The organism is Sinorhizobium sp. BJ1 (assembly GCF_002531555.1).
In the GTDB taxonomy this organism is placed as follows: domain Bacteria; phylum Pseudomonadota; class Alphaproteobacteria; order Rhizobiales; family Rhizobiaceae; genus Sinorhizobium; species Sinorhizobium fredii_B.
Genome location: NZ_NWTH01000006.1, coordinates 115,344 through 173,014, shown reverse-complemented (window position 1 = coordinate 173,014; position 57,671 = coordinate 115,344). Strand labels below are relative to the sequence as shown.

General features: G+C 62.5%; 47 protein-coding genes and 2 pseudogenes (2 of these 49 cut by a window edge). 34 read left to right on the top strand and 15 right to left on the bottom strand.

What is annotated here, in order from left to right; genetic code table 11:
• Positions 1-1,182 carry the 3' portion of a glycosyltransferase family 4 protein gene (locus CO676_RS11405; RefSeq protein WP_097521077.1) on the top strand. The gene continues 66 nt to the left of window position 1, outside the view, so only the last 1,182 of its 1,248 coding nucleotides appear in the window; the start codon falls outside the window, past its left edge; the stop codon is at positions 1,180-1,182.
• Positions 1,164-2,345 carry a glycosyltransferase gene (locus CO676_RS11400; RefSeq protein ID WP_097521075.1) on the top strand — a complete coding sequence of 394 codons (1,182 nt, stop codon included), beginning with the start codon at positions 1,164-1,166 and terminating at the stop codon, positions 2,343-2,345. The genes CO676_RS11405 and CO676_RS11400 overlap by 19 nt, the downstream gene beginning before the upstream one ends.
• Here the strand turns inward: CO676_RS11400 and CO676_RS11395 are convergent.
• On the bottom strand, positions 2,323-2,997 hold the full coding sequence (locus CO676_RS11395; RefSeq protein ID WP_097521073.1) for an SAM-dependent methyltransferase: 675 nt from the start codon (positions 2,995-2,997) through the stop codon (positions 2,323-2,325). The two genes, CO676_RS11400 and CO676_RS11395, sit on opposite strands and share 23 nt — an antisense overlap.
• Before the next feature lie 320 nt (positions 2,998-3,317).
• On the opposite strand from CO676_RS11395, the gene CO676_RS11390 reads away from it, so the two are divergent.
• From CO676_RS11390 to CO676_RS11380, 3 genes are all read left to right on the top strand, one after another.
• Positions 3,318-6,029 (top strand): ABC transporter ATP-binding protein, encoded by a 2,712-nt coding sequence (locus CO676_RS11390; protein WP_097521071.1) that lies wholly within the window; start codon positions 3,318-3,320, stop codon positions 6,027-6,029.
• 93 nt (positions 6,030-6,122) lie between these two features.
• Complete coding sequence (locus tag CO676_RS11385) at positions 6,123-6,587, top strand: Crp/Fnr family transcriptional regulator (protein ID WP_014763979.1); 465 nt, start codon at positions 6,123-6,125, stop codon at positions 6,585-6,587.
• A 100-nt stretch (positions 6,588-6,687) separates the two neighbouring features.
• A complete protein-coding gene (locus tag CO676_RS11380) occupies positions 6,688-7,437 on the top strand; it encodes an FkbM family methyltransferase (protein ID WP_097521069.1) in 750 nt (249 codons plus the stop codon).
• Between the two features lie 20 nt (positions 7,438-7,457).
• Here the strand turns inward: CO676_RS11380 and CO676_RS11375 are convergent, their stop codons facing one another.
• From CO676_RS11375 to CO676_RS11365, 3 genes are all read right to left on the bottom strand, one after another.
• A complete protein-coding gene (locus CO676_RS11375) occupies positions 7,458-7,931 on the bottom strand; it encodes a DUF411 domain-containing protein (RefSeq protein ID WP_097521067.1) in 474 nt (157 codons plus the stop codon).
• Between the two features lie 181 nt (positions 7,932-8,112).
• On the bottom strand, positions 8,113-8,598 hold the full coding sequence (gene cueR / locus CO676_RS11370) for a Cu(I)-responsive transcriptional regulator (RefSeq protein ID WP_097521065.1): 486 nt from the start codon (positions 8,596-8,598) through the stop codon (positions 8,113-8,115).
• Between the two features lie 78 nt (positions 8,599-8,676).
• A complete protein-coding gene (locus tag CO676_RS11365) occupies positions 8,677-11,175 on the bottom strand; it encodes a heavy metal translocating P-type ATPase (protein ID WP_097521063.1) in 2,499 nt (832 codons plus the stop codon).
• Positions 11,176-11,642: 467 nt separating this feature from the next.
• On the opposite strand from CO676_RS11365, the gene ppk2 reads away from it, so the two are divergent.
• The 11 genes from ppk2 to CO676_RS11315 all read left to right on the top strand — a co-directional run bounded on the left by ppk2 (position 11,643) and on the right by CO676_RS11315 (position 22,755).
• Positions 11,643-12,563 carry a polyphosphate kinase 2 gene (gene ppk2 / locus CO676_RS11360; RefSeq protein ID WP_097521061.1) on the top strand — a complete coding sequence of 307 codons (921 nt, stop codon included), beginning with the start codon at positions 11,643-11,645 and terminating at the stop codon, positions 12,561-12,563.
• Positions 12,564-12,690: 127 nt separating this feature from the next.
• Complete coding sequence (locus tag CO676_RS11355) at positions 12,691-12,897, top strand: hypothetical protein (RefSeq protein ID WP_014761728.1); 207 nt, start codon at positions 12,691-12,693, stop codon at positions 12,895-12,897.
• A gap of 269 nt (positions 12,898-13,166) precedes the next feature.
• Positions 13,167-13,634: an SRPBCC family protein gene (locus CO676_RS11350; RefSeq protein ID WP_097521059.1), complete on the top strand. Its 468-nt coding sequence runs from the start codon at positions 13,167-13,169 to the stop codon at positions 13,632-13,634.
• Between the two features lie 435 nt (positions 13,635-14,069).
• Positions 14,070-14,159, top strand: coding sequence for a K(+)-transporting ATPase subunit F (locus tag CO676_RS11345; RefSeq protein WP_037430321.1), 90 nt, complete (start codon positions 14,070-14,072; stop codon positions 14,157-14,159).
• A 33-nt stretch (positions 14,160-14,192) separates the two neighbouring features.
• Complete coding sequence (kdpA, locus tag CO676_RS11340; RefSeq protein WP_097521057.1) at positions 14,193-15,896, top strand: potassium-transporting ATPase subunit KdpA; 1,704 nt, start codon at positions 14,193-14,195, stop codon at positions 15,894-15,896.
• 10 nt (positions 15,897-15,906) lie between these two features.
• Complete coding sequence (locus CO676_RS35205) at positions 15,907-16,080, top strand: hypothetical protein (RefSeq protein ID WP_179875454.1); 174 nt, start codon at positions 15,907-15,909, stop codon at positions 16,078-16,080.
• Between the two features lie 40 nt (positions 16,081-16,120).
• Positions 16,121-18,208: a potassium-transporting ATPase subunit KdpB gene (gene kdpB, locus CO676_RS11335; protein WP_097521055.1), complete on the top strand. Its 2,088-nt coding sequence runs from the start codon at positions 16,121-16,123 to the stop codon at positions 18,206-18,208.
• A gap of 11 nt (positions 18,209-18,219) precedes the next feature.
• Entirely contained in the window at positions 18,220-18,789 is a 570-nt protein-coding gene (gene kdpC, locus CO676_RS11330) for a potassium-transporting ATPase subunit KdpC (RefSeq protein ID WP_097521053.1), read from the top strand.
• A 58-nt stretch (positions 18,790-18,847) separates the two neighbouring features.
• Positions 18,848-21,553, top strand: coding sequence for a sensor histidine kinase KdpD (locus tag CO676_RS11325; RefSeq protein WP_097521051.1), 2,706 nt, complete (start codon positions 18,848-18,850; stop codon positions 21,551-21,553).
• Positions 21,550-22,248 (top strand): response regulator transcription factor, encoded by a 699-nt coding sequence (locus CO676_RS11320; RefSeq protein WP_097521049.1) that lies wholly within the window; start codon positions 21,550-21,552, stop codon positions 22,246-22,248. Before CO676_RS11325 ends, CO676_RS11320 begins: the two co-directional genes overlap by 4 nt.
• Positions 22,249-22,287: 39 nt before the next feature.
• Entirely contained in the window at positions 22,288-22,755 is a 468-nt protein-coding gene (locus CO676_RS11315) for a PTS sugar transporter subunit IIA (RefSeq protein ID WP_097521048.1), read from the top strand.
• Here CO676_RS11315 and CO676_RS11310 read toward each other — a convergent pair.
• Positions 22,745-23,189 (bottom strand): annotated as a pseudogene (locus CO676_RS11310) (DCC1-like thiol-disulfide oxidoreductase family protein). The gene CO676_RS11315 and the pseudogene CO676_RS11310 overlap by 11 nt on opposite strands.
• Before the next feature lie 143 nt (positions 23,190-23,332).
• Here CO676_RS11310 and panD point away from each other — a divergent pair.
• Positions 23,333-23,786: pseudogene (gene panD / locus CO676_RS11305) on the top strand (aspartate 1-decarboxylase).
• Positions 23,787-23,813: 27 nt separating this feature from the next.
• Here the strand turns inward: panD and CO676_RS11300 are convergent.
• Both CO676_RS11300 and CO676_RS11295 read right to left on the bottom strand, forming a co-directional pair.
• Positions 23,814-24,698 (bottom strand): LysR family transcriptional regulator, encoded by an 885-nt coding sequence (locus CO676_RS11300; RefSeq protein WP_097521046.1) that lies wholly within the window; start codon positions 24,696-24,698, stop codon positions 23,814-23,816.
• Positions 24,699-25,005: 307 nt separating this feature from the next.
• On the bottom strand, positions 25,006-25,686 hold the full coding sequence (locus CO676_RS11295; RefSeq protein ID WP_097521044.1) for a redoxin family protein: 681 nt from the start codon (positions 25,684-25,686) through the stop codon (positions 25,006-25,008).
• 322 nt (positions 25,687-26,008) lie between these two features.
• On the opposite strand from CO676_RS11295, the gene CO676_RS11290 reads away from it, so the two are divergent.
• Positions 26,009-27,484, top strand: a complete 1,476-nt coding sequence (locus tag CO676_RS11290) for an FAD-dependent oxidoreductase (protein WP_097521042.1) — start codon at positions 26,009-26,011, stop codon at positions 27,482-27,484.
• Between the two features lie 61 nt (positions 27,485-27,545).
• Here the strand turns inward: CO676_RS11290 and CO676_RS11285 are convergent, their stop codons facing one another.
• Positions 27,546-27,821: a hypothetical protein gene (locus CO676_RS11285; protein ID WP_014761743.1), complete on the bottom strand. Its 276-nt coding sequence runs from the start codon at positions 27,819-27,821 to the stop codon at positions 27,546-27,548.
• A 472-nt stretch (positions 27,822-28,293) separates the two neighbouring features.
• Here CO676_RS11285 and katG point away from each other — a divergent pair, with 472 nt between their 5' ends.
• Positions 28,294-30,492, top strand: coding sequence for a catalase/peroxidase HPI (gene katG / locus CO676_RS11280; protein ID WP_179875453.1), 2,199 nt, complete (start codon positions 28,294-28,296; stop codon positions 30,490-30,492).
• A gap of 88 nt (positions 30,493-30,580) precedes the next feature.
• Here katG and CO676_RS11275 read toward each other — a convergent pair whose 3' ends face one another.
• Positions 30,581-31,468 (bottom strand): helix-turn-helix domain-containing protein, encoded by an 888-nt coding sequence (locus tag CO676_RS11275; protein ID WP_097521038.1) that lies wholly within the window; start codon positions 31,466-31,468, stop codon positions 30,581-30,583.
• Between the two features lie 162 nt (positions 31,469-31,630).
• On the opposite strand from CO676_RS11275, the gene pobA reads away from it, so the two are divergent.
• The 7 genes from pobA to CO676_RS11240 all read left to right on the top strand — a co-directional run bounded on the left by pobA (position 31,631) and on the right by CO676_RS11240 (position 39,311).
• Positions 31,631-32,803, top strand: coding sequence for a 4-hydroxybenzoate 3-monooxygenase (pobA, locus tag CO676_RS11270; protein ID WP_097521036.1), 1,173 nt, complete (start codon positions 31,631-31,633; stop codon positions 32,801-32,803).
• A gap of 225 nt (positions 32,804-33,028) precedes the next feature.
• Positions 33,029-34,201, top strand: coding sequence for an ABC transporter substrate-binding protein (locus CO676_RS11265; protein WP_097521034.1), 1,173 nt, complete (start codon positions 33,029-33,031; stop codon positions 34,199-34,201).
• A 60-nt stretch (positions 34,202-34,261) separates the two neighbouring features.
• A complete protein-coding gene (locus CO676_RS11260; protein WP_097521033.1) occupies positions 34,262-35,128 on the top strand; it encodes a branched-chain amino acid ABC transporter permease in 867 nt (288 codons plus the stop codon).
• On the top strand, positions 35,125-36,132 hold the full coding sequence (locus tag CO676_RS11255) for a branched-chain amino acid ABC transporter permease (RefSeq protein WP_097521031.1): 1,008 nt from the start codon (positions 35,125-35,127) through the stop codon (positions 36,130-36,132). Before CO676_RS11260 ends, CO676_RS11255 begins: the two co-directional genes overlap by 4 nt.
• Positions 36,129-36,893, top strand: a complete 765-nt coding sequence (locus CO676_RS11250) for an ABC transporter ATP-binding protein (protein ID WP_097521029.1) — start codon at positions 36,129-36,131, stop codon at positions 36,891-36,893. The genes CO676_RS11255 and CO676_RS11250 overlap by 4 nt, the downstream gene beginning before the upstream one ends.
• Complete coding sequence (locus CO676_RS11245) at positions 36,874-37,590, top strand: ABC transporter ATP-binding protein (protein WP_097521027.1); 717 nt, start codon at positions 36,874-36,876, stop codon at positions 37,588-37,590. The genes CO676_RS11250 and CO676_RS11245 overlap by 20 nt, the downstream gene beginning before the upstream one ends.
• Positions 37,591-38,018: 428 nt before the next feature.
• Positions 38,019-39,311, top strand: a complete 1,293-nt coding sequence (locus CO676_RS11240) for an NCS2 family permease (protein WP_097521025.1) — start codon at positions 38,019-38,021, stop codon at positions 39,309-39,311.
• 92 nt (positions 39,312-39,403) lie between these two features.
• Here the strand turns inward: CO676_RS11240 and puuE are convergent, their stop codons facing one another.
• Complete coding sequence (gene puuE / locus CO676_RS11235) at positions 39,404-40,819, bottom strand: allantoinase PuuE (RefSeq protein WP_097521023.1); 1,416 nt, start codon at positions 40,817-40,819, stop codon at positions 39,404-39,406.
• Between the two features lie 167 nt (positions 40,820-40,986).
• Between puuE and uraH the strand changes: the two genes are divergently transcribed.
• The 5 genes from uraH (at position 40,987) to CO676_RS11210 (ending at position 47,464) form a co-directional block, all read left to right on the top strand.
• On the top strand, positions 40,987-41,349 hold the full coding sequence (uraH, locus tag CO676_RS11230; protein WP_097521021.1) for a hydroxyisourate hydrolase: 363 nt from the start codon (positions 40,987-40,989) through the stop codon (positions 41,347-41,349).
• Positions 41,350-41,355: 6 nt separating this feature from the next.
• Positions 41,356-42,837: a xanthine dehydrogenase small subunit gene (gene xdhA / locus CO676_RS11225; protein ID WP_097521019.1), complete on the top strand. Its 1,482-nt coding sequence runs from the start codon at positions 41,356-41,358 to the stop codon at positions 42,835-42,837.
• Between the two features lie 12 nt (positions 42,838-42,849).
• On the top strand, positions 42,850-45,198 hold the full coding sequence (gene xdhB, locus CO676_RS11220; RefSeq protein WP_097521017.1) for a xanthine dehydrogenase molybdopterin binding subunit: 2,349 nt from the start codon (positions 42,850-42,852) through the stop codon (positions 45,196-45,198).
• A 5-nt stretch (positions 45,199-45,203) separates the two neighbouring features.
• The gene (xdhC, locus tag CO676_RS11215; RefSeq protein WP_245424299.1) at positions 45,204-46,121 is read left to right on the top strand and encodes a xanthine dehydrogenase accessory protein XdhC; all 918 of its coding nucleotides are present in this window, start codon (positions 45,204-45,206) and stop codon (positions 46,119-46,121) included.
• 263 nt (positions 46,122-46,384) lie between these two features.
• Positions 46,385-47,464, top strand: coding sequence for a mechanosensitive ion channel family protein (locus tag CO676_RS11210; protein WP_097521241.1), 1,080 nt, complete (start codon positions 46,385-46,387; stop codon positions 47,462-47,464).
• A 56-nt stretch (positions 47,465-47,520) separates the two neighbouring features.
• Here the strand turns inward: CO676_RS11210 and CO676_RS11205 are convergent, their stop codons facing one another.
• A complete protein-coding gene (locus CO676_RS11205; protein WP_014761760.1) occupies positions 47,521-48,471 on the bottom strand; it encodes a LysR family transcriptional regulator in 951 nt (316 codons plus the stop codon).
• 149 nt (positions 48,472-48,620) lie between these two features.
• On the opposite strand from CO676_RS11205, the gene CO676_RS11200 reads away from it, so the two are divergent.
• Entirely contained in the window at positions 48,621-49,859 is a 1,239-nt protein-coding gene (locus CO676_RS11200; protein ID WP_097521013.1) for a urate hydroxylase PuuD, read from the top strand.
• On the top strand, positions 49,856-51,202 hold the full coding sequence (gene guaD, locus CO676_RS11195) for a guanine deaminase (RefSeq protein WP_097521011.1): 1,347 nt from the start codon (positions 49,856-49,858) through the stop codon (positions 51,200-51,202). Before CO676_RS11200 ends, guaD begins: the two co-directional genes overlap by 4 nt.
• A 130-nt stretch (positions 51,203-51,332) precedes the next feature.
• Here guaD and CO676_RS11190 read toward each other — a convergent pair whose 3' ends face one another.
• Together CO676_RS11190 and CO676_RS11185 are read right to left on the bottom strand one after the other, a co-directional pair.
• Positions 51,333-51,842 carry an Hsp20/alpha crystallin family protein gene (locus tag CO676_RS11190; protein ID WP_097521009.1) on the bottom strand — a complete coding sequence of 170 codons (510 nt, stop codon included), beginning with the start codon at positions 51,840-51,842 and terminating at the stop codon, positions 51,333-51,335.
• A gap of 123 nt (positions 51,843-51,965) precedes the next feature.
• Positions 51,966-52,445, bottom strand: a complete 480-nt coding sequence (locus tag CO676_RS11185; protein WP_097521007.1) for an Hsp20 family protein — start codon at positions 52,443-52,445, stop codon at positions 51,966-51,968.
• 279 nt (positions 52,446-52,724) lie between these two features.
• On the opposite strand from CO676_RS11185, the gene CO676_RS11180 reads away from it, so the two are divergent.
• Complete coding sequence (locus CO676_RS11180) at positions 52,725-53,030, top strand: DUF982 domain-containing protein (protein WP_097521005.1); 306 nt, start codon at positions 52,725-52,727, stop codon at positions 53,028-53,030.
• A gap of 58 nt (positions 53,031-53,088) precedes the next feature.
• Here the strand turns inward: CO676_RS11180 and pbpC are convergent, their stop codons facing one another.
• Together pbpC and CO676_RS11170 are read right to left on the bottom strand one after the other, a co-directional pair.
• Positions 53,089-55,341: a penicillin-binding protein 1C gene (gene pbpC, locus CO676_RS11175; protein WP_097521003.1), complete on the bottom strand. Its 2,253-nt coding sequence runs from the start codon at positions 55,339-55,341 to the stop codon at positions 53,089-53,091.
• A gap of 8 nt (positions 55,342-55,349) precedes the next feature.
• Positions 55,350-57,671, bottom strand: the end of a protein-coding gene (locus tag CO676_RS11170; protein ID WP_097521001.1) for an alpha-2-macroglobulin family protein. 3,129 nt of this gene lie beyond the right edge of the window; only the last 2,322 of its 5,451 coding nucleotides appear in the window; its start codon lies off the right edge, out of view — the gene reads right to left on this strand; it ends in the stop codon at positions 55,350-55,352.

The window sequence follows — 57,671 nt, the reverse complement described above, 5'->3', positions numbered from 1 at the left end:
GCCCAGGAACTGTTGGGCCTCGAAAGGGCAGGGCACGACCTCGTGCTTGTCGCCCTGCGGCGCCCGACGGACACGAAGCGTCATCCCGTCCATGACGAGATCCGGGCTAAAGTGTTCTATCTGCCGGAATACCTGCATGACGAGCCCTGGCGGGTGTTTCGTTCCCTGTTGAAATCGCTGCCCAAGGCCGGGCTCTGGCGGGCTCTGGTTCCTTTCCTAGGAGATCTTCGGCGTGACTGGACGCGCAACCGCTTCCGCCGTTTCGGCCAGGCGCTGGTGCTCTTCGCCGAGTGGCCGGAGGGCGCCCGCTGGCTGCATGCGCATTTCATCCACACGCCGGCCTCGGTGACGGCCTATGCGAGCATCATGACCGGCGTTCCCTGGACCTGCTCGGCGCACGCCAAGGACATCTGGACCTCTTCGGATTGGGAGCTGGCGGAAAAACTCGAACGGGCGCGCTGGACGGTGACTTGCACGCGCAGTGGCTTCGAGCATCTCAAAAGCCTGACGGCCGAGAAGTCCCGTGTGCATCTGAGTTATCACGGCCTCGACCTGCATCGCTTCCCGAGCTTCGAAGGCGAACATTCCCGCCGTGATGGCTCGGATCCTGGCGACCCGGTGCGCATCTTGAGCGTCGGGCGCGCTGTCGCCAAGAAGGGCTACGATATCCTCCTCAAGGCGCTGTCAATGCTGCCCGCCGATCTCAACTGGCGCTTCGAGCACATCGGCGCAGGCGATCTGACAAAGGACCTTCGGGGGCTTTCCGACCATCTCGGCCTTGCCCAGCACGTCACCTGGCAAGGCGCACTCGACCAGAAGGACGTTCTCGCACGCTATCGCGCGAGCGACATTTTCGCACTTGCCTGCCGGGTTGCGATCGATGGCGATCGCGACGGACTGCCAAATGTGCTGGTTGAGGCGTCGAGCCAGCAGCTTGCCTGCGTTTCGACACGGGTCTCCGGCATTCCGGAACTGCTTGACGACGAGGAGAACGGCCTCCTGGTGCCGCCGGAGGATCCCCGCGCCCTCGCTGTCGCGCTCGAGCGGCTCATCCGCGATCCGGCTCTGCGCATGCGGCTTGGCGCTGCGGCGGAAAGGCGCGTGCGGGCCGAGTTCGATCATCACTCGAGCGTCAGCCAGTTGAGCGGCCTCTTCGAAAGCGAATGGAGAAAGTCGCCTTGAGCCAGCGTCGCGTTTTTTTCTATGTGCAGCACCTGCTCGGTATCGGGCATCTGGCAAGGGCCAGCCGCATTGCAAAGGCGCTGCTGGCGCGCGGCTTCGACGTGACGATGGTGACAGGCGGTTTGCCTGTCCCTGGCTTCCCGGGAGAGGGCCTGCGGACGGTCGTCCTGCCGCCGGTGACGGCGGGCGACAAGGGCTTCTCCGGCCTGGCCGATGCCGAGGGCAATCCGATCACGCCCGCGTTCCAGGAGCATCGCAAGGATCTGCTCCTGGAGGCGCTTCGTCTCTCGGAGCCGGACGTCGTCATTGTCGAGGCTTTTCCGTTCGGCCGCCGGCAGATGCGCTTCGAACTCCTGCCCTTGCTCGACGCGATCGAAGCGATGGATCGCCGTCCGCTGGTGGCGGCTTCGCTGCGCGACATCCTGCAGGAGCGGACAAAACCCGGGCGAGCCGAGGAGACGGTCGAACTGGTGAAGAAACACTTCGACCTCGTTCTCGTCCATGGCGACCCGGGTTTCGCGCGGCTAGAGGAGACCTTTCCGCTTGCAGGCGAGATCGCCGACCGAGTGGTCTATACCGGGCTTGTCGCTCCGCCTCCGCCGGCTGAATCTGCCGAGACATTCGACATCGTGGTTTCCGCGGGTGGCGGCGCGGTCGGCAAGGAGTTGATCGGCGCAGCACTCGGGGCGGCGAGGATATTGCCGCAAGACCTCCGCTGGTGTCTGGTGACCGGCCCCAATCTGCCGCAGCCGGATTTCGACGACCTCGCCGCTGCGGCGCCCCACGGCGTCAGCCTGTTTCGCTTCCGGCAGGATTTTGCAAGCCTCCTTGCCGGCGCGCGTCTCTCGGTTTCACAGGCCGGCTACAACACCGTCTGCGACATACTCCGCGCTGGCTGCAGCTCGCTGCTCATTCCCTTTACCGCTGGCGGCGAAACGGAGCAGAGCACGCGCGCAACGAGGTTGGAGAGCCTCGGCCTCGCCGCCGTTCTGCCCGAAGACGGAATCACGCCGCAGGAACTCGCGCAGCAGGTGGAAAAGATGCTCGCGCGATCGAAACCGGATATCCCGCCGCTCGACCTCGACGGAGCCGACAGGACGGCGGCGATCCTCGAGGAGCATTTGAAGCGGATGGTAGGCCTCAGATCGTGCCGATCAGCATGAAGCGCGTATATTTCTTCATCGGCAGCGCGCCCGCGAAATCGACGCGGGACAGTCCAGCCTTGGCTTGGAATTCCTCGAGCGAGGCAACGCAGTTTATGTGGCTCGGCTCGCTGAAATAGTCGTTTGACTGCAGCATCACGCGGGTGCCGGAGGGGACGAGGCCGAGCCATGTGCCGAGGTCGGCGATGTGCTCGCAACTGGTGTTGACCACGAGATCAGCCTTCAAGCTGCGATAGTCGATCGCATACATGTCCGCCGTGACAGCGCGAAACCGATCGCCGAACCCGGAATTCAGCGTGCGGGCTACCTGTTCGACAGCCGGATCGATGTCGAAACTGTCGATCGCGTCGATCGTGAAACGCCGATCGTCGAGGAGCATGGCCGGCAGGACACCGTACCAGCCGCCGAGAACGACGACCCTGCCATAGGCGGGACCGGCAGTGTTGAAGAGCTCGTCGCGCGCCCAGAGCTTGCACAGAACCTGCTTGTGGTTGAAGGCATTGGCGATGCTCGCATCGGGATGCTTCGCGATGACCCTGGCTATGCCGTCAACGAGTACGCTTCCCGTGTAGGCGGCCAATCCTCGCGCAAGGTCGTAACCGTTTTCGTGCCATTCGCTGGAACTGTGGGGGTAGTGGCTGGCATGCGTCATGCGGCTGTTGTAAGCTCAGGGTCCGGCGAGCGCAAGGCGCGCAAGGAAAGCCGCGACTGAGGTTGCCGAAGGAGCCGAGTGAACACGCTGGCCGCGCCGGTCCGACAGGAACCGGCTCGATTTTCGGCGGAAGGGAGTTTGCTTGGTCAGCCAAGCGCTTGACATGGAGTAGGCCTCTGCTCTCATGGCAGGCAGTTACGAGTTCGTGGAAGAGGCCCACGCCATTGAAGATCTGGTGGAGAGCAACCATTTGCGGCCAGCGTCCGCTTCCGGAGCGGCGCTGCGATCCCGAAATTTAGATTAGGTCTCATTACCCGCCCATGGAACCACGTCTTTCCCGCTACATCTGGACCCATACCCGAAAGTCACAGCTCTGGATCCTCCTGATCGTAGCGCTGTCGATGATCCCTTATTTCATGTCCTTCGACCTGCCTAAGCAGATCGTCAACGGGCCGATCCAGGGGCAGGGATTCGAAACGCCCGGGGCAACCCAGACGTTCCTGCCGATTTCCTTCAGTCTGCCATTCGTTGGCGAGGTCAATCTCTTTTCGGGAATCGAGCTTGGGCGGCAGGGCACGCTGCTGGCACTCAGTCTCGTCTTTCTCCTGCTGGTGATCATCAACGGGCTCTTCAAGTTCTACATCAACACCTATAAGGGCCGGCTCGGCGAACGGCTCCTGAGGCGCATCCGTTTCGAGCTTGTCGATCGCGTCCTGCGCTTCCCGCCGCACCACCTGAAGCGTGTGAAGCCGGCGGAAATCTCGACGATGATCAAGGATGAAGTCGAGCCCATGGGCGGCTTCACCGGCGATGCCTTCGTGCAGCCTGCGCTTCTCGGCGGTCAGGCGCTGACGGCGTTGATCTTCATCCTGCTTCAGAGCTTCTGGCTCGGCATCATCGCCGCGGTCATCGTCGCGGTCCAGGCGGTGATCATTCCGCGCATGCGCCGGCGGCTGCTGGTGCTCGGGCGCGAACGGCAACTGACGGCGCGTGAGCTCTCGGGGCGGGTCAGCGAAATCGTCGACGGCATCGGCACGATCCGCGGCCATGACACGTCCAATTTCGAGCGCGCAGACATTGCTGCGCGCCTCGGACGGATCTTCAAGATCCGTTACGACCTTTACCAGTGGAAGTTCCTGGTGAAGTTCCTGAACAACTTCCTCGCCCAGGTCACGCCCTTCCTGTTCTATTCGATCGGCGGCTATTTCGCCCTGCAGGGGCGCCTCGACATCGGCCAGCTCGTCGCGGTCATCGGCGCCTACAAGGATCTGCCCGGACCGCTGAAGGAGCTGATCGATTGGGATCAAGCGCGTCAGGACGTGCAGGTCAAATACTCCCAGGTCGTGGAACAGTTCAGCGTCGAGCCGTTGATCGACCCGAAGGTGCAAGAGGTTTCGGTTGCTCCGCCTCAGGCGCTCTCAGGCACGCTTGCGGCCGTCAATCTCACGATTGCCGACGATGGCGGCGCCAAGCTGATTGAACATGTCTCCTTCCAGGCACGCCCGGGCGAGACGGTCGCCATCACCGGCGGTACGGGCGGCGGCGGAGAGGCCCTGGCCGAGGCGCTCGGCCGCCTGGCCTGGCCGGCAAGCGGCAGGATCGTCATCGGCGACGAGGATATTCACGAACTGCCGGAAGCGGTCATCGGGCGGCGGATGTCCTACGCCTCCTCGGAGGTCTACGCTTTCCAGGGCAGACTCGGCGACAATCTGCTCTATGGTCTCAAGCACGCGCCGCTGACCGAGGTGGCTTACGAGGGCGACAAGGCGGCTCATCGTCGGTGGGAACTGCTTGAAGCGAAGCTCGCTGGCAATCCCTCGTTCGACCTCAATAGCGATTGGATCGACTACGGAGCTGCAGGGGCCAAGGGGCCGGAAGATCTGTTCGGGAAGATCAGGGCCGTGCTCGATGTCGTGCTCCTGACGAACGACATTTCGGCTCTCGCTGTCCGCTCGACGATCAATCCCGTCGAACACGAGGCTTTCGCCAGCGAAATCGTCGAGATGCGTGCCGCGCTGCGCCGGCGGCTCGAGGCAGAGAGGCTCAGCGATCTTGTCGTGTTCTTCGAGCCGGGCTCCTACAATGTCGAAGCAACGGTTGGCGAAAACCTGCTGTTCGGCACAGTCACAGACCAGGCGCGGTGGGAAAGGGCACTGGAGAGCCACCCCTTCTTCAAGACCGTGCTGAAACGGGCCGGCCTTCACGAGACCTTCTACGAAATGGGGCTCGAAATTGCCGAGAACGTCGTCGAACTGTTCCGCGACCTGCCGCCGGATCATCCCTTCTTCCAGCAGCTTACCTTTATGACCAGCGAGGAAATTCCGACCTATGAGGCGCTTCTTCAGAAGCTCAGGGGCCGGCCGCTCGACGAGGTCTCGGAGGAGGACGCAATCCGGATCATCCGGCTGTGCTTCGGCTATATCGAGCCGCGGCATCGCTTCGGCCTCCTGACCGAGGATCTGATGCAGAAGATCGTCGAGGCGCGGCGCGAGTTCAGCGACGGCCTGCCCGCCGATCTCGTCGGCATCATCGAGCATTATCAGCCAAACCGCTACATTGCCTCGGCCAGCATTCTCGACAACGTGCTCTTCGGTCGGATCGGCCATAAGCACACGGACGGGTCGGACAAGATTCGGGCGATCGTTCGCGATCTCTTCGAATCGCTCGGCCTCTACAACAAGGTGTTGGCCTTCGGGCTCGATTTCGATGTCGGGGCCGGTGGCAAGCGCTTGACGGCCGGCCAGCGGCAGAAGCTCAACCTGGCGCGCGCCCTGATCCGGCTTTCCGATTTCTATATCTTCAATGAGCCGCTACGGGCTCTCGACCAACGCACACAGGACCAGATCACCCGCAACACCTTCGCCTTCCTGCATGACGAGAAGCGCGATCCGGCGATCGTATGGGTCCTTTCCAATCCCGCCCTTTCGGAACTCTTCGACCGGGTGGTGCATTTCGAGAACGGCCGGTTGGTATACGAAGAAGCGGTGGAAACGCCGTCGAAAGGCAGCGACTATAAGGAACTGGCATCTTGATGTAGTATTAGCATTGGGAGGCAGGCGTAATTTCCCGGTCGGTCGGGAAGGGACGTGATAGCGCCCACGACACACTCGGAGAAGCGGACTGATATGCTCCTAAAAGACGAAGTGGAAATGTTGCGCCGGATCACGCTTTTTTCCGGCCTGCCGCCTGCGAAACTCAAACTTCTCGCTTTCACCTCCGACCGGGTGATGTACAGCGCTGGCGAAGACCTGTTCCATCAAGGAGATATCGGCGACGCCGCCTATGTCATCCTGTCCGGCAAGGCCGACGTGCTGGTTTCGACGCCAACCGGGCAGTTGAAGGTTGCCGAGGTCGAGCAGAATTCGATCGTCGGCGAGATCGCCATCCTCTGCAACACGCCGCGTACCGCAACCATTCAGACGACCACTCCGCTCGAGGCCTTGCGCATTCGCAAGGACGACTTCCTGAAGCTGCTCGCCGATTTTCCGGAAATGGCGGTGGAGATCATGCGTGTGCTCGCCGACCGCCTCAGCCAAACGACCTCCGAGCTCACCGAAGCCCGCAGCCGCGCGCAACGAGTTGAAGCATAGGGTTCTCAGACGCTCCCGACGGGTCTGTCCGCCGCACCTTGAGCGGCTGCATGAATTTATTCCGGTTCCGAATTCCGGAATCATGCAGTAGAGAGGCGCGATGCGCGCCATAACCTATTTCGACAAGACCGTTTACTTCCCCGACAAACCGGAAAAGAAGCGCTTCTTCGCTCGCCTGCAAGCGGGCCAGTGGGAGCCCGGCACGTTTCGGAACATCGCCCGCCTCGTAGATACGAAGACGACCTTCATCGACATAGGCGGCTGGATCGGCGTGACGTCCTACTGGGCGGCTCAGATCGCAAACAATGTCATCGTCGTCGAGCCCGATCCGGTGTGCTTCGACATCCTGACGCAGATGAAGGTTGGCAACGCCGGCGAGGTGGCACTTGTCAACGCCGCGCTGTCGCAGGACGAGCGCCTGGTGCTCAACTCCGTCGGGGGCGGCTTCGGCAGTTCGGAAACCTCGGCGCTGATCGCCGACGACACCGGCATGGCGATTTCCGCCGAGACCGTCACGATCCCGAAGCTGCAGGCGATGGCGAAGACCAGGCGGCTCTGCTTCAAAGTCGACATCGAAGGCTATGAATACAAGGCGCTCGACCAGTTCCGGGCAATCGACCGGAAGCGGACGGCGGGCGTTCTGCTGGCGGTGCATCCGCAGATCCTGGCTGCCTCGCTTTCCGGCCCCGCGGTCCTGCGGTCGATCCGGACCATGGCGGCAACGGTGCGGCTGATCCGAAGCTTTCGCGGATTTCGCCTGGAGAATCGGTCGGCGATCTTTATGGCGATCCGCAAGTCGATCGCCCGACGCGAACTCAGAGGCTTCGACCTGCTCTTCCTTGCCAAGTAAGTGGCGCGAAGGATGGCGTGTTACGTTGCCGGGCGAACGCGATGGAAAACGGTCGGCGCCGCGCCGGGTATCTTGCTGAACGAATATACTTCATAGGCGGCTTGGGGATCGTCTCCCATGCCGAGCGACCCCGCCGGCATGCCAGGTACGGCGAGACCGGCAATGTCCGGACGCTCAGCCATCAGTTTCTTGATCGCCGCGAGCGGCACGTGTCCTTCAATCAGATAGCCGTCGAGCGTGGCGGTGTGACAGGCCTCCATATCCGCCGGGATGGCGAAGCGGCGCTTGACTGCTGTCATGTCGGTCTCGTTGTGGACTTCTATCGCGAACCCCGCGCCCATCATGGCTGCCGCCCAGCTTTCGCAGCAGCCACAGAGCGGATCCTTGTAGATCACCATGCGCCCGGCACTGGCCAGCGCGATGCGGGGACCGAGCAAGACGAGGAATGCGCCTGCCAGGGTGCCGGCCAGGAAATCTCGGCGATGGATGGTCATGAGGTCACTCCTTTCCTGGCTATTCCTTGCAGCTTGATCCGCTGCTGATCGCACGAAATTAATGCATGTCGCCCAAAAGTGTGCAGCGGTTTTGTGATGACGACATGCATAAAAATAAGAGCCAAAAGCGCTTCGCATGAATACGTTTGAATGCGACGCACTTTAGTAGACGCCGGGTCGCTCAGCGTGTCGATGCACCAAATCGCCGCACACCGCGCACCGGTTCGACACCGCCGCGGCCGAACCTGGCAGGCTCAAGCGGCTTCTCCGGCAGTTTTTCCGCATCGGCAAGATCGTCGATGATCGGGCAATCCGGCCGCGCATCGCCGTGGCAATGGGCGGCAAGATGTTTCAGCGTCCGGCTCATCGCCTTCAGCTCCTCCGCCTTGCGTTCGAGTATCGCCACTTGATCCAGCGCGATCTTCTTGACCTCGCTGCTGGCGCGCGAACGATCGCGCCAAAGCGCCAGAAGGTCCGCCATCTGCTCGACGGTGAAGCCGAGATCACGGGCGCGCCGGATGAAGCGCAGCGTATGGACGTCGTTGTCGCCGTAATTGCGGTAGCCGGACTGGCTCCTGTCGGCCGGCGGGATGAGACCGATCTTCTCGTAGTAACGGATCATCTTCGCCGAAACGCCTGAAGCGCGCGCGAGATCGCCGATATTCATGTCATCACCCTTTCGACAGGCGGCGGTTATCTTGGAGATATAAGGTTGCCCACGACCGGAAGCGAATAGAACCGCTTGTCAGTGCCTATCATCCACGCGCAGAGGACGGAATCTCTTGAGGCGCAGGGCATTGCCGACCACGAAGACGCTGGAAAGCGCCATCGCACCGGCGGCAAAGACGGGCGAGAGCAGCACGCCATAGCCGGGATAGAGCGCACCGGCGGCCACCGGTATCAGCACCACGTTATAGGCAAAGGCCCAGAACAGGTTTTCCTTGATGTTGCGGATCGTCGCCCGGGAAAGTGCTATCGCATTAGGCACGCCGAGCAGATCGCCGGACATCAGCACCACGTCGGCGCTCTCGATCGCGACGTCGGTTCCGGTGCCGATGGAAATTCCGACATCGGCAGTGGCAAGCGCCGGCGCGTCGTTGATACCATCGCCGACGAAGGCGACATTGCGGCCATCCGCCTGCAGGCGGCTCACCGCCGCGACCTTGCCGTCCGGCAGCACCTCGGCGAGAACATCGTCGATGCCGAGCTTGCGGGCGATGGTCTCTGCAGTCCGGCGGTTGTCGCCGGTGACGATCGCGATCTTCAGACCGAGATCATGCAGCGCCCGAATGGCTTGTGGCGTCGTCTCCTTCACCGGATCGGCAACGGCGATTATCGCGGCGAGCCTGTCATCGATCGCGGCATAGAGCGGGCTCTTGCCTTCGTCGCCGAGCCGGGCGGCCTCCGAGGCAAAGACCGAGACGTCGAGGCCGAGGCGCGCCATCAGCCTGTCGGCGCCCACATGGACGGTCTTTCCGGCGATCTCCGCCCGGGTGCCGAAGCCAGGGATCGCCTCGAATTTGTCGGGGTCGCTGACAGCGAAGCCCTCGGCCTTGGCAGCCGAAACAATGGCTTCGGCGATCGGGTGTTCGGAGCGTGCTTCGGCGGCGGCGACCAAAGCCAGGACGGAACTGCGATCGAAACCCGGCGCCGTGTTGAGGTCGGTCAGTTCCGGCCGCCCCTTGGTCAGCGTGCCGGTCTTGTCGACGGCGATAATTTTGGCATTGCGCAAGGTCTGCAAGGCTTCGCCCTTGCGGAAAAGCACGCCCATCTCGGCGGCGCGGCCGGTGCCGACCATGATCGAGGTCGGCGTAGCGAGACCCATTGCGCAGGGGCAGGCGATGATCAGCACCGCAACGCCGTTGACGAGTGCGAAGGCCAGGGCCGGGTGCGGTCCGAAGATGAGCCAGACGACAAAAGTCAGCAGGGCGACGGCCATGACGACCGGCACGAACCAGGCCGTGATGCGATCGACGAGCGCCTGGATCGGCAGTTTCGTGCCTTGCGCCTGCTCAACCATCCGGATGATCTGAGCAAGGACCGTATCGGCCCCGACCTTGGTGGCGCGGAATGTGAAGGCGCCGGTCTTGTTGATGGTGCCGCCGACGACGTCCGATGCCTTCGTCTTTTCGACCGGCACCGGCTCGCCGGTGATCATCGATTCATCGACATAGGAATCTCCCTCGACAATCGTGCCGTCGACGGCAATCTTCTCCCCGGGACGCACCAGCACAAAGTCGCCGGCGCGCAACTCGGCAATCGGGATCTCCAGCGCCTCGCCGTCGCGGCGGACCCGTGCAGTCTTCGGCTGAAGCCCCATCAGATGCTTGATCGCCTCCGATGTGCGCCCCTTGGCGCGCGCTTCGAGCAGCCGACCGAGCAGGATCAGCGTGACGATCATGGCTGCCGCTTCGTAATAGACATTGGATGTCCCGGTCGGCAGAAGCCCCGACGCAAAGGTCGCGACGACGGAATAGCCCCAGGCGGCCGCCGTCCCGATCGCCACCAGCGAATTCATGTCTGGCGCGACACGCAGCAGGGCAGGCACACCCTTCGCGAAAAAGCGCAAGCCGGGGCCGAAGAGAACGATCGTCGCGAGCGCAAACTGCAGGTACCAGCTCTGCTCCATGCCGATCCGGGTCATCACGAAGTCATGGATCGCCGGCACGAAGTGCGACCCCATTTCGAGGACGACGATAGGCAGCGTCAGTAAAGCGGCGATCAGGAAGTCCCGCTGTAGGCGGTTGAGCTCCTCGTCGCGCTTCTCCGCTTCGCGGTCGATGTCGCGGTCATTGCCGCGTTGATGCGCCTCGTAGCCGGCGCCGCGAACCGCGTCCAACAGCATCTGCGTAGACGCGAGCCCCCTGACCAACCGGATCGAGGCGCTCTCGCTGGCCAGATTGGCATTCGCCTCGACAATGCCTGGAACGGCCCTCAGCGCTTTCTCCACGCGCCCGACGCAGGAGGCGCAATTCATCCCCTCGATGCCGAGCTCGAGCGTGTCTTCAACCGCTCCGTAACCGACATTCTCGATCGCTTTGACGATCTCGGCTGGTTTCGCCGTCGTATCGAGCCGGACGTCTGCGCGCTTCGTTGCCAGATTGACGGACGCGGATACTACGCCGGGCACGGCGCTGATCGCCTTCTCGACGCGCGTCACGCAAGAGGCGCAGTTCATGCCCTCCACAGAAAGGCTCAGCCTGCGCAAATCTTCTGCATTTCTGACGGCACTCGGGGATGCCATGGTCCTATTCCTTGTGATGTATCTGCCTTGAGGATGGGTTTTCGAATGGAGCGCGGCCGAGCAGTCGCTTCATCCGCCTATAGGGGCAGGCTTTCGTAGCCGGCGGCGTTGAGCGCCCGCGCGATCGCTGCTCTATCGGCCGCCGTCTCACCTCGCGGCGAGATCCACCTCAATTCCGGCCGTCGGATCGACGCCACGAATCGCCTTCTCCACTGCGCGACCGCCGGAGTTCATATCTTCGATCTTTTAGCGCTGCATATCTGTCTCCGTAAATGCGTATGACCGGAAGATAGGCCTTCCCACCGTTGGAAGGTCAAGGGATGCTTTGTGAAGGAAACTCGGCGCAGTGAGAGGCGCAGGTCATTGATGCTTGCGAGGACGTCGGCGGCCATCCGCGTCAATTTTCCTTCACGGCGCTGGAATAAGGTTCAATATGCGGCCTTTACCCAAGACGTCGGAGCGGTGAAATGACCAAATCAACACGCGAGGAAGAACACTTCGACTGGCTCGAAGCGGAGCTGGCGGACACCTTGGACGAGGATTACGAGCTCGAGCTTTCAGAACCGGCGCTGTCTGAGGAAATCCGCAAGATCTACCGCAAGACGCATCCTCCGACGATGCCGCGGATGGAGTATTTCCGCGCCCTCCTGGCGCTGCAGGCGGAACTGATCAAGCTCCAGGACTGGGTCGTCTATCACAAAGAGAAGGTCGTCGTGGTTTTCGAGGGCCGGGATGCCGCCGGCAAAGGGGGCGTCATCAAGCGCATTACGCAGCGGCTCAATCCGCGCGTCGCGAGGACCGTTGCGCTACCGGCGCCCTCCGATCGCGAGAAGACCCAATGGTATTTCCAACGTTATGTGCCGCATCTGCCCGCCGGCGGCGAGATCGTGCTTTTCGACCGCTCCTGGTACAATCGCTCCGGCGTCGAGCGCGTCATGGGCTTCGCGACAGAAGATGAGGTCGAGCAATTCTTCAACGACGTTCCCGCATTCGAGCGCATGTTGGTGCGCTCCGGCATTCGGCTTGTCAAATACTGGTTCTCGATCACCGACGAGGAGCAGCAACTGCGCTTCCTGATGCGCATCCACGATCCGTTGAAACAGTGGAAGCTCTCGCCGATGGACCTGCAATCGCGTGTGCGCTGGGAAGCCTATACCAAGGCCAAGGAAGAGACCTTCGCCCGCACCAACATCCCGGAAGCGCCGTGGCACATCGTCGAGGCCAACGACAAGAAGCGGGCGCGGCTCAACTGCATCGACCACCTCTTGAAGCAGTTCCCTTATGAGGAGGTGCCGCACGAGGATATCAGCCTGCCGGAGCGGATATTCAATCCCAACTACGAGCGAATGGTGCTGCCGCCGGAGCTCTACGTACCGTCGAAATACTGATCGACCGGTGTGCGCCAGCGCGATGTCACGCCTGCGCCGACACGGGCTTGTCATCGATCTGTGAGAGACTTGGTGTCCCTGCCAGACACGGCTTTGCTATTGTGTTGCTTTTCAAAGAGATGGCGAGATGGACGTGGATCACCGCACAGATTTGCTCTCACTCTACCCGGACGAAATGCGCATGCTTCGCGAGATGTTCGATTGCGCCCTGGTCGAGCGCCAGTGGAGCAGCAATTGCGAGGCGGCGGAAGCGCTCGCCGCGCGGATCGCCGATCTCCATCAAACCGGTGTCCAGGATGCCGACGATCTCCTCGCGATGATCCGCCGGTTCTGAACCTTGTTCAGACCGCGCCTTGGTCAACGACAGCGGCCGTTACGAGCCCGGCAAACGGGGGCCCACGCCCTCCGTCGGCTAGCGACTTGCACCCCGCAGCCGGAGCCGCGCTCTGTCGAGCCACCTGCGTTGCGGCAGAGTCCAGTCATCTTCAGTGCCGCTTCGGGCAGGCGTTCACTCTTGAGTTCGATCTTGGACGCCAAGGCATGGATGGCCTATGATTGCAACGCTCTGCGGTCAGTCCTCTGCACCGGTGAAGGCGGATTGCGATGCGGTCGACCGAGTTTCATCTTGTCACGAACTGGACCATCGACGCCTCTGTCGAGGATGTCTGGCGGGTGTTGAGCGCCCCCGAGACCTGGCCGGGATGGTGGCCCTCGGTAAAGCAGGTCACGCTTGTGCGCCTAGGCGACGAGGCCGGCATCGGTGCCGTGCACCGGATGAAATGGTCCACGGCGTTGCCCTATGACTTGGCCTTCGACATGGAAACGACCAGGATCGAACCTATGTCGCTCATCGAGGGGAAAGCTTCGGGTGAACTCGAGGGTACCGGTCGATGGACGCTTCGGCGCGACGGCGCGAAATGCAATGTCCGCTACGACTGGATCGTCAAGGTCACGAAACCCTGGATGGTCAGACTTGCATTCATCCTGAAGCCTGTTTTCAGCTGGAACCATGCGATCGTCATGGAACGCGGTCGGCGAGGTCTGGTGCGTCGCCTGGCCGGTGATCGTTGAGACTCCCGGGCGGCTATTCCCGGGTTTTACCGGCATTTCCTACAGCGCCGTGCGTCCTTTCAGACGCACAAAGGACGCTGTAGCACCTTGAATTGCTGCGGCGGCGCTTCGCTCGGTGCTACCAGCAAAAAATCCTACGCGAATCCTATTTCTTTCCTCTTGAGGCTCTCTCGAACCTTTATGCGGTTCGGAGCCATATTCTCGCCAGGTTTCAACCACCCGCCGCATCGCCTCGATCTTGCGGCGGAGATGCGCACGCCATCGCGATCACCTGCCGGGTGCCCGGTGCTGCCTCGGGGTGACGCACAGTCAGTAAAACAACACACAGGGATCATCGTCATGGACATTGTCGTTCTCGCAATAGCCATCGTGTTTTTCGCTTTATCGTTTGCCTATGTCAGGGCTTGCAGCAACCTCTAGTCGCGGAGCGGAAAGATGCTCGTTGAATACACCCTCGGTGGCGCAGTGACCGTATTCCTCCTCGTCTACCTGACCTACGCCCTCATTCGTCCGGAGCGGTTCTGATCGCCAAGGCATAATGTTCGGAAAGCCATACCCATGACTATCAACGGATGGATTCAGATCCTTGTTTTCTGCGGGATCGTCACCTTGCTGGTGAAGCCGCTCGGCGGCTACATGACGCGCGTCTTCAGCGGCGAGCACACGCTTCTTTCATGGATCTTCGGTCCGCTCGAGCGCGGTCTCTACGCCGTCGCCGGTACGAGCGAGCGGGAGGAACAGCATTGGACGACCTATGCGGCCGCCTTACTGTTCTTCAATCTGGCAGGGTTCCTGCTGCTCTATTTTCTCCAGCGCTTTCAAGGCGCACTGCCGTTCAATCCGGCCGGCATGGCCGCCGTCCCGCCGGAACTTGCCTTCAACACCGCTGCCAGCTTCATGACCAATACGAACTGGCAGAACTACGGCGGCGAGAGCAGGATGTCCTATCTCGTGCAGATGGCCGGCCTCACCGTCCAGAACTTCGTCTCGGCGGCGACCGGTATCGCCATTGCCGTGGCTCTGATCCGCGGGTTTTCCCGGGCATCGGTCAAGTCGATCGGCAACTTCTGGGTCGACCTGACGAGAGCCACGCTCTACATCCTGCTGCCGCTCTGCGTGGTGCTGACCCTCGTCTATGTCTACCTCGGCATGCCCCAGACGCTCGGCGCCTACCTCGAAGCGACGACGCTCGAAGGGGCGCGACAGACGATCGCCGTCGGCCCGGTCGCGTCACAGATCGCCATCAAGATGCTCGGCACCAATGGCGGCGGCTTCTTCAATGCCAACGCCGCCCATCCGTTCGAGAATCCGGACGCGATCTCCAATCTCATCCAGATGGTGTCGATCTTCGCGATCGGAGCGGCGCTCACCAACGTCTTCGGCCGCATGGTCGGCAACCAGCGTCAGGGCTGGGCGATCTTCGCGATCATGGGCGCCCTGTTTCTCGTCGGCGTCGTCGTCTGCTACTGGGCCGAGGCAGCCGGTAACCCGCTCGTCCACGCGCTTGGTCTTGAAGGCGGCAACATGGAAGGCAAGGAAGTCCGTTTTGGTATTTCCCTGTCTGCCCTCTTCGCCGTCATCACCACGGCGGCCTCCTGCGGCGCCGTCAACGCGATGCATGACAGCTTCACGGCGCTCGGCGGGCTCATCCCGCTGATCAACATGGAGCTCGGCGAGATCATCGTCGGCGGCGTTGGCGCGGGCTTCTACGGCATCCTGCTCTTCGTTGTGCTGGCGATCTTCGTGGCCGGCCTGATGGTGGGTCGCACTCCGGAATATCTCGGCAAGAAGATCGAGGCGAAGGAGGTCAAGATGGCGGTTCTTGCCATCCTGTGCCTTCCGCTCGCGATGCTGGTCTTCACGGCGATCTCGGTCGTGCTGCCGGACGCCGCGGCGTCGATCGCCAATCCCGGTCCGCACGGCTTTTCGGAGATCCTCTACGCCTACACGTCGGCGGCCGCGAACAACGGCTCTGCCTTCGGCGGCCTGACCGGCAATACGGTCTGGTACAACCTCACGCTCGGCATCGCGATGCTGATGGGTCGCTTCCTGGTCATCATCCCAGCCCTGGCAATCGCCGGCTCGCTGGTGGCCAAAAAGACCGTACCCGCTTCCACAGGGACGTTCCCGACCGACGGAGCGCTCTTCGTCGGCTTGCTCAGCGGCGTCATCCTGATCGTCGGCGGCCTGACGTTCTTCCCGGCTCTCGCGGTCGGCCCGATCGTCGAGCATCTCGCCATGCTCCTCGGGCAGACCTTCTGACGGTGGCGCCATGGCTCACGTAGTCCGCCATTCACGCAAATCGTTCCATCCCCTCGCCGAGCACCTGGCGCGGGGAGAAGCGCCGCCGCCACGGGTCTCGACCATCCTCTGCCTGATCCTCGGCGGGATGACGCTGCTCGTGCTGATCGGCAAGGCGTTGACATATTTGTTCGCAGCGACCTGACCGATCGCGGTGCGTTCGAAACATCCAACTGGAGTCTCCAATGAGCCAGTCGAAATCCACGAGCATCATGGACGCTCGCATCCTCATACCCGCCATCGGCGATGCCTTCCGGAAGCTCAATCCGGAGGCGCTCGCCCGGAACCCGGTGATGTTCGTCGTCGGCGTCGTCTCCGCTTTGACCACCGTCCTGCTTCTCCGTGACCTGATCACGGGCGGCGGGAACATCGGCTTCTCGTTCCAGATCGTCGTCTGGCTTTGGTTCACCGTGCTTTTCGCCAATTTTGCCGAAGCGGTGGCCGAGGGACGCGGCAAGGCGCAAGCGGAATCGCTGCGGCGGACGCGCACGGAAACCCAGGCGAAGCTGCTGAAGGGCGATGATATCAGGAACTTCAAGGTCGTCCCCGGCACGAGCCTGAAAGTCGGCGATGTCGTGCTTGTCGAGGCCGGGGACATTATCCCGTCGGACGGCGAAGTCGTCGAAGGCGTCGCCTCGGTCAACGAGGCGGCCATAACCGGCGAATCCGCGCCGGTGATCCGCGAATCGGGCGGTGACCGGTCCGCCGTCACCGGCGGCACGCAGGTGCTTTCCGACTGGATCCGAGTCCGGATCACCGCGGCGTCCGGCTCGACCTTTATCGACCGCATGATCGCGCTCGTCGAAGGCGCCGAGCGGCAAAAGACGCCCAACGAGATCGCGCTCAACATCCTGCTTGCCGGCATGACGCTGATCTTCGTTCTGGCGACGGCGACGATCCCGAGTTTCGCCACCTATGCCGGCGGCTACATTCCCGTGCTCATTCTCGTGGCGCTCTTCGTCACGCTGATACCGACGACGATAGGCGCGCTTCTGTCGGCGATCGGCATCGCCGGCATGGACCGGCTGGTGCGCTTCAACGTACTTGCCATGTCCGGCCGTGCCGTCGAGGCGGCAGGCGACGTCGATACGCTGCTGCTCGACAAGACCGGCACCATTACGTTCGGCAATCGCCAGGCCACGGAGGTCAAGCCGGTTCGTGGCGTCACCGAGCAGGATTTGGCGGATGCCGCACAGCTTGCGTCGCTCGCCGACGAGACTCCGGAGGGCCGCTCCATCGTCGTGCTCGCCAAGGAGAAATACGGCATCCGCGCCCGCGACATGGGCAGCCTGCATGCCCACTTCGTGCCGTTCACGGCGCAAAGCCGAATGAGTGGCGTCGATTTCGACGGCTCCAGCATCCGCAAGGGGGCGGTCGACGCAGTTCTTCATTATGTCGATCGCACCACTGTCGCGAGCACCGATGGTACTGCGCGGGTGGCCGTGCGTGAACCGCAGGCAGCCCGCGAGCTCCAGGCGATCGCCGACGAGATCGCCAAGGCGGGCGGTACGCCCCTTGCCGTGGTCAAGGACGGCCGACTACTCGGTATCGTCCATCTCAAGGACATCGTCAAAGGCGGCATCAAGGAGCGCTTCGCCGAATTGCGCCGCATGGGCATTCGCACCGTGATGATCACTGGCGACAATCCGATGACGGCTGCGGCGATCGCGGCGGAAGCGGGCGTCGACGATTTCCTGGCTCAGGCCACACCCGAGAACAAGCTCAGCCTCATCCGCGAGGAACAGGCGAAAGGCAAGCTCGTGGCGATGTGCGGCGACGGCACGAACGACGCGCCCGCGCTCGCCCAGGCGGATGTCGGCGTCGCGATGAACACCGGCACGGTGGCGGCGCGCGAAGCCGGCAACATGGTCGACCTCGATTCCGACCCGACGAAGCTCATCGAGATCGTCGAGATCGGCAAGCAATTGCTGATGACGCGCGGCGCCTTGACGACCTTTTCGATTGCCAACGACGTCGCCAAGTACTTCGCCATCATCCCGGCGATGTTCCTGGCTTTCTATCCGCAGCTCGGCGCCCTCAACGTCATGGGCCTGAAGACGCCCGAGAGCGCAATTCTCTCGGCGATCATCTTCAACGCGCTCATCATCGTCGCGTTGATACCGCTTTCGCTGAAGGGCGTGAAATACCGGCCGATCGGCGCAGGCGCGCTGCTCTCGCGCAACCTGCTGATCTACGGCCTCGGCGGCATCATCGTTCCCTTCATCGGCATCAAAGTGATTGACGTCGTCATCACGACGCTCGGCCTCGCATAAGGATCGATCCCATGTGGAAGCAAGTAAAACCCGCGATCGTCATGATCATTGCACTCACCATACTGACTGGACTGGTCTATCCGCTCGGAATGACCGGCATCGCCCAGGCCCTGTTCCCGCATCAGGCGAACGGAAGCCTGATCGAGAAGGACGGGAAAGTCGTCGGCTCCGAACTGATCGGTCAGGCCTTCACCAGCGACCGGTATTTCCAAGGTCGGCCCTCCGCCGCCGGCGACGGCTACAACGCGGCCGGTTCCAGCGGCTCCAACCTCGGTCCGACCAACGCGAAGTTGATCGACCGCATCAAGGCCGACGCCGAGGCGCTGAAGGCGACGAACCCCGCTGAGCGGGTACCGATGGACCTGGTGACGACGTCGGGCAGCGGCCTCGATCCGCATATCTCGCCCGAGGCGGCCTATTTCCAGGTGCCCCGCGTCGCCAAGGCGCGCGGTCTCGACGAAACCGCGGTCAAGGCGCTGGTCGACGGCCATGTCGAAGACCGGGAACTTGGCTTCATGGGCGAGCCAACGGTCAATGTTCTGGCATTGAACCTTGCGCTTGACAGCACTGCTGCTCAATAACGGAATGGGCTGAGGCCGATACGGTCCCAGCTTCTGGCCGCGAGGGGAATGCCAATCCATGCCCGACGAAAGACGCGACGTCGATAAAAGGCCATCGCCCGACGCTCTCCTCGAGAATGCCGAACGCGAGGCCCGCGGACGCCTGAAGATCTTTCTGGGTGCTGCTCCGGGCGTGGGAAAGACCTACGAGATGCTGGTCTCAGGCCGGACGCGGAAGTCCGACGGCATCGACGTCGTCATCGGCATCGTCGAGACCCATGGCCGCCAGGAGACCCAGTCACTTGTAGGCGGCTTCGAGTTCATTCCCCGCCGCCAGGTCGAGTACGAGGGCCGCATCCTCGATGAAATGGACCTCGATGCCATCCTCGCGCGACGTCCGCAACTGGTCCTCGTCGATGAGCTGGCGCACACCAATGCAGACGGGAGCCGCCACTCGAAGCGCTACCTGGACGTGGAGGAAATCCTCGCCCAGGGCATCGATGTCTATTCGACGCTGAATGTCCAGCATATCGAAAGCCTCAACGACATCGTCGCGCAGATTACCCGGATCCGGGTGCGTGAGACGGTGCCCGACTCGATCATCGATCGTGCCGACGACGTCGAGATCGTCGATCTAACCCCCGATGATCTCATCAAGCGCTTGCATGAGGGAAAGGTCTATCTGCCGACGACGGCAAAGCGGGCGATAGCCAATTACTTTTCTCCCGGCAATCTGACGGCCCTGCGCGAACTGGCGCTGCGACGCACCGCCGAGCGCGTCGACGACCAGCTTCTGAGCCACATGCAGGCGCATGCGATTCCCGGTCCCTGGGCGGCGGGAGACCGCGTGCTTGTCTGCATCGACCATGACCCGCGCGGCGCCGCCCTAGTCCGCTACGCAAAGCGGCAGGCGGACCGGTTGCGGGCACCCTGGGCCGCAATTCACGTCGAAACCTCCCGATCCATCAACATGCCCGACGCCGATAAGGACCGGCTGGCTTCGCATCTGCGGCTTGCCGAGCAATTGGGTGGCGAAGCCATGACCATTCCGGGACAGAGCGTGGCGCGCGACATTCTCCGGCATGCTGCGGCCCACAATTTCACGCATGTGGTAACGGGAAAACCGAACAAGCCGCGCTGGCGGGAGCTGATCGAAGGATCGGTATCGCATGACCTGATCCGGCACGCCGGCGAGATCAGCATGCACGTGGTCTCCGGCGTGGAGCGCGCCCCGCCGGCCTCAAGGGGCGTGAAGACCGCGCCGCCGCCGCAACAGGTCAAGCTTCAGCCCTATCTGTTCAGCACGCTCTACATCTCGATCGCGCTTGCGTTCGGCGCGCTGCTCGACCAGGTTCTGGACGTCCGCAATCTGGCACTCGTGTTCCTGATTGCCGTTCTCACCTCGGCCGTGACGGCGGGCCTCGGCCCCGCGCTCTATGCCTGCGTCGTCAGCGCGCTGGCCTTTAACTTCTTCTTTCTGGAGCCGCGATACACGCTGACGATCCGCGACCCGGAGAGCGTGTTGGCGCTGGTCTTCTTCCTGGTCGTCGCGGTTACGGCGAGCAACCTGACGGCGCGTGTTCAACGGCAGGCGGCTGCGGCCCGGCAGCGTGCCAGGACGACCGAGGACCTTTATCTCTTCTCGAAAAAGCTCGCCAGCACCGGAACACTCGACGATGTGTTGTGGGCGACAGCGCATCAGATGGCGTCGATGCTCAAGGTTCGTGTGGTGATCCTTCTGCCCGAGGACGACTCGATTGCGGTCAAGGCAGGCTATCCGCCCGACGATACGCTCGTCGACGCAGACATCGCCGCGGCGCGTTGGGCGTGGGAAAATGATCGGCCGGCGGGTCGCGGCGCCGACACGCTGCCGGGAGCCAAGCGCCTTTACCTGCCGCTGAGGACCGGTCGCACGGCCATCGGCGTCGTTGGTCTCGACAATGACAGGCAGGGACCACTTCTGACTCCGGAACAGCAGCGGCTGTTCGATGCCCTGGCAGACCAGGCCGCACTTGCGATCGAGCGGGTGCAGTTGGTCGCCGACGTGGACCGGGCGCGTCTAGGCGCCGAAGCGGACAGGCTTCGTTCCGCTCTTCTCACGTCGATCTCCCACGACCTCAAGACGCCGCTGGCAGCCATCATGGGAGCGGCCGGTACGTTGCGCGACTACTTCGGCGCGATGCCGGAGGACGATCGTACGGACCTGCTTTCGACGGTCGTCGACGAGTCCGAGCGGCTCAACCGCTTCATCGCCAATCTGCTCGACATGACGAGGATCGAGTCCGGCGCGACCGAGCCGAACGCCTCCTTCCAGTATGTCGGAGATGTCGTCGGCACGGCGCTTCGCCGGGCCGGCAAGATGCTGGCGCGACACAAGACGGCGATCGACATCCCCGCCGACCTGCCGATGCTGAGGCTCGACCCCGTCCTCTTCGAGCAGGTGCTGTTCAACCTCCTGGACAATGCGGCCAAGTATGCCCCGCCAGGCTCGATCATCAGGATTCGCGCGTGGGTCGATGGAAGCGCCGTTACCCTTCAGGTCATGGACGAAGGTCCCGGTATTCCAAGCGGTGATTTCGAGCGTGTGTTCGACAGTTTCTATCGCGTCCGCAAGGGCGATCATGTGCGCGCCGGCACCGGTCTCGGGCTTTCGATCTGCAGGGGCTTCGTCGAGGCTATGGGCGGAGCGATTTCGGCGGGCAAGAGAACGGATCGCTCGGGAGCGGTCTTTACCATCACGATGCCGATCCCGACCGACACGCCAAAGGTGGAAGATCTGACATGACGGTCTTAAACGTGAAAATACTCGTCGTGGACGACGAGCCCGCGATCCGAAAGCTGCTTAGGGTTGGGTTGACGAGCGAGGGCTATGCGGCGATCGAAGCGGTCAATGCCAAGGATGCGATAAGTCTGGTCGCTAAAGAGCAGCCGGATCTGATCCTTCTCGACCTCGGCCTGCCGGACATGGCCGGCCACGATCTCCTGGCGAAATGGCGGAACGACGCAGTGGAATTGCCGATCGTCGTGCTTTCCAGCCGGACCGATGAAACCGGCATCGTCAAGGCGCTGGAAATTGGTGCCGACGACTATGTCACCAAGCCTTTCGGAATGAAGGAGCTTGCAGCGCGCATCCGCGTCGCCCTCCGGCACCGGCTGCAGCAGCAGGGCGAAAGGCCCATTTTCAAGACCGGCGACCTTTCCGTCGACCTGGTGAAGCGGATCGTCAAGGTGGCGGACAAGGAAGTCAAGCTGTCGCCCAAGGAATACGACATCCTGCGCATCCTCGTGCAGTATGCGGGCAAGGTCATCACGCACCAGCACCTCTTGAACCAGATCTGGGGCGGATCGACCGACGTTCAGTATCTGAGAGTTTATGTGCGCCAGCTTCGCCAGAAGATCGAGCGCATCCCGGACCAACCCCAATACATCACCACGGAAACCGGCGTCGGCTATCGTCTTCGCGAAGCGGAACAGAATTGAGTTGCCGCTTGTCACCATCGTTCGGGACGCGAGTGCATCATGAACATATCTGAAATTCTCACGCCGGAGCGCATCGTCATCGATCTCGCCGCCGCGTCGAAAGTACAGCTCCTGCATCGCTTTTCGGAAAGCGCGAGCGGGGCGCTCGGTATCGACGAGAGCGAGATATTCCGCGCGCTGAGCAACCGGGAAAATCTTGGTTCGACGGGAATCGGCGAAGGAATTGCGATCCCGCATGCACCCATGCGCGGGATCGCGGCTCCGTTCATCCTCTTCGTGCGCCTCAAGAAACCGATCGATTTCGAATCCATCGATGACGTCCCGGTCGACATCGTCTCCTTCCTGTTGACACCCACCGAAGGCAACGCCTCGCACTTGAATGTTCTGGCCGCGATCGCGAGAAAGCTGCGTTCGCCCGAGACGCTGAGATCTATACGGGCGGCATCGGAGCCGGAGGAAGTCTATCTCGCGCTCCTGGACGAGGGGCACGCTGCCGCTACAGAATGAAGCTGTGTCTATTTTCGGAGTTTGGAACGAAACAGGTCGTGGTTCTGCCGGCCAGCCGGCATCGGTTGCGGGCGACGAAACTATAGAGCGCATCCGCCCACCTTCGCGGGATGAGAAGGAATGGCCGGCAGAGCGACCAAGGAAAGCCCAGGCCGGCGACGACCCGAATTGTGGCTGCCGAGCGAAGATAAGCGCGTCCGCCCTCGAGAAACAGGTTCGTCTCGTAGTCACCGTCGTCGAGTCCGTAGTGTCAATAGAGCGCTCTACCTACCTCGGGCTGCGCAGCCGCGAATTGGTATCTCGCATCTTTCTCGTGCTTCAGCGCAAACTTGACCCAGCCGGAACAGAAGACGCACTCGGCGTCGAAACAAAGATGGGTCGCTCATCCGGAAGGGCGGGACCGCCGGGTTGTTCTTGTAGCTGTAGCGGTCCATAGCCCGCCATTCTGCGGTTATCGATCTTCCAGCCTGTATCATAGCTGGGGCTGCTTGCCACGCCTTGACCTTCGAGTGTCGACGTGGCTTTCACTTCGGCAACTGTTGCTCTATGACGACCGGACGGAAGCGCGGGGAGGAACATGAGAAAACTTGTCGCTGGCAAGCTTCACGGAATTTTACGTGACCGAGGCCAACCTCAACTATCATGGCTCGATCACCCTGGACCCGGATCACTGCGAGGCGGCGGGAATCCTGCCGATGGAGTTTGTCGAGATCTGGAACAAGAATTCCGGCGCGCGCCTTTCGACCTACGTCATTCTAGGCGAGCGCGGCTCGCGCTGCTGCATTTTGAACGGCGCGGCGGCGCGGACCTGCCAGCCCGGCGATCAGGTCATCATCTGCAACTCGGTCTATCTCGACGAGAGCCGCATTACGGATTTGAAGCCGAAAGTGCTGACCTTCGACGAGAAGAACTGCATTCGCGATCGCTTGATCTACTCGGTCGAGTTCGATCAGCAGGGCCAATACACGTTCAGCATTCTCGATGAAGAGGATCGGAGGCAGCCGATCCCGCTTCCTGTCGCCGGCGCATAGCCGCTGCGTGGCATGTGCAGGCCCGCCTCAGGAGACCTCCGCGGCAAGCCAGTTGCGGAATGCTTCCAGCGGCGGATAGTTGGCCCGCGACCGGGGCCACACCAGCCAATAGGTGCCGGAACCCGGAACCGACCGCTTCAGGAGCGGCACAAGGCGCTTCTCCTCTATCTCGATGTCAGCGAGATAGTCGGGAAGCAGGGCTATTCCGAGCCCTGAAATAGCGGCCTGCGTCATCGTCGCGAACTGATCGAGCAGCATTCCCGTTACGCTCGGCGCCTCGGCGCCTTGCGCGGCGAACCAGATTTCCCAGGCATTCGATCGTGTCTCCAGCTGCAAAAGCGGCAGGCCCGCCACTTCATGAACGGAGCGAACCGGGTGTTCGGCCAGGAGTGCCGGAGAAATGCAGGCGGTCAATCTTTCCTCAAACAATTTCATGTGCCCTGCATCGCGCCAATCGTCCGTGCCGAAATGAATGGCTGCGTCGAAACCCTCGGCGGAAAAATTGAATCGCTTGAGCCGTGTCGCGAGGTTGATCGTGACACCGGGATGCTTGGTGAGAAATTTGCCGAGCCGCGGCGCTAGCCACCGCGTGCCGAAGGCTGGCAGGATGGCGAGCGACAGGGCGCCGCCGCCCGGATTGGCTGAAAACTCCATGCTGCCGCGCTGAATGAGGTCGAGCGCCCGGGTGACGTCCCGTCCATAGGCCTGGGCGGCTTCGGTCGGGATGAGCCGCTGCCTGTGGCGCTCGAACAGCGGCCTTCCCAACTGCTCCTCCAGGCTCTGGATGAGGCGGCTGATGGTGCTTTGCGTCAGACTGACCTCGCGTGCCGCCGCCGAAATCGAGCCGGTTCGCAACACAGCCTCGAAGGCCGACAGGAGGCTGATGGAGGGAAGAAAGCGGCGCGGGCGCATCTAGTTTATGTATTCGATGAATGCTTCTTCGGCAAGATACGGTTCTTTCTTCAGCAGGACAATCGTTATCTACATGGAAAGCCAATTCGATGTCGTTCTTCATCGAAACGGTGAACACCAACGAGGACACGCACGGCATCCATGCGCTGATCCTCGGCCGAGCCCAGACCGGCATTCAGGCATTCTTCTGCTAGAGCGGAGCGCGGAAATTGTGCGCGGTTTTCCGCCCGCATCCGCCGTAGCTTCTCAGAAGCGATCATGAGCGCGGGCGACTTCCGAGGCGGGCAAGCAGCAGCGAAAGCCGGGGTCAATGTGTGACGTGCGAAGCGGCCGACATCAATTCATCGGGGTTCAGCGCTCGGCATACGTTCCGGCCGTCGTCTTCAACTTCCGTGTAGCTCCAGCGCACTACCCCCTCTCGATCGAGCAGGAAGTGGCCTACTAGCTGCATATGGCCGGCGATGCTTACCTGCTGATCGGCTTCGGTGATTTCATAGCCATCCTTCTTGTTGAGAAGGTCGCCGGCTGCTACCGGGTTCATCGGTTCGGGCAGTTCTCCCGGCCCCTCGACCCTCATTGCCATGACCGCGTCCATTCCGACCTTGGATGGCCAGTCGGTTTCATCCTCGGTGAACTCGACGATGGGTAGGCCGAAGGCGCGGTGCGAGGCGCGTGCCGGATCGGATGCAGCAAGAAGACCGGCTATCGGATGATATCGGAAGTAGAGACGCGCCCGTTCGACTGGGGTGTTTACCACCGCCAGGGTTTGCACGCCTTTCTCGCGCAACGCCGGATTGAGCTGCGCCATCGCCGCGACATGGCGGCGGCAGAACGGACAATGCAGGCCTCGAAACAGACCGACCAGCAACGGGCTGCGGCCGCGAAAATCATCAAGTGCGATTTTCCCCTCCCGCAATATCGCATCGAAGACGACGTTTGGAGCTTGATCGCCCGGTTGCAACGGGTGGTCGACATGATGCGTAGACATTGGACAACCTCCTCGCCCCAGGGATCGGCCGAGAAAAGACAGTACGGCAGGTGTTGCGAGGTCGCTGTAGGGGCCTGATCTCGTCTGCCGCAAAGCCAGGATCCGATCTCAGAATGGGCCCACATTGGTCGACGAGCAAGCGATAAACAACACCGCGTGGTCCGCGCCGCGATCTCGTTTCGAAGGTCAAATCGTGACAAGCAAGGTCACTAACGGGGTGGATGTGTCCTTAAATCGGCTACGATTTAAGGAAGCATGCAGCAGGCGGAACATTCCTGAACCGGCGTGGTTATCGAGACCACCTGAGCGAGGATACCGCCAAATGGTCGATCTGCCGGGAAATCGCGGAAGCTGTTGGGTGGCCGGCGCCGGCCCGACGGGCTATGCTGCGCTCGGTGGCTCGATCCATGCCGAAACGGTTGTCGTTGGAGGCGGGATCGTCGGGCTCACCGCAGCGCTTCGCCTTTGCGAGGCCGGACGATCCGTGATCCTTGTCGAGGCGCTTGAGATCGGCGGGCAGGTGACGGGCCGGTCGACAGCAAAGATCACGACGCAGCACGCTTTGATCTATCGCCATCTCATCGACACCCTCGATGTGGCGACGGCGCGCAGCTATGCCGAGGCGAATTCGGCAGGAGCCGCGCTGATCAAGGACTGGGTTCGGGACTATGCCATCGCTTGCGATCTGGAACCAAAGGATGCCTATACCTATGCAACAAGCGCGGAGGCACGCGAAGCGATTGCCGCCGAGGCAGAGGCGGCGCGCCAGGTCGGGCTTGAAGCACAGGTGCTCGATCGCGCACCGCTGCCTTTTGAGACCACAGGCGCGCTTCGCTTTGCCGACCAGGCGCAATTCAACCCGGCGAAGTATCTCGTCGGGCTGGCACATGCCCTGGTGGACCGCGGCGGTCGCCTATTCGAACACAGCCGAGCGGTATTGATAGGCGAGGCGAGCCAATGGCGCGTCGTTACCGCAGGCGGGACGGTTCATGCGGAACACGTGGTCGTCGCGACCAACATGACGGTCAAGAGCCCGGTGGGCATGGCGAACCGCACGCAGCCGCGATGCCATACCGCCATGGCCTTCCGCGTCGGTGAGTCGCTCGTCATCGACGGCATGTTCATCGGCATCGACGATCCGACCCATTCGATGCGGACCGGCTCGGATGGCAGGGGTCCACTGCTTGTCGTGCTGGGTTCGAAATTCAACACCGGCCAGGATGGGAACGTCGCGGCACGCTTCATCGAGTTGGAGGAATGGGCGCGTCAAAACCTGCCGGTCGGCGATGTCGCCTGGCGCTGGTGCAACGAGGACTACGACACTGCTGATCGGGTGCCCTTCGTCGGCGAACCCGATCCCGAGAAGGCTCCGGACTTCCATATCGCCACCGGATTCAACGCCTGGGGCATCAGCAACGGGACCGCGGCCGGCATGATGATCGCGGACACGATCCTGGGCCGCGACAGTCCCTGGCGGGGCCTGTATGATCCCACCCGGCCCTACCCCAAGGAGTTTCACAAGAATGGCGACAGCCAGTCGATCGTCGGCAGCACGGACGACATACGGCCCGGTGAAGGCGGGGTCATCCTGAGGGGCGACGAGAAGATCGCCGTCTGCCGGGATAGTGATGGGTCGCTCAACGCCGTTTCCGCGTCCTGCACACATAAGGGCTGCACGGTCACCTGGAACAATGCCGATCGTACCTGGGATTGCCCCTGCCACGGCTCGATCTTCGCGTCGGATGGATCGGTGATCCATGGTCCTGCCAGCAAGCCGCTTGCTCCGGCGGAACTGTAGCGCGGCCTGCCGGCGGTCTTATCGGCCCGGGCGGCGTCGCCGTATCCCTTCGCCGACAACGTCAGGCGCGGGCCGATCCTTTTGCACGACGATCGAGAATAATTCTAAGTCTGGCTTCGCTGTGGGCCGGGCCGGCGCGCTCGCCGGTCTTTCGTTCCTCCGGCCGCGGTCGCCAATCGGCATCCTCCCCCAGCGCGTCTTTCGCCTGCGGTCCATCCAGGCGATTAAGCAGCGCGATAATCATCTCCCGGTCGCTGACGCCGCTGTCGGAAGACAGATAGTCCCATAGGTCCCTTCGACAGTCCTCGATAAGCTTTCTCAATTTCTCCGGGTTCATCGGGTACCTCAAAAGGAAAGCTAGGCAGGGACGTCCCGGAGCGGTGCAGAAGGGCGATTGGCAACCGCTCCGGGACTGTCGCACGGCGGCGGCGGGGGATAGCCGTGGTTCCGCGGGTGCTCATCTTTGAGTATGTATTGCGAGCAAACACTCGGCAACGGGCCTAAGACCTTTGATCGTCCGACCCCGGACTAAGGTCCTAGTTTAAGGTGCCTATTGGTCGGCAGCGGGTGCTGATAGTTCCGGCTCGAACGTGCATACGAAAATGTGATGATAAGGTAGGGTTATCGCCACAATCGGAAAATCCAACTTAAACTAATGGAGCCGTTTGGCTATGGTGCCGACAGATGGAGCTGCTATCACGCGCGTCGGTGCAGCGGCTAGGTCTATCGTCCACCCTTCGGAACGAGTGACGTCTTGATGACTGACTTCTTCTGGATGGTTAAATTCAAGAAGCCCAATGGAGAGAATAATGGATTCCAAGGTCGATAGTGCGGGCAAGTGTCCGGTAGTGCACACCCACACGGCCCATGGGGGAAGATCTAACCGGGACTGGTGGCCGAACCAGTTAAACGTCAGGATCCTTCATCAGAACTCGTCCCTGTCCGATCCGATGGGCCAGGCTTTCAACTATGCCGAAGAATTCAAGAAGCTCGATCTGGAGGCCTTGAAGAAGGATCTCCATGCGCTGATGACCGATTCGCAGGATTGGTGGCCGGCCGATTTCGGCCATTACGGACCGCTCTTCATCCGCATGGCCTGGCATAGCGCCGGTACCTACCGCACCGGCGACGGCCGTGGCGGTGCAGGCGCCGGTCAACAGCGCTTCGCGCCGCTCAACAGCTGGCCCGACAACGTCAATCTCGACAAGGCGCGCCGGCTGCTCTGGCCGATCAAGCAGAAATACGGCAACAGGATCTCCTGGGCCGACCTGATGATCCTCACCGGCAATGTTGCCCTGGAGTCGATGGGCTTCAAGACCTTCGGGTTCGCCGGCGGCCGCGCCGATGTCTGGGAGCCCGAGGAAGACGTCTATTGGGGCGCCGAGGATACCTGGCTTGCCGACAAGCGCTACACGGGCGAGCGCGACCTCGAAAAGCCCCTCGCTGCCGTGCAGATGGGGCTGATCTATGTGAACCCTGAGGGGCCGAACGGCAACCCGGATCCGCTTGCCGCCGCCCGCGACATCCGCGAGACCTTCGCGCGCATGGCGATGAACGACGAAGAAACCGTCGCCCTCATTGCCGGCGGCCATACCTTCGGCAAGACCCACGGCGCGGGCGACGCCGCACATGTCGGCGTCGAGCCCGAAGGGGCTGGTATTGAAGAGATGGGTTTCGGCTGGACAAGCAGCTTCGGAACCGGCAAGGGCGGTGACACGATCGGCAGCGGCCTCGAAGTCACCTGGACGACGACGCCGACGAAGTGGAGCAACAACTTCTTCTGGAACCTGTTCGGCTACGAATGGGAACTGACGAAGAGCCCGGCCGGCGCCCATCAGTGGACGCCGAAACATGGCGCCGGCGCCGGTACTGTTCCGGATGCGCACGACGCGTCGAAGCGCCACGCGCCGGCCATGCTGACGACCGACCTTGCGCTGCGGTTCGACCCTGCCTACGAAAAGATCGCGCGGCGGTTCTTCGAAAATCCGGATCAATTCGCGGATGCATTTGCCCGCGCCTGGTTCAAGCTGACCCACCGCGACATGGGCCCGCGGGTGCGCTACCTCGGTCCGGAGGTCCCGGCAGAGGAACTGATCTGGCAGGATCCGGTCCCGGCCGTCGACCACCCGCTGATCGACGCCCAGGACATCGCCGATCTGAAGGAGAAGATTCTCGCGTCCGGACTGCCGGTCTCCCAGCTGGTCTCGACCGCCTGGGCGTCGGCGTCGACCTTCCGCGGCTCCGACAAGCGCGGCGGGGCGAACGGTGCCCGCATCCGCCTCGCACCGCAGAAGGATTGGGAGGTCAACCAGCCGGCCCAGCTCGCGACCGTGCTCGAAACGCTCGAAGGCATCCAGAAGGCGTTCAACGACGCCCAGTCTGGCGGCAAGAAGGTATCGCTTGCCGACCTGATCGTCCTTGGCGGCGCGGCGGCCATCGAGAAGGCCGCGATGAACGCTGGTCACGACATCGAGGTTCCCTTTGCGCCGGGCCGCACCGACGCCACGCAGGAACAGACCGATGCGGACTCCTTCGCGGTCCTGGAACCGATCTCCGAGGGCTTCCGCAACTATCAGAAGGGCGACTATTTGATTTCGCCCGAGGAGTTGCTGATCGACAGGGCGCAGCTTCTGACGCTGACCGCGCCAGAAATGACGGTTCTCGTCGGCGGCATGCGCGTGCTGAACGCCAATGTCGGACAGGTCCAGCACGGCGTCTTTACGACGCGCCCCGAGACGCTCACCAACGACTTCTTCGTCAACCTGCTCGATATGGGTACAGCCTGGAAGGTCTCTCCGGAATCGAAGTACGTCTTCGAGGGACGCGACCGCAATACGGACGAAATGAAGTGGACCGCGACCCGGGTCGACCTCGTCTTCGGTTCGAATTCCCAACTGAGAGCGCTTGCCGAGGTCTACGGCCAGAGCGATGCGCAAGAAAAGTTCGTGCGCGATTTCGTGGCGGCCTGGACGAAGGTAATGAACGCGGACCGCTTCGACCTCGTCTGATCGGAGCTGAAAATTCACTCGGGCACGGCTGCGTTCCAGCCGTGCCCGAGTAGCTGTTGGACCGTGCAGATCGTCGGCCCAAGCACTGTCACACACCGAGCTTTTGCCGCTCCGCGATCCGCCAGGTCCGCGGCGTCATGCCGACGTGGCGGACGAAGAAGCGCGAGAAATAGGCCGCGTCGGAAAAGCCGAGGCGGAAGCTGATCTCTTGGATGCTGGCACGGGTGAAGACGAGTTCGCGCCGCGCTGCCTCCAGCAGCCGTCCGGCAATCACCTCGTGGACGCTCTGCCCGGCCATCGCCCGGACCACCCGGTTGAGATGGGTCGGGGACAAACCGAGCGCGCGTGCATAGAAGGCGGCCGGCCGGTGCGTCAGATAATGCTGCCTGAGCAGCGCATCGAAACGTTCCATACGCCGCTCGTTCTCACTCTCCCCGGCTGACTCGTGGGCGTGCGGCGCTTCTGCGAGCCGCGCCGTTAGCCCCAGCACCGTCGTGAGATAGGCATCGAGTAGCCCAGTGCGGTGGCTGCCTCGCGCCTCCCATTCCTCGGCCAGGCGCTTCAACGTCTCAGCAACGTAGCGGCCGTCCTCGCTGCCGCCGAGCGGCGTCAGGCGAGCTGTCGCCAGCCAAGTGCCGAGCCGGCTGCGGCCGCCGGGCGCGACCGGCAGGTGCGAGGCGAGCACCGTGAAGACGAAACCGTCGATATCGGGGGAAAAGCGGAAGCCATGGCTGACGGCGGGCGGGACGGTGATTACCGCCGGCGGCGAAATCGGTTGCGGCGTCTCTCCGAACAGGGCATCGCCCGAACCCCTGGCGATGTACAGGATCTGAAAGAAGCTCTCGTGGCGATGCAGACCGATTTCCCAATGATGCAGGCGGCTGCGCGAAGGGATCGTCTCGCAATGCAGCCAGAAATCCGGTCGTTCTCCGGATTCCTCGCCGTAAAGCTCATAGGTCGGCACCGTTCGCTTCACTCCGCCTCCTCCAGTGCCAATGTTCGATAAGTCCAATTACTTGGCCGAAATGTCCATTGAGACAAGGGCCTCCAGCGCGCAAACTTCCTGACAAATGACAATTCTGATGCAGGCGGAGAATGCGGCTTGACCGCCAGTGCGATGCTCCAGGTTAGGAAGTGCATGCGAACCCAAGTCGTCATCATCGGTTCCGGGCCATCCGGTCTCCTGCTCGGACAATTGCTGACCCAGGCGGGGATCGACAATCTTGTCCTCGACCGCGCCAGCAAGGAGCACATCCTCGGCCGGGTGCGCGCCGGTGTTCTCGAGGAGGGCACCATGCGGCTGTTGGACGAGGCCCGGTCGGGGGTCCGCATGCATGCCGAAGGGTTGCCGCATGATGGATTCTCGCTCGCCTTCGACGGCCGCGACCATCGCATCGACCTCTTCGGGCTGACGGGCGGCAAGCGCGTGATGATCTATGGGCAGACGGAACTCACCCGCGACCTGATGGACCATCGCGAAGAGGCGGGTGCGCTGTCGGTCTACGACGCCGCCAATGTCGCACCTCATGACTTCGACGGCCGCGCGCCTTACGTCACCTTTGAAAAGGACGGCGTTACGCATCGCATCGACTGCGATTTCATCGTTGGCTGCGACGGCTTTCACGGGGTTAGCCGCAAGGCCGCGCCGGAGCGGGCGATCCGCGCCTTCGAGAAGGTCTATCCCTTCGGCTGGCTCGGCATCCTCGCCGACGTGCCGCCGGTCGATCACGAATTGGTTTACGCCAACCATCCGCGCGGCTTCGCGCTCTGTTCCATGCGCTCCCTGAGCCGCAGCCGCTACTATATCCAGTGCTCGCTCGACGAGAAGCTTGAGGAATGGGACGACCAGCGCTTCTGGGACGAACTGCGACGCCGCCTGCCGGCCCATCACGCCGAACGGGTGGTGACCGGGCCATCCTTCGAGAGGTCGATAGCACCGCTTCGATCCTTCGTCGCCGAACCGATGCGATTTCACCGGCTGTTTCTTGTGGGCGATGCCGCCCATATCGTGCCGCCGACCGGGGCCAAGGGACTGAACCTTGCAGCGAGCGACGTGCACTACCTGTTCGAGAGCCTGCTCGAGCATTATCAGGACCACTCCAATGCCGGCATCGACGCCTATTCGGCCCGGGCGCTCGCGCGTGTCTGGAAGGCGGTTCGCTTTTCCTGGTGGATGACGACGATAATGCACCGCTTTCCCGACACCAGCGATTTCGAACAGAAGATCCAGGAGGCCGAACTCGACTATCTCACCCATTCCCGGGCCGCCGCGACAGCGCTCGCCGAGAACTACGTGGGGCTGCCGTTTTGACCCGGCCAATGGCAATGCGTTCTGGGCATTGGTGCGTTAGCTTTCAAGGGAGGCCTTCGCCGTGTGGTTGAATAAGTGGCATGATTCATAACTGGCAAGTTATGTGGGGCGGGTTATCTTTCATTATTTACCATTGCTTCACATGGCAAACTGACGGTGATCAAGTTTTGCAAGATCTTTGGAGGACGCCGGCCGGGAGTGAGCCGGGTGTCGTGGGGAGGTAAAATGAAACGGACTATTCTTGCCGTGCTGGCGGCACTTACAATTGGCGGTGCGGCTCAGGCCGACACGATCAAGATCGGCGTCATTGGGCCGTTTTCCGGTCCGTTTGCGCTGCAGGGTAAGAACTTCAAGGCTGGCATTGACGCCTATATGGCGCTGAACGGCAGCAAAGTCGGCGACGATGATATTGAAGTCATCTACCGGGACGTGCCGCAGCCGGATCCCGCCCAATCCAAGGCGCTGGCGCAGGAGCTCGTCGTCAAGGAAGGCGTGCAGTATCTCGCCGGCTTCTACTTCACCCCGGACGCTATGGCAGTGACGCCGCTGCTCGAGCAGGCGAACGTGCCGCTCGTCATCATGAACGCCGCGACTTCAGCGATCGTCACCAAGAGCCCGCTGGTCGTGCGCACCTCCTTCACGCTCTGGCAGACCTCGACGCCGATCGCCAAGGTGGCGAAGGACGCCGGCGTCTCGAAGGTTATTTCGGTGGTCAGCGATTATGGACCTGGTGTCGATGCAGAGAACGCTTTCAAGAAAGGCTTCGAAGCCGTGGGTGGACAGGTCGTCGAGGCGATCCGCATGCCGCTCGCCACCAACGACTTCTCGCCGATCATGCAGCGAATCAAGGATTCGGGAGCCGAAGGGGTCTTCGCCTTTCTGCCGTCCGGCCCGACGACGCTGGGTTTCGTGAAGGCCTTCAACGAAAACGGCCTGAAGGAGGCCGGCATCAAGTTCTTCGCGCCGGGCGACCTGACGCAGGAGTCGGACCTGCCGGCACTCGGCGAAGCGGCGCTCGGGATCCAGACGACCTTCCACTACGCGGTCTCGCACGATTCGCCGGAGAACAAGACGTTCGTCGAGGCGGCCGGCAAGGCGATCGGCAATCCGGCCGAGCTTTCGTTTCCCTCGGTCGGTGCCTATGACGGCATGCATGTCGTCTACAAGATGATCGAGGCGACCGGCGGCGAGCAGGACGCGCAGAAGGCGGTCGATGCCGTCAAGGGGCTTTCCTGGACCAGCCCGCGCGGGCCCGTATCGATCGATGCGGAATCTCGCCATATCACCCAGAACATCTACCTGCGCGAAGTCGCCAAGGCCGAGGATGGCTCCTATTACAACAAGGAGATCGCGACCTTCGAGAAGCAGGGCGATCCCGGCCTTGCGGCGCTGAAGTAAGATCCACCGGCAATGGATGCGGGGCCTGAAGCTCCGCGCCACCGGAAATAGGATGAGCTCATGCAAACCGTCTTCAGCATAGCGGTCGACGCGCTCGCTTACGGCATGGTGCTGTTCGTGATCTCGATCGGTCTTTCCGTCACCATGGGTCTCATGCGGGTGGTCAACCTCGCCCATGGCGCCTTCGCCATGATCGGTGGATACATCGCCTCCTATGCAGCACGCGACCTGGGGCTCGGCTACGGATTTGCGGTGCTGCTTGCCGTATTCGGAACGATCGTCATCGCCGTTCCGATCGAGCGCCTGCTTTACCGGCGCATCTACGGAGCGCCGGAACTCACCCAGGTGTTGATGACGATCGGCATCACCTTCTGCATCATCGGCATTGCCAATTACGCCTTCGGCCCGACGCTGAAGACGGTTCCTCTGCCCGCGGGGCTTCAGGGATCGGTCGACCTCGGCTTCCGCTCGATCGCCACGCACCGGATTTTCGCGATCGCCTGCGGTCTCTCCGTCGCTGCTGCTCTCTGGTATCTGATCGAGAGAACTGGCTTCGGCGTGAAGCTGAGAGCGGCCGTCGACAACGCGGCCATGGCGGCCGCCCTCGGAGTTCGCACCGAAATCGTCTACGCGGTGAGCTTTGCCGTTGCCGTCGGTCTGGCGGCATTGGGAGGCGTGGTCGGCGCCGAACTGCTCCCGGTCGAGCCCTACTACGCCCTGCGTTACATGGTGACCTTCCTGGTCGTCGTGTCCGTCGGCGGGGCCGGATCGATACCGGGCGCGCTGATTGCCTGCCTGTTGCTCGGCGGCATCGACACGGCCGGGCGCTATCTGGTGCCGGAATTCGGCGAATTCTTCTTCTATCTCGCGGTCATCGCCATCGTCTGCGTCTTCCCACACGGCCTTGCCGGAAGGATTAGAGAATGACCATGGCAACGATGAACGATGCACTGGCAGGCGCGCCCGGCAAAGGGCGAAAGTTCGGCCGCGACCTCGCCGGTCTGGCCGTGATCCTCGGGCTGGCCGTGATCGGCTATCTGTTGTTTCCAAACAACCTGGCGCTCCTCACCCGCATGACGGCGATCGCGCTCCTGGTTCTGTCCCTCGATCTCGTGACGGGTTATTGCGGCGTCGCGACGCTCGGCCATGCGGCGCTCTTCGGCACTGGTGCCTATGCCGCCGGCATTGCCGCGGTGCACTTCGGCCTCACCGATCCGCTGCTGATGCTCGCCTGCGGCATTCTCGGCGGTGCGCTTGCCGGCCTTGTCTGCGGCATTGTCATTCTTCGTGCCCATGGTCTTCCGCAACTCGTCCTGTCGATCGCGCTCATACATCTGTTTCACGAGTCTGCGAACAAGGCCTCGGTCTGGACGGGCGGCAGCGACGGCCTAGCCGGTATCGCGCCTGATCCGCTGCTCGGCTACTTCGAATTCGACCTCTGGGGCCGCACTGCCTATGTCTTCGGCATCGTTCTTCTTTCGGCCGTCTTCACGCTCCTGCGGCTCGTCGTCCGTTCGCCCTTCGGCATGCTCTGCCGCGGCATCAAGGAAGACTCGGTCCGGGTTCGCGCCATGGGCGCCTCGCCGAAGCTGGCGCTGATGAAGATGTATGTGATTTCCGGCGCGGTTGCCGGCACGGGCGGTGCGCTCAATGCCATCTCGACGCAGGTGGTCGGACTCGACAGCCTCTCCTTCACGCTTTCGGCCGAGAGCCTTGTCATGCTGGTCCTTGGCGGCACGGGCTCTCTTTTCGGCGCGCTCACGGGCACGATCGTCTTCATGTTCTTCGAGGACATTGTCTCCGCCGCCAACCCGTTCCACTGGCTGACAATGGTCGGCGCCCTTTTGATCGCCGTCGTGCTCTTCGCGCCAAAGGGTCTCTACGGCACGGCTGCCGGTCTGGCGTCCAGATGGCGGGGGGCTGCCCGATGAGTCCTCTCTTCGAAGTCAGGAACCTCAAGCGCTCCTTTGGCGGCCTTGCCGTGACCAACGACGTCAGCCTCGTCATGGCTCCGGGCGATCGCGTCGCGCTGATCGGCCCGAACGGCGCCGGCAAGACGACCTTCGTCAATCTCGTCACCGGCAACCTGACGCCGGATTCCGGCGACGTGCTGATCGGCGGCGAAAGCGTCACACGATCCAATGCCATCGGACGCGTACGGCGGGGCCTAGTGCGTTCATTCCAGGTGACGCGCCTCTTCCAGGACATGACGCCGGCCGAACACGTGGCACTTGCGGTGCTGCAGCGTGATGGGAGGGCAGGGCGCATGTTCGGCCACTTCCTGTCGATGCCGGAAGTCATGGCGGAAGTGAGCGAGCTTCTCGGTAAGCTCGGCCTTCGCGAGTTGATGCACCGGCGCGTGAGTGAGATCGCCTATGGCCAGCAGCGACTTCTGGAGATCGCCGTGGCACTGGCGCTGAAGCCCAAGGTCCTGCTCCTCGACGAACCGGCTGCCGGCGTGCCGCAAAGCGATACTGGCCGCATCGAACAGGCGCTGGCAGACCTTCCGGTCGATCTCGCAGTGCTGATGATCGAACACGACATGGATCTCGTCTTCCGCTTTGCCAAGCGTGTCATCGTGCTCGCCGCCGGAACGATCATCTTCGACGGGTCGCCGTCGGAGGTCACCAAGGATCCGCGCGTGCGCGAGGCCTATCTCGGGAGCTATGCCAATGCCAGCCACGCCGCTTGAAGTTGAGAACCTCTCCGCAGGTTACGGGCCGACGCGGGTACTGGAAGGGATCTCGTTTTCGGTGCCCGCCGGCGCGCGGCTTGCGGTGCTCGGCCGCAACGGCATGGGCAAGACGACGCTGCTTGCCACTCTCGCCGGCCAGACGCGCCGCTATGAGGGGAGCATCCTGATCGGCGAGACGGATGTCACGGCGTTGCCGAGCGCGTCGCGGGCCTTGAAGGGCCTGGGCTTCGTGCCGCAGGCGCGCTGTGTCTTTCCGACCCTGACGGTCGAGGAAAACCTCTTCGTTGGCCTCAAAGGGCGCCCGAAAAGCGCGCTCAAGGAAGCCTACGAGATGTTTCCGCGACTTTACGAGCGGCGGAAGAACCTTGGCTCCCAACTTTCCGGCGGCGAGCAGCAGATGCTGTCGACCGCCCGGTCCATTCTCGGACGTCCCTCCGTTCTACTCCTCGACGAGCCGCTCGAAGGGCTGGCGCCGGTGATCTGCGAGGAATTGATGAAGGCCTTCGCCGAGCTCGCGAAGACCGGCGACATGACGATCCTGCTGGTCGAACAGCGCATCCAGAGTGCGCTCGATTTCGCCGACCACGTCATCATCCTGGAGCGGGGACGGCTTGCCTGGAGCGGAACACCCGCAGAGCTTACCAAGGATCACACGGCCGTCGATCGCCTGCTGGGGGTCGGTGGCCTGCACTAGTCTGGCGATCCACAGTCGGCAGGTGGCAGCAGAACCGCTTGGCTGCATTGCCTCCTGATGAGGCCGATTTTCCCAAGAAAATCCGGCGGAATGCCCTTGAAAATTTGAAAGTCTTTCGCCTTCGGCGTCGAAATGGGCGGCTAGCGATGATGCGTGCAACGTCGCACAATCAAGCTGCTGCATGGGGGTCCCCGTCCGGCGAGGCCGCATGGCCTGGATCGCAGACGCTTGTTGCGATCGAAATGGGAACAGCCGGGAGTTGGAGGAGCAGCTTTCCGGTCTCAGTCGTTCGGCCGCGTCGAGATGACCGCTGCCAGAGCGGGATCAGGAAAAATGTGAGCGGTTTTCCGTCTGGACCCCGCTCCAATCTAGGAGGATCGATCACGGCCTTGGTTCATCCAGGGTCATCGTGATCTCAGGGAGGAATAATGTTTGAACGGCTTTTCAAACTGAAAGAGCATGACACGACGATCCGCACGGAGCTGGTCGCCGGCCTCACGACATTCCTGACGATGTCGTACATCATCTTCGTCAATCCGGACATCCTGTCGACCACCGGCATGGATCGCGACGCTATCTTCGTCGCGACCTGTCTCGCCGCGGCGCTCGGTTCAGCCGTCATGGCGCTCGTCGCCAATTGGCCGATCGGCATGGCGCCCGGCATGGGCCTCAATGCCTTCTTTGCCTTCACGGTCGTGGCCGCTCTCGGCTTCACCTGGCAACAGGCACTCGGCGCCGTGTTCATTTCCGGCCTCATCTTTCTGCTGCTGACTGTTACCGGGGTCAGAAGCTGGCTGATTGCCGGCATCCCGCATTCGCTGCGCAGCGCCATCGCGACCGGTATCGGCCTGTTCCTCGGCATCATCGCGCTGAAGAACGCCGGGATCGTCGTCGACAATCCGGCGACGCTCGTCGGCCTCGGCGACCTGAAGCAGACCGGTCCGCTGCTCGCCATCCTCGGCTTTTTCGTCATCGCCGTGCTCGACTCGCTGAAGGTCCGGGGTTCGATCCTGATCGGCATATTGGTGGTCACGGTCCTGTCGATGTTCATGGGCGTCTCCGAGTTCAAGGGCGTGGTCGCGGCGCCGCCGAGCATCGCCCCGACTTTCCTGCAGCTCGACATCATGGGCGCGCTGCACGGCGGTCTCGTTCATGTCATCCTCGTCTTCGTGCTCGTCGAGGTCTTCGATGCCACCGGCACCCTGATCGGCGTCGCCAAGCGGGCGAAACTTGTCGAAGAAGGCAAGCCGAACCGTCTCGGCCGGGCGCTGCTCGCCGATAGTTCGGCCATCATCGCCGGCTCGCTGATCGGCACCAGCAGCACCACGGCCTATGTCGAGAGCGCCTCCGGCGTGCAGGCGGGCGGCCGCACCGGTCTCACCGCGCTCACGATTTCGGTGCTGTTCCTTGCCGCACTCTTCATCTCGCCGCTTGCCGCCGCCGTTCCGTCCTATGCGACGGCGCCTGCGCTGCTCTACGTAGCGGGGCTGATGATGCGCGAGCTTACGGAAATCGAGTGGGATGACCTGACCGAGGCGGCACCGGCGGCCCTGACGGCGATCGCCATGCCTTTCACCTACTCGATCGCCAACGGCCTCGCCTTCGGCTTCGTGAGCTACGTGGTCCTCAAGGTCTGCACTGGCAAGTGGAGTGTCATCCATCCCGCCACGCAGATCGTCGCCGCCTTGTTTATCGTGCGCTTCGCTTTCTTCGGCGGCTGAGAAATTTATGTGAGGGGCGCCAGCGCCCCTCACATAGACAAAAGAAATCGGCCGGGTCCGGCCGATTTTCATTGAACGACTGACAGTCTCGATTAGTCCGGCAGCATTTCGCGCAAGCGCAGCAGTGCGATCCGCTCCACCTGCCGGCAAGCCGTCTCCAACTCGGTCTCGCGGTCGTTGCCGATGCGGCTTTCGAAGGCGGCGAGGATGTCGTCCTTGCTGCGGCCCCTGACCGCAATGATGAAGGGGAAGCCGAACTTCTCGACATAGGCAGCGTTGAGCTCCGTGAAGCGCTCACGCTCCCGATCCGTCAGGGCGTCGAGACCGGCCGAGGCCTGCTCGGTGGTCGAGCTCTCGGTCAGGCGTTTGGCCTGCGCGAGCTTGCCGGCAAGATCGGGGTGAGCGTTGAGGACAGCGAGCCGTTCCGCGTCGCCCGCCTCGCGAAAGACGGTGGTCAAGGCCGCGTGCAGGCCGGTCGCCGTGTCATTGGCCGGCGACAGTTCGCCCGCGAAAGCGCGCTTTGCGATCCAGTCCGAATGTTCGAAGATTCCGCCGAAGCGGGCGACGAAGACCTCTTCGGATAGCCGCGATGGTCGACCGTCGTTCGATTGGTACGGATAGGTCTCGGCCCAATTGCGGGCGATGTCGATGCGGCGGGCCAGCCAAACCCTGTCGTGGCTCTTCACATAGTCGATGAAGCGCGCAAGCGCCGCCGCCCGACCGGGCCGGCCGGCGAGGCGGCAGTGAAGGCCGATGCTCATCATCTTCGGCGATCCCGCTTTCCCTTCTGCATAGAGAACATCGAAGCTGTCCTTCAGATAGCTGAAGAACTGGTCGCCGCTGTTGAAGCCCTGCGCCGTCGCAAACCGCATGTCGTTGGCGTCGAGTGTATAGGGGATGACAAGCTGATGCCGGTCCTTGTGCTCGTGCCAGTAGGGCAGGTCGTCGGCATAGGAGTCGGAAACGTAGTCGAAGCCGCCAGCCTCGGTGACGAGATCGAGCGTGTTTTCCGAACAACGACCGGTATACCAGCCGCGTGGCGGCTCGCCGGTGACGATCGTGTGTAGCCGGATCGCCTCGGCGATCTCGGCGCGCTCCCGTTCGACGCTGAAATCGTTGTGCTCGATCCACTTGAGGCCATGGGAGGCGATTTCCCACCCCGCATCTTGCATGGCGGCGACCTGCGCCGGTGATCGCTGCAGCGCTGTCGCGACGCCGTAGACGGTGACCGGCACTTGCCTGTCGGTAAACAGCCGGTGCAGTCGCCAGAAGCCGGCGCGCGCGCCATATTCATAGATCGACTCCATGTTCCAGTGGCGCTTGCCGGGCCAGGCCTGAGAGCCGACGATTTCCGACAGGAACGCCTCCGACGCCGCGTCGCCGTGCAACACGCAGTTCTCGCCGCCCTCTTCATAATTGACGACGAACTGAACGGCGATCCGCGCCTCATCCGGCCAAGTGGCTTGCGGGTTCGGGCCGTAGCCCTGGAGATCTCGGGGATATCTCATGCAACTATTCCTCCTGATAGCGTCTCTGGATGACCAGTCGTAGCCAGAAATCCATAGGCTTATTCCCCCCGAAAAATTTGAAAGTCTCGAAGCTCGAGCCCGCTACACAAAGGTGCTGCGCCTTCGGATACTTCATTCATCGAGAGTGAGTGGGAGGAGCGACACGCATGCAAACTCATGGCGCAAACGCCGGGCGGCTGACGACCCATGTGCTGGATACGGCAAGCGGCAAGCCAGCCGCGAACCTGCGCATCGAACTTTACCGCCTCGATGGCGAGTGGCGGGAGCGTCTCGTTTCTGCCCGCACGAACGACGATGGTCGTTGCGAAGAGCCGCTACTCAGCGGGGAGTCGATGAAGTGCGGTGTCTATGAGCTGCGCTTCCACGCCGGCGAATATCTGAGTGCCGAGGACGCCAACCCGTTCCTAGACGTCATCCCGATACGCTTTGGTATCGCCGATAACGACGCGCATTACCACGTACCGCTGCTGCTCTCGCCCTACAGCTATTCCACCTATCGCGGGAGCTGACCGGCCATGACGATCGAAATCCGCAACACCATTCGCTTCCTCTTGAACGACCGGCTGGTCGAGCTTGCCGATGTCTCGCCCGTCCAGACCCTGCTCGATTTCCTGCGCATCGACCGCAATCTGCGCGGCACCAAGGAAGGCTGTGCGGAAGGGGACTGCGGTGCCTGTACGGTGCTTGTCGGGCGCCTTTACGACGGCGGGCTGAAATACGAATCCGTCAACGCCTGCATCCGTTTCGTCGCCTCCCTCGATCGCTGTCATGTCGTCACGGTCGAGGCGCTCGCCCAACCCGACGGACCGCTGCACCCGGTGCAGCAGGCGATGGTCGACACGCACGCCTCGCAATGCGGCTTCTGCACGCCGGGTTTCGTCATGTCGCTTTACGGCCTCTGGATGGAAGACTCCAAGCCGAGCGTTCAGGAAATCGAGAAAGCGCTGCAGGGCAATCTCTGTCGCTGCACCGGCTACGCCGCAATCATCCGCGCCGCTGAGGCGATTTCGTCGATCGGCGAGGTCGGCAAGGACCCGCTGGTGTCCGAACGCGAGAAGATCGTGCGCCAGCTCGCTGACCTCAGGGACAGCCACCGCGTCGAGCTCGGCAGCGAGGACGAACGCGTGGTGCTGCCGGCTTCGCTGGATGACTTCGCCGCAGTCCTCGAAGCCAATCCGAAGGCGACGATCGTCGCAGGCTCCACCGATGTCGGGCTCTGGGTGACGAAGTTCATGCGCGATATCGCGCCGGTCGTTCACCTTTCCCACCTGGAGGAGCTACGCCGGATTTCCGTCGACGATGGCGGCATCACGCTCGCCGCCGGCGTCAGTTACACGGAAGCCTATCCGGTGATCATCCGGCATTTCCCGCAAATGCGCGAACTTTGGGACCGGATCGGCGGCGCGCAGGTGCGCAATATGGGGACCATCGGCGGCAATATCGCCAACGGCTCGCCAATCGGCGATACGCCCCCGGCGCTGATTGCGCTTGGAGCGTCGGTGACGTTGCGCAAGGGCGGGGAACGACGGACGCTGCCGCTCGAGTCCTTCTTCATCGCCTATGGAAGGCAGGATCGCCAGCCCGGCGAATTCGTCGAGTCCGTCCGGATTCCATTCTTGGGCAAGGCCGACCGTTTCGCCGTCTACAAGGTTTCGAAGCGGCTCGACGAGGATATTTCCTCCGTCTGCGGTGCTTTCCGTGTGAGGCTCGACGGCGAAGGCCGGGTCGCGGACACGACGATCGCCTTCGGCGGCATGGCCGGCACGCCGAAGCGCGCATCGAATGTCGAGGCCGTGCTCAAGGGGGCGGTCTGGAACGAAACGGCGGTCAGCGCTGCCGTCATCGTCTTCGAGCAGGATTTCACGCCTTTGAGCGACTGGCGCGCCTCGGCGGACTACCGGATGCTTGTCGCCAAGAACCTCCTGCGGCGGTTCCACTTGGAAACGCAGGACACAAGAAATGTCCGTATCGACCGCGCTGTCGCGGTGGCTGTCTAGAGGGGTGGACCGATGAATGTGATGCAGCCCATCAACCGCATCCGCGGCGGTGTCCACGAAAAGGAACGGCACGAGTCCGGCCACAAGCATGTGTCCGGCACGGCCGAATATATCGACGACATTCCGGAACCGGCCGGCACGCTGCACGGCTATCTGGGGCTTTCCCAGCGCGCCCATGCGGAGATCCTGTCAATCGATTTCGAGGCGGTGAGCGCAAGCCCGGGGGTCGTCGGTATTCTGGCGGCCGATGACATTCCGGGCGACAACGACATCAGCCCGGCCCACAAGCACGACGATCCTGTCTTTGCGACCGGCAAGGTCGAGTTCCATGGCCAGCCGATCTTTGCGGTGATCGCCACGTCGCGCGACGCCGCCCGGCGCGCTGCCGTGAAGGTCAAGATCGAATACCGCGATCTGCCGCATGTGACCGATGTCGTCGAGGCGGCGGCCGCCAACTATCCGATGGTGGTCGATCCCCTGAAGCTCGAGCGCGGCGATATCGATGCCGGTTTCGCCAGGGCGAGCAACCTCGTCCAGGGCGAAATGCGGATCGGCGGCCAGGATCATTTCTATCTCGAGGGCCATATCTCCTTCGCCATCCCCGGCGAGGACGACGAGGTGACCGTGATTTCCTCCACCCAGCATCCGAGCGAGACGCAGCACATGGTCGCCCAGGTGCTCGCCGTACCGTCGAGCGCGATCACCGTGAACGTCCGCCGCATGGGTGGTGCCTTCGGCGGCAAGGAGACGCAGGCGAATCTATTCGCGGCGGTTGCGGCACTCGCCGCGAGGAGATACCGCCGCGCTGTCAAGGTGCGTCCCGACCGCGACGACGACATGACGGCGACCGGCAAGCGCCACGACTTCCATGTCGACTACAAGATCGGCTTTGACGACGACGGCCGCATTGAGGCGGTGGACGCCGTCTTCGCCGCCCGCTGCGGATTTTCTGCCGATCTCTCCGGTCCGGTGACCGACCGTGCGCTCTTCCACGCTGACAATTGCTATTTCTACCCGAACGTGCGGCTGCGCTCGCGTCCGCTCAAGACGAATACCGTCTCGAATACCGCCTTCCGCGGCTTCGGCGGGCCGCAGGGGATGGTTGGCGGCGAACGGATGATCGAGGACATTGCCTATACTCTCGGCAAGGATCCGCTCGAGATCCGCAAATTGAATCTTTACGGCGGCGAGGGACGCAATCTGACCCCCTATCACCAGACGGTGAAAGACAACATCATCGGCCGGATCATCGAAGAACTCGAAGCGTCGGCGGACTATGCCGCCCGGCGGCAGGCGGTGCTTGCCTTCAACCGAGAGAACCATGTCATCAAGCGCGGCATCGCGCTCACGCCCGTCAAGTTCGGCATCTCCTTCACCAAGACCGAATACAACCAGGCCGGCGCCCTCGTCCATGTCTATACGGATGGCTCGATCCACCTGAACCACGGCGGCACCGAGATGGGGCAGGGGCTCTACACCAAGGTTGCCCAGGTCGTCGCGGACGAGTTCCAGGTCGATCTCGACCGGATCAAGGTGACGGCCACTTCGACCGGCAAGGTGCCGAACACATCGGCGACGGCCGCGTCCTCGGGCTCCGACCTGAACGGCATGGCGGCCGCCAATGCGGCGCAGCAGATCAAGGCGCGGCTGGTGCGCTTCGCGGCGGAACGCTACGGCGTCGACGAAGCGGACGTTGCCTTCGAACCGAACATGGTGCGGATCGGCAGCGAGCGCATTGCCTTTGCCGACTTCATCAAATCTGCCTATGGAGCGCGCGTCCAGCTTTCGGCCGCCGGCTTCTACAAGACACCGAAGATCCATTGGGACCGTTCCGAGGGAAGGGGGCGTCCGTTCTACTACTATGCCTACGGCGCCTCATGCTCCGAGGTCAGCGTCGATACCCTGACCGGCGAATACCAGGTCGAGCGCACCGACATCCTCCATGACGTCGGCAAGTCGCTCAATCCTGCCCTCGACCTCGGCCAGGTGGAGGGCGCCTTCGTGCAGGGCATGGGGTGGCTGACGACGGAGGAATTGTGGTGGGACGCGAAGGGGCGCCTGCGCACCCATGCGCCTTCCACCTACAAAATCCCGCTCGCCTCCGACCGTCCGCGCGTCTTCAACGTCCGCCTGGCGGAGTGGTCGGTCAATCGCGAGGAGACAATCCGCCGTTCGAAGGCGGTCGGGGAACCGCCCTTCATGCTGGGCATTTCTGTCCTTGAGGCGATATCCATGGCAGCGGCAAGCGTTGCGGAGTATCGTATTCCGCCGCGCATTGATGCCCCGGCAACACCGGAACGGGTGCTGATGGCGATCGAGCGGCTGCGCAGCGTGGCGTCGTATGACAAAGCGGATGGATGACGGGCATGACGAGCAGAGAGGACATTCGGCATTTCCTGAGCGGCGATGCGGCCTGCATCCTCGTCGAGGTGTCGGGAGCGGCCGGTTCGACGCCGCGCGATACGGATGCCTGGATGCTCGTCTCCAAGGATCGCACCTTCGCCACGATCGGCGGCGGTCAGCTGGAATACATGGCGATCGATCATGCCCGGCAACTGCTCAAAGGAGCAGCCACCGATGACCGGCTGACGATCCCGCTCGGACCGGAGATCGGCCAGTGCTGCGGCGGGCGGGTCGCGCTTGCGTTCAAGGCTGTTGATCCAGAAACCCGAGCCGCATTGATCGCGCGCCGCGACACCGAAATCGCGCACCGTCCGCATGTCTATGTCTTCGGGGCCGGCCATGTCGGCGGTGCGCTCGCCATGGCGCTGTCGCTCGCGCCGGTCAGGACGGTGCTTGTCGACACCCGCGAGCCGGAGCTTTCGGCTGTCGACGTGCCCGGTATCGAAACCTGCCTCACGGCGATGCCCGAGGCGGTCGTGCGCGACGCCCCGCCTGGAAGCGCCTTCGTCATTCTCACGCACGATCATGCTTTGGATTTCCTGATCGCCGCGGAAGCGCTTGGCCGCGAGGATTCCTGCTATGTCGGCATGATCGGTTCAAAGACGAAGCGCGCCACCTTCAAGAATTGGCTGTCGCGCGACATCGAACGGCCGGAGCTTTTTGGAAGGCTCGTCTGCCCCATCGGCGGCACTGCGGTGAAAGACAAGCGGCCTGCGGTCATCGCGGCCCTGGCCGCCGCCGAGATTCTTACGGCGGCGCTCACGCAGCAGCCAAGGGGCGCGGCGGCCAACGAGCGGAAATCGGTAAAGCCAAAAGCCGATTCGCCACTACCCGGTGGTGAATATCCGATCCTTGTGGCCAAAACACCTTTTTCGACCTGAGCGGACGGTCGCCACCGGCTCAGCAGTTGCCAATTATGGATGGAGGCAAAGGGCCCATATTTGGCGTTTGATGATGGTATAATGGATTACTCTCGCTTGCTTAGGCCGTGCGGACGAATTTGATCAAGCATCGGCCTGCGAAACGACGACGGGCTGGCGCGGATTGTCCATTCAAACCTTACCATATGGCGAGGCATTACGGAGAGCCGCCGTCGAGAAGCGAGAAGGCACTGGCCGGCGTGGATGGCCATCGGGGTGAACCCATGGAGCGACGTGACAAGGAACAGGAGAATCTTTCCCGGCTCGAACGGGCCGCGCAGCAGACCGCTGATCCAAGGACTATGCAGCAGAAGGCGAAAAAGCCCGAGGAAAAGTTTCGCTTCCGCCTTCGCAAGCAAGACGTCTGGTGGACAGTTGGCTTCGCTGCCGCTGCCTTGCTGCTTTTTGGCATCCAAGTCCTGATCAATTGGCGCTTAGAATGGCTTGACGCGCCTTTGCGCGTTCGCGTGCTGAATTATGTCAAGGGCGGCCTTCTCATTTTCACTATGCTGACCGTGGCGAATGTCGTCGAAATCTTTCTCATTGGCCGAATTCCCAATCGTGTTTCGCGTTTCAACCTGAAACGCATTTTTCGATTGGTCGTTGTCGTCGCAATCATCTTCGTGGTCATTTCAGTGTTATTTGTGAACTGGTACGCTGCGGTTGTTTCGCTCGGCCTCGTTTCATTGATTCTCGGCTTTGCGTTGCAAATGCCGATCTCCAGTTTCATCGCGTGGATTTATATTCTCGCCAGGGCGCCTTATCGCGTTGGTGACCGCATTCGCATCGGCGATGCCCATGGCGATGTTGTTGATGTCAGCTATCTCGACACGACGTTATGGGAATTCGGCGGCGAACATCTTTGGACCGATCATCCGAGCGGACGGATCATCAAGTTTCCGAACTCCACCGTGTTCGACACACCGGTCTTCAACTATTCCTGGCCGCTGTTTCCCTATGTCTGGAACGAAATCAAGTTCCAGCTCGCCTATGAAAGCGATCTGGAATTCGTAGCGGTAACCATGAGAGAGGTCGTGGAAGAGCAGATCGGCGACATCATGAGCCAGAAGGTGAAGGTCTATAAGGACATCCTATCGAAAACGCCGGTCGACGAGCTCGAAGTGAAGGAGCATCCCGTGGTTCATTTTCGCGTCAGTGAGAACACCTGGCTTGAGGCCATCGTGCGGTACCTCGTGCCACCGAAGGAAGCGGGGCGCACCAAAACACGCTTGATCAAGGAAATGCTGGCGCGGATGAATGCAAAACCCGATCGCGTGCTGTTTCCGAAGAGCAATTTGAGGTGAATTTCCTTACGCCACGCCGTGCGATATCCAAGGACTCTCGTTTCGACCGACCCACTCTACGTTACAGTCTCCTGCACCCGCGGCGCCACGGGCTCCGCCAGCATCTTGCCGATCAGCCGCTGGCAGCGCTCGGCCATGAAGTCGATGATCAGGCGCACCTTGGGATCCTGGAAACGCTTGTGCGGATAGATTGCCGCGAGCTGCGCGTCGAGCGGTGGCGTGTCGCCGAGGATCGGCACGAGTGTACCCTCGTTGATATATTGCTTCACCTCGAAAAGCGGCTTGTTGATGATGCCCCGGCCGTCGAGCGCCCATTCGGTCAGCACGTCGCCGTCGTCGGAATCATAGGGACCGCCCACGTCAAACTTGCGCACGCCCTCCGGTGTCTGCAGCGTCCAGTAATATTCCTTCGAGCCGGGATAGCGCAGCAGCAGACAGTCGTGGCGCTCGGTAATGAGCTCGTCCGGCGTATTGGGAAGGCCGCGTTTTTCGAAATAGGTCGGCGAGCCGCAGATCACCCGATCGCAGTTCATGATGCCGCGCATGCGCAAGTTCGAATCCTCGAGGATACCAAGCCGGAAGGCGACATCGACGCCTTCGCTCAGGATATCGACATTGCGGTCGGAAAGACGGAGACGGACCTCGATGTCCGGATACCGGTCGTGGAACTCGGGCACGCCAGACGCAATCAACCTCCGACCCATGCCAAGCGGCGCGGTAATCCGCACCGCGCCCTTAGGATTGTGCGACAGATCGGCGATGGCGCTTTCCGCCTCGTTGACCGCCTCGAGGATCTTGACGGCACCGTCATAAAAGACCCGGCCATGCTCCGTTGGCGTCAGTTTGCGGGTGGTGCGGTTGAACAGGCGCACCCCCATATGCCGCTCCAACTCCTTGATTCTGTTGCTGGCAACAGCCGGCGTGACGCGCTGATCGCGGCCCGCGGCCGACAGCGTTCCAAGTTCCACGACGCGCACGAAGACGCGCACATTATCGAGATAGGACATGCTCCCGCCTCTGCTCCTCAGGGCCCAGATTACCGCCCCGACCCGTCGTCTATTTTATAGTTTTTTTTGAAAGACTTGGTGATCTCGCGGCATTTCTCGCCCCGTCAAGCAATGACACATAATGCAGCCCAGAGAAATGGGAGGCCTGAATGTACGAATATGCCATTGCCTGGGATTGGCTGACATTTGCGGTGCGGTGGCTGCATGTCATCACCGGCATTGCCTGGATCGGCTCATCCTTCTATTTCGTCGCGCTCGATCTGGGCTTGCGGCAGCGCCCGGACCTGCCGGCCGGCGCCTACGGCGAAGAGTGGCAGGTCCACGGCGGCGGCTTTTATCACATCCAGAAATATCTGGTCGCGCCGGAAAACATGCCGGAGCACCTGATCTGGTTCAAATGGGAATCCTACGTTACCTGGCTTTCCGGCTTCGGCATGCTGGCGCTCGTCTATTATGCCGGCGCCGATCTCTATCTGATCGACCCGAGCGTGCTCGACGTGTCGAAACCGACTGCGATCGCCATTTCGCTGGCATCGCTTGGCTTCGGCTGGCTTGCCTATGACACGATCTGTCGTTCGCCGCTCGGAAACGACAACACCCGCTTGATGGTGCTGCTCTATTTCATTCTCGTCGCCGTCGCCTGGGGCTACACCCAGCTCTTCACCGGCCGGGCCGCCTACCTGCATCTCGGCGCCTTCACCGCGACGATCATGTCGGCGAACGTGTTCTTCATCATCATTCCGAACCAGAAGAAGGTGGTCGCCGATCTGATCGTCGGCCGCACACCGGATCCGGCGCTCGGCAAGCAGGCGAAGCAGCGCTCGACGCACAACAACTACCTGACGCTGCCCGTGCTGTTCCTGATGCTGTCGAACCACTACCCGCTCGCCTTCGGCACCGAGTACAACTGGATCATCGCCTCGCTCGTTTTCCTGATGGGCGTCACGATCCGCCACTGGTTCAACACCCAGCATGCCCGCAAGGGCAGGCCGACTTGGACCTGGCTGGTCACGGTGCTCCTCTTCATCGTCATCATGTGGCTTTCGACGGTGCCCAAGGTTCTTTCCGAGGGCGGAGAGGCGAGGGCGGCCACCGCCGAACAGGCCGTCGTCGCGGCGGCCGATTTCTCGAAAGTGCGCGACACGGTGCTTGGCCGCTGCTCCATGTGCCACGCGCGCGAGCCCGGCTGGGAGGGCATCATCGTGCCGCCGAAGGGCGTCATCCTGGAAAGCGACGGCGACATCGTCGAGCATGCGCGTGAAATCTATCTGCAGGCGGGGCGCACGCACGCCATGCCGCCCGCCAATGTCACTGGCATCACCGAAGAGGAACGGCAATCGCTGGCCTCCTGGTACGAGACGGCCATGAAAGAAGGAACGATTCAATGAGTGATCTGCTGATCCGCGGGCGCGTACTCACCTTCGTCAGGGAGCCCGAGGGTATCGATGATACCGGCGCCTATCGCTATTACGAAGACGGCGCCGTTCTCGTCGTCAACGGCAAGATCGCCGGTGTCGGTTCCTATAGCGACATCGCGAAACAGGCCGGCGAGCGCGTGCAGATCGCCGACCATCGCCCCAACCTCGTCCTGCCGGGGTTTATCGACACGCACCTGCATTTCCCGCAGACGCAGGCGATAGCCTCCTATGGCGCGCAGCTCCTGGAATGGCTGAACACCTATGTCTTCGTCGAAGAGCAGAAGTTTAAAGAGCCCCAACACGCCGCATTCATCGCCGGCCGCTTCATGGACGAGCTTCTCTCCAACGGCACGACCACGGCCGTTGCCTATTGCTCCGTGCATCCTGAAAGCGTCGACGCCTTCTTCACGGCCGCCGAAGAGCGAAACATGCTGATGATCGGCGGCAAGGTGATGATGGACCGCAACGCCCCCGATGCGCTGCGCGACACGCCCATGCAGGGTTATGAGGAAACGAAGCAGCTGATCGGCAAGTGGCACGGCCGGGGCCGGGCGCATTACGCGATCAGCCCGCGCTTCGCCATCACCTCGACGCCCGAGCAGATGGAGATGTGCCGTGCGCTCGTTGCCGAACATCCGGACTGCTACGTGCAGACGCATCTTTCCGAGAACAAGGACGAGATCGCCTTTGCCACGTCGCTCTACCCGGAAGCGAAAGACTATACCGACATCTATGCGCGCTACGGTCTTCTTGGCCGCAGGACATTGCTCGGTCATTGCATCCATATGAGCGACCGGGAGATCTCGGTGCTCGCCGAGACCGGTGCGGTCGGCGTATTTTGCCCGACCTCCAACCTGTTCCTCGGCAGCGGTCTGTTCGATCGCGACCGTTTCGACAAGCTCGGTGCCCGCCACTCGGTCGCGACCGATGTCGGCGCCGGAACGAGCTTCTCGATGCTGGAAACGATGGACGAGGCCTATAAGGTGCTGCACCTTCAGGGCCAACGGCTCTCGCCGCTCCGTTCCTTCTACATGATGACGCTCGGCAATGCCCGCGGCCTCGACCTCGAGCACCGCATCGGTTCGCTGCATGTCGGCGCGGACGCGGATATCGTCATCCTCGACAGCCGGGCCAAACCGGCGATGCAGCTCAGGATGCAGGTGGCCTCCTCACTCGCCGAAGAGCTCTTCGTCCTGCAGACGATGGGCGACGATCGCTGTGTTGCCGAAGTCTACGTTGCGGGACTACCGATGAAACACAGGCGAAGTGAGCCGGCACAGGGCCTCGCCGCAAGGGCCGCGGAACTGGCATAGGCGGTGGAGACCGGCAGCTCCGGTCTCCATTGGGGAGTGAAGAAAAGGCGATAGACAGTTGAAGTCATGCCGAATTCCCGCGCCTGGAACGACGCGGGAATGCTGTTCTGGATGATACCAAACGCAGCCTTTACTGGCTATTGATCGCGATGCGCTTCGCCTTGGTTTGACCCTGTTCCGTCTTGGAAAGGGTGACGGTCAGCACGCCATTGCGGAACGTCGCGTTCACCTTGCTTTCGTCGATGTCATATCCAAGCGGGATGCGCCGCTCGAAGCGACCATAGAAACGTTCGGAGAACTGGTTCTCCTGATCTTCGGTCTCGGATCGCTTTTCACCGCGAAGCGTCAGCACGCCCTCAGACAGGAAAATCTCTACGTCCTTTTCCTCGAGGCCCGGCAGTTCCGCCGTCAGCTTGATTTCCTTGTCCCGGTCAGAGACTTCGACGCTCGGCCAACCGGCGCCGAATCCGGAATACCCGTGGGCCAGCGGCAGTCGGCTGTCGAAACCACGGAAGGCGTCGTCGAACAGGCGGTTCATTTCCCGGTGAAGCGCCAGGAACGGGTTGCGATCGCCCTCACGATAGGATGCGGGAAGTTGTCCCTGCCCGCGGCTCCAGGGGATGAGATCACGTACATTCATGTGTCAACTCCTTCTTGCCGACGGAGCAGGACGGGGAGAGCGTGGGTTCAGCCCGCATCCTGCCCCCGATGAGCCGAAGTGCCGGTAGGCCGGTGCTTCGGTGCGTTTTGTGCCCGCGGTTCGCTAAGCAGCGTGTTTGCCGCCCTCGATGTGTTTTTGGGTATCGCTGGCAGGCAGCGCGTCGGCCTGCTGGATGTCGATACGACGCGGCTTCATCTGCTCGGGAATTTCGCGGACGAGATCGATGGTCAAGAGACCATTCGCAAGATTCGCGCCCGTGACCATCACATAATCGGCGAGCTGGAAGCGGCGTTCGAAATTGCGGGCGGCAATGCCGCGGTAGAGAAATTCCGCATTGTCCTCACCCGCCTTCTCACCGCTCACGGTAAGCAGCTGCTGCTCATGCGTGATGCTGATTTCGTCCGGAGTGAAGCCGGCGACCGACATCGCTATGCGGTATTGGTTCTCACCGACACGCATGATGTCGTACGGGGGCCAGTTATCGGCCGGCGCCATGCGACTAGCCGAGTCGAGCAAGTCGAACAGGTGGTCGAAGCCCACGCTGGAGCGCGACAAGGGCGCGAAATCGAAGGTTGTTCTCATAGCCATATCCTCCTTGAGCAACATGGACGATGAGGAGCGCCGAAGAGTTTCGGAGCTCCTCGACTGTGGGCCCCTGAAAGGCGGCTCACACAGTCGATTTAGTTACTGAAAACGCGGATTCAAGAGGCATTTCACGGCCTTTTGACCGCTTCCGCGGCATTCCCGACAGCGCCTAGACGGACCTGGAGCCGCGGTCTGTCGGGGTTCTTGAATCTTCGTTCTCCACACCAAATATCTCTGGACGTGTGATCCATTGATGGCATGTGAAAGGAGGAAGAAATGCTTCTCAATGAGATTCCTTGGGCGATCCCTCTCACAGTGCGTCTTTCGAATGGTCTGGAGCGGACCTTCACCTCCGTTTACGAGGCTGTAGACTTCCTCGAGAACGAGTGGCCGCTGCGCAAAGGAGAGCGCTACGAGCGTGCGCTGCGCACCTGCCGGCGGGCGCTCAACAGGATGACGCCGGCGGCGGTGGCTCGGGAAGCCTTTATTGGCGCTTGCCTGGAGGCGGGCATGCCGCTGGTCATGGTGACGTCACGGCAGCAACCGCAAGGCGGCGAAGCAAAGACGGCATTGTCCGCCTGATGCGAGGCCGCGGGTACTGCATCGCCCCTATGGGCTCACCGCGCTTTGGACGCAGACGCTACTCGACAAAGACGCGCACGGTAGAAGCACGTCCGAGCGCGTCGATAACCGTTAGCGTCGAATAGCCGCCGCCGTCGGGCAGCCATTGGCTGACGCGGCGGCGCGTGACGTCCGGCAGCGGTTGACCGTTGGCCAGCCAGCGGAACGGTGCCCGCCCGCCTTGCAATTTGAGCGTCAAGGGCATCATCGTCGGGCCAGCGGTGGCCCCAAGATCGACGCGCGCTCCCTCCGGCGGGAAGACGATCTGCGGTGCGGCTTCACGGATCGAAGTGAATGGCAGGCCGTTTGCCGTCATGGCGAAGCGTCTTTGACCGATCGGCAGATCGGCCTGGGCGAGGCGGATGGCGCCGGCCGGTGCGTCCGGCAGCGGGGTAATGGCGACGCCGGCCTTGGCAAAGCCTTCGAACAGGATCGGAGCCGCCGCTTCATAGCCGGTCAGCCCGGGTACAGCGCCATTGTCCGGCCGCCCGACCCAGACGCCGAGCACGTATCGACCGTCAAAGCCGACCGACCAGGCATCGCGGTAGCCATAGCTGGTGCCGGTCTTGTAGGCGATGCCGCGCTGCCGGCTTCCGGCCGGCGGCAGCACGGCTGAGAGAATGTCGGCGACCTGCCAGGTGGCCACCGTCGAAAGCAGTGGTTCGCCGTCGATCAGCCCCGGCTCGCCCTCGATGCCATTGCCAAGCCGAACCGGCCAGCCGCGATTGGCCAGCCCCGCGTAAAGCTGGACGAGGTCGCGAAGCGTGATGCCGACGCCGCCAAGGCCGATCGCAAGCCCCGGCGCCTCGTTCGGCGGCAGCTTCGGGCGCACCTCGGCGCGGCGGAAGCGTACCATCAACCGGGCTGGGCCGACCGCATCGAGCAGCCGGATCGCCGGCACGTTGAGAGACAGCTGCAGGGCCTGGCGAACGCTGACATCGCCCTGGTAGCTCATGTCGAAGTTGCGCGGGCGATAGCCGAAGAAATCCGCTGGCCGGTCTTCAATGATCGTCTCCTGGCTGACGAGACCTTCCTCGAAGGCAAGGCCGTAAATGAACGGCTTCAGCGTCGATCCCGGCGAGCGGGTGATTCGCGTCATATCGATCCAGCCGGATCGGCTGGCGTCGAAATAGTCGGCCGAACCGACTTCGCCGACGACCTCGCCGGTTCTGACATCGGCCATGAGCATCGCGACTGAGACCTTCGGCCCCAACCGCTGAGCGCCCTCCCGCGCGACCGCTTCGAGACTACGCTGGATGTCGCGGCGAAGCGTCGTGTGATGCTCAAGAGCCGTCGGTTCCTTGCGGAGGGCAATTTCCGCCAGATGCGCCGCATAGGCCGGCAGTTGCAGGCGACGGCTTGGTATGGAGGCCATTGCGGCGCGTTCGGCTTCGCCTTCGCCGATAACACTCGCAACCGCCATTCGCGTCAGCACCCGTTGTCGGGCGGCCTCGGCCGCCGCCAGATTGCGGTCCGGGCGACGCCTTTCGGGCAATTGGGGGAGGGCAACGAGAAGCGCTGCTTCCGCGACGGAGAGGCGGAGCGGTTCCTTCCCGAACCAGGCGAGACTCGCGGCCCGCACGCCCTCCAGATTGCCGCCATAGGGTGCGTGGGTGAGATAAAGCTCGAGAATCGCCTCCTTGCTGAGGCGTCGCTCGATCTGGAACGCGCGGGCGACTTGCAACAGTTTCGTCGCCAGCGACCGCCGTTCCCGCGGTTCGATCAGCCTTGCCACCTGCATCGAAAGGGTCGAGGCGCCGGAAACGATGCGGCCATTGGTGATGAACTGCAGCGCCGCACGCCCGAGCGCCAGCGGATCGACGCCGTGGTGCGCGCGAAAGCGCTGGTCCTCATAGGCAATCAGCATCTCGACAAATCGCCGGTCGACGTCGCCGACCGTCGCCTTCAATCGCCAGACGCCGTCCGGGGTGGCGAAGGCACGTAGCAGGTGGCCATCCTTGTCGAAAACTTCTCGTGAAAAAATTTTGGCTTGCGAGAGCGGCGGCGGGAAAGTCTGGTCAGCCCATGCAAGGCAGAGGGCGGCGAGCACGGTCGCGACGACACTAATTGACAGGAGGACGAGAATTGCGCGAAGGCGGGGGTGTCTGGAACGAACGGAGTTGGCCGCCCCGAACTTACCCGCCTCTGCCCTGCCGGGCATCTCCCCCAGGGCAGAGGGGGGTACAACAGGCGCCATGCTCCTGCGGCTCAATCCTACCCGCTCAAGCAACTGCCCTGGCAAAACAACGAAAAGCTTCCTGCGGATCGACATCGCGCGTACTACTGGGCCGCCAGCACCTCCATGCGCCCGGTCGCCGTGCGGGCCGAGAACTGCGGCCGGTACATGTCCTCGACGCTTGCGGCCGGATGATTATAGGTGCCGGGCGTCACCGCACGCACCACATAGGCGAGGGTGATCTCCCGATTGTCGCCGGTCGATCGATCGAAGGCCGCGACGAAGCGGTCGCTCCGAAACTCGGTGTGAGCGGCCTGGACCTCGCCGATCCACTCGAAATTCGACAGCTGGGCGCTGTCGACGAGGCTCGGATTGTCGATCTCGAAGCCGGCCGGCAGGAGGTCGGAGATCAGCACGCGGGACGGCCAGTCGTTGGACTCGGTCACCTTGAGCACGACGACGTAGCGTTCGTTCTGCCGCGCCTGGCTGACATTCGCCTCGCTGCCGTCGAGCGTATAGTAGGTCCGCTCGATGGCAAAGCCGTCGCCGCCGGCCGAGAGCGGCTGGGCGGGCGCCGCCACGGTGGTCACCACAGCGGAAACCGCATCGGCACCGTTGTTGCGAATGACGACCGGATGCTCGATCAGCGCATCACCGGTGATCCGTGCAGCGTAGCTGCCGGTGCGCTGGGCGCCGTTGACCTCCAGCCGCATGTCCACGTCGCCGCCCTGGACGGCACGCGCCGCGAGCAGCATCCAGACCTGTTCCTGGGTGCTGGTATACTTGGCCTGCTCCCATTCCCTTGCGACGACCCTGGAAAGCTCCGGGATGATCGGCGGCACCGGCCGGCTTTCGGCGGCAAGGGCCAGCACCGCCGCGTCGTCGCGCAGCGACGAGCCATAGTCGGAGCGGGCGAGGCTGACATTGACGAGCCCGGTCGACATGTTGACGGCCGCCGCGAAGAGGTCCTGCGACCGTCCGGCATCGCCGTAGAGCGCAAGCGCAGCGGCGATATGCGCCTTGGCGAGCGGCGTCGGGAAATCCCCGAGCAGCGTGTCCGCATAATAGCGCAGGTCGCTGATCGCGGCCTTGCGGTTGCGGGCGAGCACATAGAGCGCATAGGCGATCTGGTTGCCTTGATCCTTGACGTTCACCTCGTAGCTCAGCGCGTTCTGCAGGTTTTCGAGCGCCTGAACCATCGCCTGTTCCGGCACGTCGAATTTCTGCTCCCGCGCGCGGGTCAGGAAGTCGGTGACATAGGCGTCGAGCCAGAGATCGCCGGAGCCGGGGCTCCACAGGCCGAAGCTTCCCGAAGAGGACTGATAGGAGAGCACACGATAGATTGCCTCCTGCACCCGCTTCGCAACCTCGCCATCCTCGGCAAGCCCGGATTGCTTGGAGAGTTCGCTGAGATAGAGCAGCGGCAAGGCGCGGCTCGTCGTCTGCTCGGCGCAGCCATAGGGATAGCGGTCAAGCGTCATCAGCAGTGCCGGTATGTCGAAGGCGGCCGAGCGCGTCACGTTGACGCTGACCGAGGCACCCTGCAGAAGGCTGTCGGCGAGCAGTTGATTGTCGACTGTCAGGCTGCTGCCGGCGGCGATGTTGACGACCTGGCGCTGGGTGATCGGCAATGCGGCCGGACGGACCGGGACATGCAGCGCCTGTTCGAGCGAAAGGCCGGCAGCGTTCGAGAGCGTGACGGTCACCAGGCCGCTACCCGAATACTGCCCGGTGAGCGGCAGCTTCACGGCGGATTTTCCGCCGGCTTCGAGTTGCACGGTCTGGGAGGGGCCTGTTTGCTCAACGGTGGCCGGACCATTCGTGGTTACCTGCAACTGATAGTCGCCGGCTGGCGCATCCGTGTTGGCGATGTCGAGCCTGAGTTCGGCCCGGTCTCCGGGCGCCAGGAATTTCGGCAGGCTGGCGGTGACGACGATCGGGTCGTGGATGACGACGTCCTTCACCGCATGGCCGACGCCGGCCTTCGTCCATGCCACGGCCATGACGCGCGCCGTGCCGTTGAACTGCGGAATATCGAAACGGACATTCGCCGTGCCCTCGGCGTCGAGCTTCACCGGCCCGGAGAAGAAGGCAACCAGTTCTTCCGTCGGCGGGCTGCCCTGCAACGGCATCTGCCCGCTGTCGCCGCCGGTACGCAGCCGTCCGGTCGCACCGAGCGAGCCGTCGATGAGACGGCCGTAGAGATCGCGGATTTCGAGGCCGAGCCGTCTTTGGCCGAAATACCAGCCGTCCGGGTCGGGGGCTTCATAGCGCGTCAGGTTCAGAATGCCGACATCGACGGCGGCCACCGTGACGTAAGCGTCCTCGTTGGCGCCCGCACCACGTACCTGGAGGTTAACCTCGAGAGGCTGGCGCGGCTGCGTCTTATCGGGCGCATCCAGACTGACCGCAAGCTTGCGATCGGC

Bases quoted from the DNA above. Each gene is read 5' to 3' on its own strand.
- CO676_RS11400 (WP_097521075.1), top strand. From the start codon at position 1,164: ATGGAGAAAGTCGCCTTGAGCCAGCGTCGCGTTTTTTTCTATGTGCAG.
- CO676_RS11395 (WP_097521073.1), bottom strand. From the start codon at position 2,997: ATGACGCATGCCAGCCACTACCCCCACAGTTCCAGCGAATGGCACGAA.
- CO676_RS11390 (WP_097521071.1), top strand. From the start codon at position 3,318: ATGGAACCACGTCTTTCCCGCTACATCTGGACCCATACCCGAAAGTCA.
- CO676_RS11385 (WP_014763979.1), top strand. From the start codon at position 6,123: ATGCTCCTAAAAGACGAAGTGGAAATGTTGCGCCGGATCACGCTTTTT.
- CO676_RS11380 (WP_097521069.1), top strand. From the start codon at position 6,688: ATGCGCGCCATAACCTATTTCGACAAGACCGTTTACTTCCCCGACAAA.
- CO676_RS11375 (WP_097521067.1), bottom strand. From the start codon at position 7,931: ATGACCATCCATCGCCGAGATTTCCTGGCCGGCACCCTGGCAGGCGCA.
- cueR (WP_097521065.1), bottom strand. From the start codon at position 8,598: ATGAATATCGGCGATCTCGCGCGCGCTTCAGGCGTTTCGGCGAAGATG.
- CO676_RS11365 (WP_097521063.1), bottom strand. From the start codon at position 11,175: ATGGCATCCCCGAGTGCCGTCAGAAATGCAGAAGATTTGCGCAGGCTG.
- ppk2 (WP_097521061.1), top strand. From the start codon at position 11,643: ATGACCAAATCAACACGCGAGGAAGAACACTTCGACTGGCTCGAAGCG.
- CO676_RS11355 (WP_014761728.1), top strand. From the start codon at position 12,691: ATGGACGTGGATCACCGCACAGATTTGCTCTCACTCTACCCGGACGAA.
- CO676_RS11350 (WP_097521059.1), top strand. From the start codon at position 13,167: ATGCGGTCGACCGAGTTTCATCTTGTCACGAACTGGACCATCGACGCC.
- CO676_RS11345 (WP_037430321.1), top strand. From the start codon at position 14,070: ATGCTCGTTGAATACACCCTCGGTGGCGCAGTGACCGTATTCCTCCTC.
- kdpA (WP_097521057.1), top strand. From the start codon at position 14,193: ATGACTATCAACGGATGGATTCAGATCCTTGTTTTCTGCGGGATCGTC.
- CO676_RS35205 (WP_179875454.1), top strand. From the start codon at position 15,907: ATGGCTCACGTAGTCCGCCATTCACGCAAATCGTTCCATCCCCTCGCC.
- kdpB (WP_097521055.1), top strand. From the start codon at position 16,121: ATGAGCCAGTCGAAATCCACGAGCATCATGGACGCTCGCATCCTCATA.
- kdpC (WP_097521053.1), top strand. From the start codon at position 18,220: ATGTGGAAGCAAGTAAAACCCGCGATCGTCATGATCATTGCACTCACC.
- CO676_RS11325 (WP_097521051.1), top strand. From the start codon at position 18,848: ATGCCCGACGAAAGACGCGACGTCGATAAAAGGCCATCGCCCGACGCT.
- CO676_RS11320 (WP_097521049.1), top strand. From the start codon at position 21,550: ATGACGGTCTTAAACGTGAAAATACTCGTCGTGGACGACGAGCCCGCG.
- CO676_RS11315 (WP_097521048.1), top strand. From the start codon at position 22,288: ATGAACATATCTGAAATTCTCACGCCGGAGCGCATCGTCATCGATCTC.
- CO676_RS11300 (WP_097521046.1), bottom strand. From the start codon at position 24,698: ATGCGCCCGCGCCGCTTTCTTCCCTCCATCAGCCTCCTGTCGGCCTTC.
- CO676_RS11295 (WP_097521044.1), bottom strand. From the start codon at position 25,686: ATGTCTACGCATCATGTCGACCACCCGTTGCAACCGGGCGATCAAGCT.
- CO676_RS11290 (WP_097521042.1), top strand. From the start codon at position 26,009: ATGGTCGATCTGCCGGGAAATCGCGGAAGCTGTTGGGTGGCCGGCGCC.
- CO676_RS11285 (WP_014761743.1), bottom strand. From the start codon at position 27,821: ATGAACCCGGAGAAATTGAGAAAGCTTATCGAGGACTGTCGAAGGGAC.
- katG (WP_179875453.1), top strand. From the start codon at position 28,294: ATGGATTCCAAGGTCGATAGTGCGGGCAAGTGTCCGGTAGTGCACACC.
- pobA (WP_097521036.1), top strand. From the start codon at position 31,631: ATGCGAACCCAAGTCGTCATCATCGGTTCCGGGCCATCCGGTCTCCTG.
- CO676_RS11265 (WP_097521034.1), top strand. From the start codon at position 33,029: ATGAAACGGACTATTCTTGCCGTGCTGGCGGCACTTACAATTGGCGGT.
- CO676_RS11260 (WP_097521033.1), top strand. From the start codon at position 34,262: ATGCAAACCGTCTTCAGCATAGCGGTCGACGCGCTCGCTTACGGCATG.
- CO676_RS11255 (WP_097521031.1), top strand. From the start codon at position 35,125: ATGACCATGGCAACGATGAACGATGCACTGGCAGGCGCGCCCGGCAAA.
- CO676_RS11250 (WP_097521029.1), top strand. From the start codon at position 36,129: ATGAGTCCTCTCTTCGAAGTCAGGAACCTCAAGCGCTCCTTTGGCGGC.
- CO676_RS11245 (WP_097521027.1), top strand. From the start codon at position 36,874: ATGCCAGCCACGCCGCTTGAAGTTGAGAACCTCTCCGCAGGTTACGGG.
- CO676_RS11240 (WP_097521025.1), top strand. From the start codon at position 38,019: ATGTTTGAACGGCTTTTCAAACTGAAAGAGCATGACACGACGATCCGC.
- puuE (WP_097521023.1), bottom strand. From the start codon at position 40,819: ATGAGATATCCCCGAGATCTCCAGGGCTACGGCCCGAACCCGCAAGCC.
- uraH (WP_097521021.1), top strand. From the start codon at position 40,987: ATGCAAACTCATGGCGCAAACGCCGGGCGGCTGACGACCCATGTGCTG.
- xdhA (WP_097521019.1), top strand. From the start codon at position 41,356: ATGACGATCGAAATCCGCAACACCATTCGCTTCCTCTTGAACGACCGG.
- xdhB (WP_097521017.1), top strand. From the start codon at position 42,850: ATGAATGTGATGCAGCCCATCAACCGCATCCGCGGCGGTGTCCACGAA.
- xdhC (WP_245424299.1), top strand. From the start codon at position 45,204: ATGACGAGCAGAGAGGACATTCGGCATTTCCTGAGCGGCGATGCGGCC.
- CO676_RS11210 (WP_097521241.1), top strand. From the start codon at position 46,385: ATGGAGCGACGTGACAAGGAACAGGAGAATCTTTCCCGGCTCGAACGG.
- CO676_RS11205 (WP_014761760.1), bottom strand. From the start codon at position 48,471: ATGTCCTATCTCGATAATGTGCGCGTCTTCGTGCGCGTCGTGGAACTT.
- CO676_RS11200 (WP_097521013.1), top strand. From the start codon at position 48,621: ATGTACGAATATGCCATTGCCTGGGATTGGCTGACATTTGCGGTGCGG.
- guaD (WP_097521011.1), top strand. From the start codon at position 49,856: ATGAGTGATCTGCTGATCCGCGGGCGCGTACTCACCTTCGTCAGGGAG.
- CO676_RS11190 (WP_097521009.1), bottom strand. From the start codon at position 51,842: ATGAATGTACGTGATCTCATCCCCTGGAGCCGCGGGCAGGGACAACTT.
- CO676_RS11185 (WP_097521007.1), bottom strand. From the start codon at position 52,445: ATGAGAACAACCTTCGATTTCGCGCCCTTGTCGCGCTCCAGCGTGGGC.
- CO676_RS11180 (WP_097521005.1), top strand. From the start codon at position 52,725: ATGCTTCTCAATGAGATTCCTTGGGCGATCCCTCTCACAGTGCGTCTT.
- pbpC (WP_097521003.1), bottom strand. From the start codon at position 55,341: ATGTCGATCCGCAGGAAGCTTTTCGTTGTTTTGCCAGGGCAGTTGCTT.